This window comes from Alcanivorax hongdengensis A-11-3 (assembly GCF_000300995.1).
Lineage (GTDB): Bacteria > Pseudomonadota > Gammaproteobacteria > Pseudomonadales > Alcanivoracaceae > Alcanivorax > Alcanivorax hongdengensis.
Window position 1 is genome coordinate 1 of record NZ_AMRJ01000003.1, and the last position, 57,671, is coordinate 57,671.

The following is a 57,671-nucleotide window of genomic DNA, read 5'->3' on the forward strand; positions in this document are numbered from 1 at the left end:
CACGTTTGCTTGCCTGATTGTTAAAGAGCGTCTCGTCCGTGGCGCCGTGTTGCGTTGTTGCCCCGTCGAGGAGTGCGCATTCTAGGGATTTCCCCGTGGGTGTCAAACCCTTTTTCGCACTTTTTTTAAAAAACCGGCTGACCGCTCAAAATCTGCTCAAATCGGGCCCGCAAGGGCCTATTTGAGGGTAACCCGGGCGATCTTCTTCTTGCCGGCCTGGATCACATGGCTGTCACCACGGGCAAAAGCCCGCTCCTCGGTGAGCTGGGCGCCATCCAGGTAAACCGCGCCACGGCCGAAGACATCCTTGGCGGCCTTGCCGTTCTGGGCCAGCCCCGCCTCACGCAACAACGGCACGATGTGGATGCTGTCCTGGTCCCCCAGGTCCACCACCACCTCCGGCACATTGTCGGGGATGTCCCCCAGGGAGATCTGATTACCGGCGGAGCGGGGAGCCGCCTGGGCCGCTTCAGCGCCATGGAAGCGCTCCACCATCTCCAGGGCAAACGCCTTTTTGGCCTCCTGGGGGGAGCCGAGCCGCTCGGCCTCGGCCTTCAGCGCCTCGATACGCTCATTGGTACAGGCGCTGAGCAGTTCATAATAGCGCCAGGTCAGGCTGTCGGGAAGAGACAACAGCTTGCGATACATTTCCCCCGGCGCGTCGCTCACCCCCACATAGTTGCCCAGCGACTTGGACATCTTCTGCACCCCGTCCAGCCCCTCGAGGATGGGCATGGTCAGGCAGACCTGCGGAGCCTGGCCATGGGCCTTCTGCAGGGTGCGCCCCATCAATAGGTTGAACTTCTGGTCGGTACCGCCCAGCTCCACGTCCGCTTCCAGGGCCACCGAGTCATAGCCCTGGACCAGCGGGTAGAGGAACTCGTGGATGGCGATGGGCTGGTTGGCGCTGTAGCGCTTGTCGAAGTCATCCCGCTCCAGCATACGGGCCACGGTGTACTGCCCGGCCAGCTTGATCATGCCGGCGGCCCCCAGCTCGTTCATCCAGGAGGAATTGAACACCACCCGGGTTTTGGCCGGGTCGAGCATCTTGAAGACCTGCTCCTTGTAGGTCTCGGCATTGCGCATCACGTCATCGCGACTGAGTGGCGGGCGCGTGGCGCTCTTGCCGGTGGGGTCGCCGATCATGCCGGTGAAGTCGCCGATCAGGAAAATTACCTCGTGCCCCAGCTCCTGGAACTGGCGCATCTTGTTGATCAGCACGGTATGCCCCAGGTGCAGATCCGGCGCCGTGGGGTCGAAGCCCGCCTTGATACGCAACGGCCGGCCGCTGGCCAGCTTTTCGCGCAGTTCCTCTTGCAGGATGATCTCGTCCGCCCCGCGGGCGATCAGCGCCAGTTGTTCATCCACCGTGGCCATTGCTACCTCTGTCTGTCCGCACTGCCGTTCATGAAAGCGCGCCATTGTAGCACTTGAACGCGCTTGTAGAAGGCAGGTATCTTTGCTGACTACCTTTTAAACGCCCTGCCCTGTTCCGCGGGCCCACGTTCACTGACGCCACGACCGATTTCCTGATGAAAGAGCTTTTTTCCGCCGCAGCCAGGCTGGTGCGCCAGTTTCCCCGTACTCACCTGCTGATCAGCATGGTACTGCTGGGTGTGGTCATCCTGATTGCCATGCGCCCCTCGGGCAGCGAGCCCGAACAGACCATCAAATCCACCCCGCTGGCCGCGGCCCCCGCCAGGCCCGACAGCCAGACCGCCGCCAAGCCGGCCCCCAAACCCAAACCGCAGCCCCAGTGGCAGAGCCTGACCGTGGCCGCCGGTGACACCCTGTCATCCCTGCTGCAGCCGGAAGGGGTGGGTGCCGGGCAGGTCTATCGACTACTGGGCAGCGATGAGCGCCTGCAGGCACTGACCCGCATCCGCCCTGGGGAAACCATCGATGTGATCATTGATGATCAGGACACCCTGCAGGGAGTGCAGTACCACCCCTCCCGGCTGGAAACCCTGACCGCCCGACTGGACGGCGACAGCTGGCAGACCCGGGTCGCCAAGCGCGAATACCAGCACCAGACGCGCTATGCCGAAGCCGAGATTAGCGACTCCCTGTTTCTGGCCGCCGCCGCCTCCGGCATCAGCAACAACCTGACCATGAAGCTGGCCAACCTGTTTGCCTGGGATATCGACTTCGTGCTGGATATCCGCAAGGGCGACCATTTCCGCATCATCTATGACGAGCTTTATCTAGATGGCGAAAAGGTTGGCGATGGCGACATCCTGATGGCCGAGCTCTGGAATCGGGACCGCCACCTGGTGGCCTACCGCTACATCAACCGGGCCGGCGACGAGCAATATCTGGACCCGGATGGCAACTCCATGCGCAAGGCCTTCATCCGCACGCCAGTGGCCTTTACCCGCATCAGCAGCCGCTTCAGCACCGGCCGTTTACACCCGATTCTGGGCCGCACCCGCCCCCACGAAGGGGTTGATTACGCCGCGCCCACCGGCACCCCGATCAAGGCCGCCGGCGACGGCAAGATCATCTTTGCCGGCCGCAAGGGCGGCTACGGCAACTGCATCATCATCAAGCATGGCCGCGTCTACTCCACCCTCTACGGCCACATGCACGGCTTTGCCCGGGGCATGCGTGTGGGAAGCCGGGTCAAACAGGGACAGACCATCGGCTATGTGGGCATGAGCGGCCTGGCCACCGGCCCGCACCTGCATTACGAATTCCGCATTAACGGTGTGCACCACGATCCGCTCACCGTCAAATTGCCCAAGGCCCAGGGTATCGCCAAGGACGAACGCAGCGACTTCCTGGCCGACGCCGGTCGCCTCAAGGCACAGATGGCGCTGTTCGCGGAAGCCTCTACCCTGGCCAGCAGCGATCTGCTCCGCCATGACCAGTGACCGGCTTTTTGTCGGTCTGATGACCGGCACCAGCGTTGACGGCATCGATGCGGTACTGGCCCGCATTGGTGAGCACAGCTTTGAGCTGATCGACACCCTCAGCGCACCACTGACAGCCAGCCTGCGCGAGGCCGTGCTGGCCCTCTGCCAACCCGGTGACAACGAGATCGACCGGGCCGGCCCCCTGCACCGTGCGCTGGGCCGCGCCTACGCCGATGCCACAGAACAATTGCTGCGACACAGCGGCGTCGCCGCCGGGGACATTGCCGCCATCGGCTGCCATGGCCAGACGGTACGTCACCGCCCGGGGCACGACGGCTTCAGCCTGCAACTGGGCTGCCCGGACACCCTGGCCGCCCTGACCGGCATCGCCGTGGTACACAATTTCCGCAACAAGGACATGGTACTGGGCGGCCAGGGCGCCCCGCTGGTACCGCGCTTCCATGCCCGGTTGTTTGCCCGACCGGGACAGCGACTGGCGGTGGCCAATATCGGCGGCATGGCCAATGTCACCCTGCTGGATGATGGCCAGCTGCGCGGCGGCTTTGATACCGGCCCGGGCAATGTACTGATGGACCACTGGTGCCAGCAGCACCAGGGGCACGCCTTCGACCGGGACGGCGCCTGGGCAGCCAGTGCCGTACCTGACCCGGCCCTGCTTGCCACCCTGCTCAGTGATCCCTATTTCCGCCAGCCGCCCCCCAAGAGCACCGGCCGCGAACACTTCGATGCCCACTGGCTCCACCGGCAACTGCCCCCGGGTCTGCCGCCGGAACAGGTTCAGGCCACCCTGGCGGAATTGACCGCACGCAGCCTGGCCGAGGCGCTGTCCGACTTTGCTCCGCAACAACTGTGGGTATGCGGCGGTGGCGCCCATAATCGGCACCTGCTACAACGTCTGGCAGCACTGATGCATATTGATGTGGTGAGCACCGCCACACAGGGATTGGCGCCGGACTGGGTGGAAGCGGCTGCCTTTGCCTGGCTGGCCTGGGCACGACTGACGGGCACATGTGGCAACGCACCGGTGGTCACCGGCGCCTCAAGAGAGGCGATTCTGGGTCAGATCACCCTGCCCTGAGCGGGGTTTCGGACAGGAAGACTAGACAACCCACAGCGCCAGCATGGCGCAGCTGGTGCCGAGGGTGGCACCGGCGAGAATATCCGACGGGTAGTGCACGCCCAGCAGCACCCGTGACAGCCCGACCATCACGGCCAGCCCCAGAGCCAGGGCCGCCAGCGGCGGGAAGTAGATGCACAGCAGAGTGGCCATCACAAAGGCTGCGGCAGTGTGACCGGACGGGAAGCTGAAGCGATCCGCCGGCTGGATAAAGGCGGACAGGCTTTCCAGTGCATCCGCCGGCCGCGGGCGTTTGATCAGATGCTTGAGCCCCACGAACAGGGGCACTTCCAGGGCGTAGGCCGCCATGGCAGTCAGTGCAAACTCACTGCCACCGTCACGATCCATCCACCATATCAGCAACGTCAGCGCCACGTAGAAGGGGCCATCCCCGAGCCGGGACACCAGCCGGGCCATGCGCGCACGGCGGGCAGCCTGGGGCTGGCGAAGCAGCCAGCACATGGCCCGGGTGTCCGCGGCGGTCATTCGTTGAAAAGTCGGTTTTGTCGTCATCATGGGTTCAGTGTCCACCCGGAAAACGACGAAATGTTGATCGAACGATTAAGGTTTTGTGACAACAGGAGAGGCGGCACGCACCGAGCTACCTGCAACAGCCAGAAGTCCTGTGGGAGCGGTCGTTCGACCGCGAAAGAGGCTGGCAGGGTATGACACTCGGAAACGTGAGTATCGCGGTGGAACCACCGCTCCCACGGAGCGCCCGAATCAGACCGAGAAGGAAGAGCCGCAACCACAGGTGGTGGCCGCATTGGGGTTGCTGACCACGAATCGCGAGCCCATCAGCCCCTGCTCGTAATCCACCTGGGAGCCATCCAGATATTGAATGCTCATGGCGTCCACCAGCAGCGTGACACCATCCTTTTCGACAACGGTGTCATCGTCATTGACCGCCTCGTCGAAGGTAAACCCGTAGGAAAAACCCGCACAGCCACCACCGGTGATATACACCCGCAGCTTCAGGTTGGCGTTCCCTTCGTCGTCACGCAGCTCTTTGACTTTGGCTGCGGCGGCGTCGGTGAAAGAAATGGGGCCTTGCTCGGTCATACGCTCGCTACTGCTGTAAAACGGAAAAACCCGCACCATCCATTCACGGATGATGCGGGTTCAATATGTTCCAGTACCCGACTAAAACAGTCAAGAATTATCCGCAGCCGCCACTTTCTCTTCGTTGGCGGCGGCTTTTTTCTTGTCCGGGGCCGGCAGATTGCGGCGCTCGTCATCCAGACGCACCAGCTTGCCATTGACCCGGGCACCCATGACCATTTCGATCATCAGGTAGTAGACATTGCCCTCCACGGACGCCTTCTCGGCCAGCTCCAGGTTCTCTGTGGCGCGCACATCGCCTTCCACCCGGCCATTGACCACCACCTGGGGCACTTCGATCTGGCCTTTCACCACGCCGGTTTCACCGATAATCAGACGACCGCCTTCCTTGCCAACGCTGATGTTGCCTTCCACGGTGCCCTGCACATGCAGGCCACCGGTAAATTCGATGTCACCTTTTACCGTGGCACTGGGCGCAATCAGGGTATGGTTACGGTAATCCTGCTGCGGGGCGCTCCCGCCGGCTTTCTTGTCTCGGCCCAACACGTGACTCTCCTACTGCCATTTTAAGGTTTTTTCTGCCCGGGACCGTTGTCGTCCGGAGGTTTCAGCTTCCACATCTATCGCCTTCACCGCCACCCCTTCCGGCACCCGGAAGTGCCCACTCAGCTCCTGAAAGTAGCGAAACTGGAAGCGGGTCTCACTTTCGTCATCCAGCCACTGGCTGCCGGTGTAGCTTACCGGCTTGCCGTCCGCGGTGCTGCCGACCAGTCGTAACGTTACGTCACCGCTTAGATAACGCCGGTTACGGTTATCCCCGGCCTGCACCAGCACCAGCTTGTAGGTATAGCCGTCACCACTGCCATCCGGCTGCACATCCATCTTCTCGATGCGCAGGCCGGTCTCCTGATCGCCCGGGGCCATCACGTTCTTGTAGAAGGCCACCGCTTCTTCCAGCTCCGCCACCTGGTCACGCAGGGTCTTGAGCTGATCACGGACCTGCTCACCGGCCTGCTTGTTGACCTGGGCATCGGTGCGGTAGACCGCCAACTGGTTGCGCGCCTTGTCGAGCTCCTCCTGCAGCTCATGGACCTGGTTACGCAGGCGCTGGTTGTGCTCGGACGCATCCAGCGCCCCGCCGGCGCCCAGCCACAGGCCACCGGCAAACAGCAGTACCGCCAGCACCAGCAGGATGATGGCATTGCGAATACGCCGACGTTTCTGTTCGGACGGGCTGACCGGGACCAGGGTAACGTCGTCGATGCCGGTCCGGGATCGGGGTTTGGCCGCCATGATCAGGGCGCCAGCGGAACCACGGACAGGCCAGCGGCCTCATCCAGGCCGAACATGATATTCATGGCCTGCACCGCCTGGCCGGAAGCCCCCTTGACCAGATTGTCGATCACCGACAACACCACGATGACGTTCTCGCCACGGGGCTGGTGCAAGGCAATCCGGCACATGTTGCCGCCCCGCACGAAACGGGTTTCCGGGTGACTGCCCAGCGGCATCACGTCCACAAAGGGCTCATCCGCATAGCGGGCTTCATAGGCCTGCTGGATGGCTTCCAGGGAGGGCGCGCCGTCCAGCAACTGACCGTAGAGGGTGGCATGGATGCCACGGATCATGGGAATCAGGTGCGGGACGAAGGTCGCCTTGACCGGGCCGCCGGCAATATCCGCCAGCCCCTGCTCGATCTCCGGCAGATGCCGATGGCCGCTGGCGCCGTAGGCCTTGTAGCTCTCGCCCGCCTCGGCCAGCAGCATCGGCACCTTGGCGCCCTTGCCGCCGCCACTGGCCCCGCTGGCGGCGTTGGCAATCAGTTGGTCGGGCTGGATCCAGCCGTTCTCCAGCAGCGGCAGATAGCCGAGCTGAATGGAGGTAGGGTAGCAACCGGCACAGGCCACCAGCCGGGCCTCGCGGATGGCCTCCCGGTTTACTTCCGGCAGGCCGTAGACCGCTTCGCTCAACAGCTCCGGGCAGGCATGGGGTTCGCCATACCACTGGCTCCACAGTTCATGGTCACGCAACCGGAAGTCCGCGGACAGGTCCACCACCCGCACGCCGGCCGCCATCAGCTCCGGCATCATGCGCATGGCCACGTTGTGCGGCGTGGCAAAGAACACCACATCACAGGCGCTCAGCCGGGCCACATCCGGCTCGGAGAACACCAGATCGGTGCGCCCGCGCAGGGACGGGAACATGTCCGCCACGGCCAGACCGGCCTCTCCCCGGGAAGTAATCACGTCCAGGCGCACGTGGGGGTGGTTGACCAGCAGCCGCAACAGCTCCACGCCGGTATAGCCCGTGCCACCGACAATACCCACTTTCAACGGCGTTGCGCCGTCACCCGTCCGCGCCATGACTGACTCCTACTACGAAATAATGATCAGAGCACCGCATGATAGGGGGGCACCCCCACCGCGGCAACATCAACGGCTTTCCGTGGCCGGTTCGCCATCCTTGGGTTGAGGGGTTTCCAGGGCCATGCCCTGCCCATCGGAGAGCCGCTCGGCCAGCGAATCGTAAAGCGGGCGCGGCCACACCAGTTTGGCCACGGCAGCGGCCAGAAACGCCCCGGCCATCAGCGGCAGCACCACATCGTGGCGGTTGCCGGTGAGCTCCATGACGATCACGAAGGAGGTGATGGGGCGCTGAATCACCGCGGAAAGAAACGCGGCCATGGCCACCAGGGTAATCCCCACCAGCGAGGCGTTGGGGAAAAAGTGCCCGATCACATTGCCGACACCGGCGCCCGCTGCCAGACAGGGCGAGAACAGGCCACCGGGAATGCCGGTGAAATAGGACACCAGGGTGGCGGCCATCTTGGCCAGCGGGAACAGCCAGTCACCGGAATGCTTGCCACTGAGCAGATCACTGGCCTGCTCATAGCCACTGCCATAGGTGGCGCCGCCGGTGAGCAGCCCGAGGAACACCAGCACCAGCGCACACAGAAACACCACCCGGTAGGGGTTGGCTTTGGCATAGGGCGACAGGAAGCGACTGCCGACGATCAGCAAACGACTGAACAGCCCCCCCAGCAGGCCGCAGATCAGGCCGACAATGACAATGGCATACCACTGACTGGGAATATCCAGGCTACCTTCCGGGTGACCGAAAAAGCTGTAGTGCCCCATGATCATCAGCACCACCACCCCGGACAGGAAGATGGACAGGATCAGGGTCCCGCTGGTGCGCTGCTCGAAGGACCCGGCCAGCTCCTCGATGGCAAACATGATCCCCGCCAGGGGCGCGTTAAAGGCCGCCGACACGCCGGCGGCACCGCCGGCCACGATCAGGGCATTATCAATGTTCTTCTGGCGCAGGCGCGCCACCTGGCCCACCGAATACATCATCGCCGCCCCCATCTGCACACTGGGGCCCTCGCGGCCGATACTGGCCCCACAGAACAGCCCCACCACGGTCAGCAGAAACTTGGCGGCGATCACCCGCAGCGAAAGAAAGGCCGGGCGCAGCCAGTGATAACGTTGCTTGAGCACCAGCAACACCTGGGGGATACCACTGCCCTGGGATTCGGTACCGATACGCCGCATCACCCAGACGATGAAGAGCATGCCGGCGGGGGTCAGTACCAGGGGAATCAGGGGATTGCGCTGCTCCAGGCCCATGAAGGTCTGCGACGCCAGCTCCGCCACCCAGGCCAGCGCCACCACCAGCAGCCCCACCAGTACCGCGCCGACCCAGAACACCGCCCGCATCTTCCAGTCCTGCAGGGTGCCCAGCTGATGGCGGCTCAGACGGCGGGTGCGGAACAGGTAATACCGCAACAGTCGACGAAAGCGGGACCGTTTTTTCACAGCGCTCCTTACAAACCGGTGACGTGACGGGCCAGGGAACTCTGAACCCGTCCACTCAGCAGGACGATCAGGCCGGCAAATACTGCGGCTGCCGCCGGGGCGATCTGCGCCGGGCACACGGGCCCGGCCGGGAATTCATGTCGACTGCGAACCACGCTGTGCCCAAGCACGGCTGTCCATTGCGGGGGCAGCCAGAGCGTTCTCGCAGGAGTTGTTCAGAGGCTTCCTGGGAAGCTGTATAGTGTACGCCTTCAATGCCCCCAACTCCACTGACCGCCGTTCAGGAGTCGTGCCCATGCTGTGGCTCAAAGCCTTTCACATCATCGCAATGGTCTGCTGGTTTGCCGGCATCTTTTACCTGCCGCGTCTGTTCGTCTACCACGCCATGGCCGAGGACCAGGCCAGCCGCGAGCGTTTCAAGATCATGGAACGCAAGCTCTACCGCGGCATCATGAACCCGTCCATGATCGTCACCCTGGTACTGGGCATCTGGATGCTGGCGCTCAACTGGGACTACTACAAGACCCAGGGCTGGATGCATGCCAAGCTGGCGCTGGTGGTTCTGCTGATCGGTTACCACCACATGTGCCTGGCCTATCTGAAGAAATTTGCCGCCGATGCCAATACCAAGAGCGACCGCTTCTTCCGCATTTTCAATGAAGTGCCGGTTTTGTTGCTGGTGGCCATTGTGATACTGGTGGTGGTGAGACCTTTCTGAGTCGCACGTCCGGTGTCTGACGCCGGGCGCTCGCCCGTTGCAGGTGCGCAATTATGAAACCGAACATTCTGGTGATCGCCGGGCACGACCCGTCCGGTGGCGCCGGCATCCATGCCGACATCGAGACCATTCAGGCCCTGGGCGGCTTTGCCTCCACTCTGATCACCGGGCTGACCGTGCAGAACAGCCAGAACGTGCGCGGCTTCCAGCTCACCGACCCGGCCTTGCTGCAACAGCAGGCCGATGCCCTGCTGGATGATCTGGACTACCAGGCGGTGAAAATCGGCATGACCGGCTCGGTGGCCATCATCGACTTCATCGCCGACCTGCTGGCCCGCCTGCCCGGCGTCCCGGTGATCCTGGACCCGGTGCTGGCCGCCGAGGCCGGCGGCAGCCTGGCACAGGAGTCGCTGGCCGACGCCATGCTGGAGCGGCTTGCTCCGCACTGCGAATTACTCACTCCCAACCTGCCGGAAGCACGCTTGCTGAGCGGCGAGCAGGCCCTGCATGCGTGCGGCGACACCCTGCTTGCCCGGGGCCGGTGTGCGGCCCTGATTACCGGCACCCATGACGACACCGACCAGGTCAGCAACCATCTGTTCCAGCCCGGCCGCCACCGGCAATGGGACTGGCCGCGCCTGCCACACAGCTACCATGGCTCCGGTTGCACGCTGGCCTCTGCCATTGCCTGTCTGCGCGCCCACCAGCAGCCCCTGGAAGAGGCCGTGGCCAACGCACAGGCCCATGTCGACCGCTTCCTGCGCCAGGCCTTCCGCCCCGGCCGCGGCCAGCACGTCCCCAATCGTCAGCCATGATCCACGGTCTTTACGCCATCACCGACCCGCAGCTGACGCCGGATGAGCGGCTGCTGCCCGCCGCCCGCGCCGCCCTGCGCGGCGGGGCACGCCTGCTGCAGTACCGGGACAAGACCGCCACCCCCCGCCAGCGTGAAAACCGGGCGGCACAACTGCGCGACCTGTGCCATGAATTTGGCGCCCTGTTCATCGTCAATGACGACCCGGCCCTGGCCGCCCGCGTCCATGCCGACGGGGTTCACATTGGCCAGAGTGATGGCGGCCTGGCCGCCGCCCGCGACCGGCTCGGCGAGCAGCGCATCATTGGTGTAACCTGCCATGGCGATGCCCGGCTGGTGGTGCAAACCGAACAGGCCGGCGCCGATTACCTGGCCATGGGACGCTTCTTCCCGTCGCACACCAAACCCGGCGCCCCGGCGGCCCAGCTGGAGGCCCTGCGCCAGGCCTGCCGCCAGTGTCACCGCCCCGTGGTAGCCATCGGCGGGGTGAATCCGGATAATGCCCCCCAGCTGATCCAGGCCGGCGCCGCCAGCGTGGCAGTGATCCATGCTCTGTTCGGCCACCCCGACCCGGCCGACATCGAAGTCGCCGCCCGCCGTTTCAGCACCCTTTTCTGAACGCCTGTTAACACTACCGGGATCACACCAGTTGACCCCGGATCAAGGAGACCCCCATGCCCCGCAAGCATTCCGAGCAGCTTTTTCGCCAGGCCCAGACACACATCCCCGGCGGCGTTAATTCTCCGGTCCGGGCCTTCAAGAGCGTGGGCGGTTCGCCAGTGTTCTTCCATACCGCCAGGGGGGCCTACCTGCACGACGAGGACGGCAACCGCTACATTGATTACGTGGGTTCCTGGGGTCCCATGATCCTCGGCCACAACCATCCGCAGGTGATCGAGGCGGTGCAGGCCGCAGTCAACGAGGGCATGAGCTTCGGCGCCCCCACCGCCGTGGAAGTGGAGATGGCCGACAAGGTCTGCGAGCTGTTGCCCTCCATGGACATGGTACGCATGGTCAACTCCGGCACCGAAGCCACCATGAGCGCCATCCGTCTGGCCCGCGGCTATACCGGCCGCAACAAGATCATCAAGTTCGAGGGCTGTTATCACGGCCATGTGGACAGCCTGCTGGTGAAAGCCGGCTCCGGCGCCATGGGTATCCCCGGCTCTCCGGGCGTACCCGAAGCCGTCACCGCCGACACCCTGGTGCTGGACTACAACAATGCCGCCACGGTGGCCGAAGCGTTTGCACAGCATGGTCCGGAGATCGCCGCCGTGATCGTCGAGCCGGTGGCCGGCAACATGAACTGCGTGCCGCCCAACGCCTCCTTTCTGCAGGCCCTGCGCGAACTGTGTGACCAGCACGGTGCGGTGTTGATTTTTGACGAGGTCATGACCGGCTTTCGGGTGGCACTGGGCGGCGCCCAGGGGCTCTACGACATCACCCCGGACCTGACCACCCTGGGCAAGATCATCGGCGGCGGCATGCCGGTGGGCGCCTTTGGTGGCAAGAAAGCCATCATGGAACACCTGGCGCCACTGGGCCCGGTCTACCAGGCCGGCACCCTGTCCGGCAATCCAGTGGCCATGGCCGCCGGCCTGGCCACCCTGAACCTGATCAGCGAAGCAGGCTTCCATGAAGCGCTGACGGAAAAGACCACGCGGCTGCTGGACGGCCTCACCGAAGCCGCCCATGCCGAAGGCGTGGCCTTCACCACTGCACAGGCGGGCGGCATGTTCGGGCTGTTCTTCACCGACCAGAGCCGCGTAAGCCACTTTGCGGACGTGATGGCCTGCGACAGCGAACGCTTCAACCGCTTCTTCCACGCCATGCTGGACCAGGGCATCTACCTGGCCCCCAGCGCCTTTGAAGCGGGCTTTGTGTCCGCCGCTCACAGCGACGAGGACATCGATACCACCATTGCGGCGGCAAGAAAGGCGTTTGCGAAGGTGTAAAGACGCCGTCTAACAACCACCTGCAGGAGCTTGCTTGCAAGTGAATCCGGGCCTTGACGAGGAAAAAGCGGTGCGGTTTATTCGCGGCCTTTTCTAGAGAGACCTGTCGAGTTCGGAAATGCCTGATCGCCTTTCAGGCGATTTCCGCGCTGACGCGCGGTTCGCTTGCAGGCAAGCGCCTACAGTGGCTTCGTAGTGGTCAGTCGCGAACCAGCGCCACCCTTTTTCCACCCGTCAGGCGCAACAGGTCCGCCGGTGCCATTTCGATTTCCAGCCCGCGCCGCCCGGCGCTCATGTAGAGGGTCGGCCAGTCGGCGGCGCGTTCGTGGAGATAGAGAGGCAGGCGTTTCTTCTGTCCCAGCGGGCTGATACCGCCCAGCACATAACCGGTCAGGCGCTGGGCCTGGTCGCCCGGGCACATAGTCGCCTTTTTGCCGCCATGGGCCCGGGCCAGCAATTTCAGATCCAGCTGATGATCCACCGGCACCATGGCCACCACCGGAGAGCCATCCACCAGCGCCAGCAGTGTCTTGAACACCTGCGCCGGCGGCAGCCCCAGCAACTCGGCCGCTTCCAGCCCGTAGCTGGCCGCCGCCGGATCATGCACATAGCTGTGCAGCGTATGCTCTACCTTGCCGCGTTTGGCGGCCTCTACCGCAGGGGTCATGCACTGGCCGGCTGGCGCAGCCGATCAGCATTGTCGCGGGCGGCACGGGCGCCCTGCTCATCGCCCTGCCGGCTACGGGCGGTGGCCACCAGCTCCCAGAGGCCGGCCCGGTAGGCATCATTATCCGGTGCCAGGCGCAGGGCACGCAGGGCAAAACCCTCCGCGCCGCGCGCATCCCCCTCGCTCAGGTGCAGATCGGCCAGCTCCCGGTACAACCAGGAGGCATCCGGTGCCATGGTCAACGCCCGCTCCAGATAACGCTCGGCGGCGGAATTGTTACCCTGGCTGCGCGCCTGACGGGCATGCTCATACAGCGACAGCGCCGGCGAGCCCTGCAACTGCTGCTCCGCCGTCACCGGCGCCTGGGTTTCTTCCTGCACCGGCTGCATGGCACAGCCGGCCAGCAGCGCCGCCAGCAGGGTTAGTCGAACAAGCCCTTGAACCACTTCACTACTCCTTTACCGGTATCCTTGACCGTGCCACAGCCGTTGCTGTCTTGCGGAATCGACGCTTCCAGCATGGGGATGCGACGGGCGCCATGGCAACCTTCCGCGCTTTGCTGGCGGCCGTTTTCATCCATCCATACCCAGTCCACGCCCGCTGGCGGGGTCTGTGACAGGCTGCGCTGGGGCAGCTTGGCCATCAGTTCGGTCCATACCGGCAGGGCACCGGTGGCACCGGTGAGGCCGGTATTGTGGTTGTCGTCACGGCCCACCCAGACTACCGCCAGATGGTTGGCGGAGAAACCGGCAAACCAGGCATCGCGGAAATCATCACTGGTGCCGGTCTTGCCGGCGATCTTGAGCTCCTCCGGCAGTTGCTTGCGGGCCCCACGACCGGTGCCTTCCTCAATCACCTGCTGCATGGCCCACTGGGTCACGAAGGCCGGCCCGGCATCCACCGCTTCCTCGGTACTGACCGGGTAGCGGGCCAGCGGCTTGCCGCCCTTGTCGAGCACATCGGTAATGGAGCGCAGACGGGTGCTGAAGCCACCGGTGGCCAGCGGCTGATACATCATGGCCACCTCGAACGGCGTCAGCTCCAGGCTACCCAGCAGGATACTGGGGTAAAGCGGTATCTTGCGCTGCACCCCCAGGGTCTTCATGGTATCGGCCACCTTGTCCAGCCCCACATCCAGCCCCAGCCGGGCGGTGGCCTGGTTACGCGAATGGGCCAGCACATCAACAATGGGCATGGCGCCCAGCGACTGCTTGTCGTAGTTACCCGGCGCCCACAGGCTGCCGTTGGGCATCTTCACTTCCACCGGGCCGTCTTCCACATTGGTGGCCAGGCTGTATTTTTTCGGCTCTTCCATGGCCGCCAGCACCACCGCCGGCTTGGCCAGCGAACCGATCGGCCGCAGCGCATCCAGCGCCCGGTTAAAGCCGGATTCCCGGGAATGGCGATTGCTGACCAACGCCAGCACGTCACCCTCGGTGGGCGAGACCACCACCACGGCGCCATTGAGATGCTTGTTTTCCTTCGGGTCGATATGTTGCAGGCGATCATGCAGCGCCCGCTCGGAGGCCAACTGGGCCAGCACATCCAGGGTGGAATGAATATGCAGCCCCTCGCGGCTGAGCACCTCCGGCGGGTAATCCCGTGCCAGCTGGCGGCGCACCAGATCGATAAAGGCCGGGAACGCATACAGGGCAGAGGCACCGCGCGGCACCACTTCCAGCGGTCGGGCGCTGTACTTGCGGTAATCCTGCTCGGACAGCGCGCCCTCCTTGACCGCCACCTTCAATACCGTATTGCGACGCTCCATGGCCCGCTTGGGATGACGGCGCGGGTCATACCAGCTGGGCCCCTTGAGCAGGGCTACCAGGGTGGCCAGCTGATGGGGCTCCAGCTCATCCAGCGGCCGGCCGAAGAAAAACTGCGCGCCCAGCCCCATGCCATGAATGGCGCGATTGCCGTCCTGCCCCAGATAGACCTCGTTGAGGTAGGCCTCGAGGATCTGCTGCTTGCTGTAATGCAGCTCCAGCAACAGGGCCATGGGCATTTCCATCAGCTTGCGCGACAGGGTGCGCTCGGAGGTCAGCCAGAAATTCTTCACCAGCTGCTGGGTCAGGGTACTGCCGCCCTGTACCAGGCCACCGGCCTTGATGTTGGCCAGCATGGCCCGGCTCAGTCCGCGCAGGGAAATACCATGATGCTCGTAGAAGCTGCGATCTTCCGTGGCCACCAGCATGTCCACCAGTAACGGTGGCACCTGGTCGAGCCTGACCAGCACCCGGTCCTCCTGGTGCTGGGGATGAATACTGCCGATTTGCAGCGGCTCCAGCCGCGCCAGGTTGCCGGTCTGGCTGGCCTTGATGGACTGGATATGGCCAGCCGACAGGGTCAGTCGAATCCGCTGGGACGGCTCGCCGCCATCACTGTCCTTGAAGCCACGGGTATCCAGTACCAGGGTATTGCCGTTGCGGGCATAACTGCCCGGCGTGGAGGCACTGCTGGTATGGCGGTAGCGCATCAGATCCAGCAGCTTGAGCATATCCTCGCGGGACAGTACCCGCCCGGCATACAGCTCCACCGGCCGCGCATAGACCCGGGCCGGCAGTTGCCAGACATGGGAGTCGAAGCGTTCGCGTACCAGCGCATCCAGGTAGGCCATGCCGGCGGCCACCACCACCAGCATGACCAGGGAAAGTTTGCCCACCAGCCGCCAGCTGAACCAGCGCCGTGGAGCGGATTTCTTGCTCGATGATTGCCGCCGCCCTTTGGCGGGGGACTTCTTTGCTTTTTTCGCCATGCTCGCGAGTATAGTGAAAACTGAAGACATTAAGAGTGTCTGTGGCGCCCGGTGTTCCCGCGGACCGCATTATCCCTTCCGGTTACGCCATTAATTAACACCGATTTTGCAACCGCCCCGCCCCCCTCCATAATAGGCGCCCTGATTGGAACCGGCACTGGAGCCTGCATGGAAAAGAAATACGACGTTTATGCCCTCGGCAATGCCCTGGTGGATACGGAAATCGAGGTCAGCGACGCCTTTCTGCAACGCATGGAGGTGGGCAAGGGGCTGATGACCCTGGTGGATGAAGCCCGCCAGGCCGAACTGATCGCCGCCCTGGCCGACGAGGCCGAGCCGCACAAGCAGACCAGCGGCGGCTCCGCCTGCAATACCGTGGTCGCAACCCGCTACTTCGGCGGTAACAGCTACTACGCCTGCAAGGTAGCCGATGACGACACCGGCAACATCTTCGTCAACGACCTGACCGCCGCCGGCGTCGACACCAACATGAACGGCCAGCGCGACCCCGGCATTTCCGGCAAGTGCCTGGTAATGCTGACCCCGGATGCCGAGCGCACCATGAATACCTTCCTGGGTATTTCCAGCCAGGTGTCCGAGGCGGAACTGGACGAAGCGGCCATCGCCGCCAGCCACTATGTCTATCTGGAAGGCTACCTGGTCAGCGGTGACAGCTCCCGCGCGGCGGCCATCCAGCTGCGCAAGCTGGCCGAAAAGCACGGCGTGAAAACCTCGCTGACCTTTTCCGACCCGGCCATGGTGCAGTTCTTCCGCGACGGCCTGGCCGAAATGCTCGGCGACGGCGTGGACCTGTTGTTCTGCAATGAAGCCGAAGCCACCAGCTACACCGACACCGACTCGGTGGAAGCGGCGCTGGAACAGCTCAAGGGCCTGTGCCGATCTGCGGTGATCACCCTGGGTGCCAAAGGGGCCCTGATCTGGGATGGCGCGCAGAGCCACCGCATCGACCCGGTGCCGGTGAAAGCCATCGACAGCAACGGTGCCGGTGACATGTTTGCCGGGGCCTTCCTGTATGCCATTACCCACGGCCACGATTTTGCCAGCGCCGGCAAACTGGCCGCCGCCGCCGCCGCGCGCCTGGTGACCGAATTCGGCCCGCGCCTGAGCGCCGACACCCACCAGCAACTGCGCAAGGATATTCTCGGTGACTGAGACCATGGAACACATCTGTAACGTCAACGACATCGAGCATGAAAGCGCCCGGGAGTTCCAGAAGGACGGCCAGAGCATCGTGGTGGCCAAATTCGATGGGCAGATGCATGCCTACATCAACTGGTGCCCGCACCTGGGCATCGAGCTGAACTTCATGCCCGACCAGTTCATGGATGGCGACGGCCAGTTCATCATGTGCGCCAACCACGGCGCCCTGTTCGAAGTGGAAACCGGTAACTGCCTGTCCGGCCCCTGCAGCGGCGACAAACTGATTGCGGTACCGCTGGAAGTCCGCGGCGAGGAAGTCTGGCTGGGCGAGGTACCGCAACCGGCATGAGCCATCCCTTCGACGATCTCACCCCGGATTTCATGCTCGACGCGGTGGATGCCGCCGGCTTTCTCAGCGACGGCCGACTGTTACAACTCAACAGCTTTGAAAACCGGGTTTACCAGGTGGGCCAGGAAGAGGGGCCGCCGGTGATCGTCAAGTTCTACCGCCCGGGCCGCTGGAGCGATGCCCAGATCCTGGAAGAGCATGCCTTCAGCCTGTTTCTGGTAGAACGGGATCTGCCGGTGATTGCACCGCAAGTTCGCGGTGACACCAGCCTGTTTCACTGCGACGGATTTTCCTTCGCGGTCTTCCGGCGAGCCGGCGGCCATGCGCCGGAACTGGCCAATGACAGTCACCTGGAACAGCTGGGCCGCACCCTGGCCCGTTGGCACGCCTGCGGCAGTGACCGCCCCTACCAGCAGCGCCCGACACTGGATGTGGTGCAGGATATCCGTGCCGCCAGTGAGTATTTGATCCATGACGTGGTCGATCTCAATTACCGCGGCCAGTACCGGGACCTGACCGGCCAACTGCTCGACAGCATCGAGCAACGCCTGCAGGGTCTTCAGGTGCCGCTGCTCAATGTGCACGGCGACTGCCACACCGGCAACATCCTGTGGCGCGATGACAGCCCGCACTTTGTGGACCTGGATGACAGCCTGCGCGCCCCCGCCATGCAGGACCTGTGGATGCTGCTATCCGGCGAGGACGATGAGCAGCAACACCAGCTGACCGTGCTGGCCCGGGGTTATGACACCTTCCTGCCGTTCCCCTGGGAGCAGCAGCTGCTGATTGATCCCCTGCGCATCCGCCGCATGGTCTGCTACGACGCCTGGCTGGCCAAACGCTGGGACGACCCGGCCTTCCCGCCAGCCTTCCCCTGGTTCGAGTCCATGAACTACTGGGGCAACCAGGTCACCCTGCTGCAACAACAGCTGCAAAGCCTGCAGCAATCGTAGCGCTCCAGCAGTGCGACTACAGCAACACCGGTAACGGCTTGTGCAGACAAAACTGCCGGGCTGACAGCGCCGCCTGCCAGGCCAGCACCTCCACCCCGCTGGCCACCGCTTCACGCAGCAATTCACCGTAACGGGCATCCACTTCGTCTGCGGGTCGGGCCGCCAGCGCGCCACTGTGCTGCACGCAGAAGAACAGCACCGCCCGCTTGCCCGACGCCACCACCGCCATCAGAGTCTGCAGATGTTTCTGGCCCCGCTCGGTCACCGAGTCCGGGAAGGCAATAATACCGTCATCGGCATCGTCCGGCCCCGGCCCCAGGGTCACGTTCTTAACCTCGATAAAGGTATGCGGGTCGGCACGCTCGCCCAGCGCCAGGTCAAAACGGCTGTCAGCGTATTTCACCTCACGCTCCACGCCACTGGCCGGGTCCAGGGAAGGCACCCGCGCCGCCCTGACGGCCTCTTCCACCAGCGCATTGGGGCGGCCAGTGTTGACGCCGGCCCAGTGGCCATGGGCCACCTGCACGGCTTCCAGAGTATGCCGGTACTTGCGTTTCGGATTGCCGCTATCGGAAATCAGCGCCGCCTGGGGCTGACCCGGCAGCACACAATTCTTCATGGAGCCGGTATTGGGGCAATGCACGGTAATCTCACTACCATCGGCACGAATCACATCCGCCATGAACCGTTTGTAGCGACGTACCAGCGTCACCGCCTCCAGGGCAGGCTCAAATTTCACAGGCTCTCCAGATACTGTTTGAGCCGGCCCAGGGCCTGCTCCAGTCGTTGTTCGTCACAGGTATAGGCCAGGCGGATGTAACGCTGTGGCTGGTGGCCTTCGCCAAAGTCCAGCCCCGGCGTCACCGCCAGCTTGGCCTTTTCCAGCAGGTCGGCACAGAAGGCGAAGCTGTCATCGGTCCAGGCGCTGACATCCACATACAGGTAAAAGGCACCCTCGGCCCGGGACACCACCGGCAGGCCCAGCCGCGCCAACCCGTTGAGCAAACAATGGCGGCGGGCGGCCAGCAGCTGATGGCGCTGCTCAAGAACCAGCAGGGTTTCTTCCTCCAGGGCCGCCAGCGCCCCGTACTGAGCCGGCGTAGAGGGGGCCAGAAACAGGTTCTGGGCAATGCGCTCCAGGGCCGGCACCAGTGACGGCGGCGCCACCAGCCAGCCCAGCCGCCAGCCGGTCATGCAGAAATACTTGCTGAAGCTGTTGATCACCAGCACCTCATCGGTATGGGCCAGCACCGAACCCGCCGGGCGTTCATAACAAAGCCCCTGATAAATTTCGTCCACCAGCAGCATGCCATCACGGGCCCTCACCGCCCGGGCCATATCGGCCAGCCTCTCGGGGGCCAGCATGTTGCCGGTGGGGTTATCGGGGCTGGCAACCATGGCCAGGCGGGTATCGGGCTGCCAGGCGTCCAGCAGCTGTTGCTGATCGAGCACGAAATGCTGCTCGGCGCGCAGCACCACGGACTGGGGCTTGCCACCCACCAGCTTGACGAACTGCCGATTGCAGGGGTAACCCGGGTCGCACAACAGCACACCATCACCGGGATTGATCAGGGCCGCCAGCGCCAGCTGCAGGGCCCCGGAGGCACCGGGGGTCACCACCACCCGGGCCGGGTCCACCTCGGCATCAAAGCGCCGGCGGTAATCATCGGCAATGGCCTGTCGCAACGCGGGCAAGCCTCCGGCCGGGGTGTAACCGGTGCGGCCATGGCTGACCGCCTCGTCCACCGCCTTGAGCACCGCCGGCGGCGTGGCGAAATCCGGCTCGCCCACTTCCAGATGAATGACATCATGGCCCTGCTCCGCCAGCTGCTGGGCACGGGCCAGCAATGCCATGACATGGAAGGGCGGGATTTGTTGCGCATATTGAGACAGAGTGATCACAAGTTTCCTCTTTTCTAACGCGGGCACACGGCTATAATCGGCCAGTTTTTCGCCATCCTGCCACCGCCTGACCGGAAGGTGACAAGCCTAACGGTTAGGGAGTAAGGTCGGGGTTTACATTATGCCAATGTCCGCAAGCCTCCGGGAAAGGCTTGAGTGACGCAACCGGTGACCGTGGGTCGCGGCGCAGGAAAGCCGCTTCATCGTGGTCAGCATCACACACGCGTTACCCCCGTGACAGGCGCCCAGGGAATACGGGTGAACCGATTTAGAGAGTCGAGAAGATGCTAAGGGAGTTGATCAAGATGGCCACCGGCAAAAAGAAAGCGCCCAAGAAGGCGGCTAAAAAACAATCGAGCGGGACCTCTGCAGCCAGCAAGAAAACCACCAAGGCAGCATCTTCTTCCACGAAGAAAGCCACTCCGGCCAAAGCTCCCGCCAAAAAAGCGGTAGCCAAAAAGGCCACAGCGAAAAAAGCCGTCGCCAAGAAAGCACCGGCAAAAAAGGCAGCCGCCAAACCCGCAGCCAAGAAAGCAGCAGTGAAGAAACCGGCGGCAAAAAAGGCCGCGGTGAAAAAAGCGCCCGCCAAGAAAGCCGCTGCCAAGGCACCCGCCAAGAAAGCGGTGGCGAAGAAAGCCGTCGCCAACAAGGCAGCGGTAAAAAAAGCCCCCGCCAAGGCCGCCAGCAAAAAGGCCGCCCCGGCACGCAAGGCGGCGGTGAAGAAACCGGCCGCCAAGCCGGCAGCGAAAAAAGCCGCCCCGGCCAAGGTCGCCGCCAGCAAACCCGCGACTACCAAGAAGCCGGCCGCCAAAGCGACCCGCAAGGCCACGCCATCCAAGTCGGCTGCTCCCAAGGCAACCGTCAAAAAACCCGCCACCAAGGCTGCCAGCCACAAGGCGCCGGCGGTGAAACGCAAATTGCCTGTGTCTGGCAAGGCCAGTGCCGCCGCCAACACAGCCGCAAGAACTCAAGCCACTTCGGGCCCAGCCAGGAAGGCAAGCTCCGGCAGGGATACCACGCCGGCCCGTTCCGCCTCTTCTGCTCAGGTGAAATCAAAGGTGAAAAAACAGACTTCCTCATCCGCGTCCCAGGCTCAGATTCATGGTTTCGCGCCTTACCATCCGGCTAAGGACGAGGAATACATGAACGAACCTCAACGTGCCCATTTCCGTCAAATCCTCCTGGCCTGGCGCCAGGAACTGATGGAAGAAGCCGACCGTACCATGCACCACCTGCAGGACGAGCAGGCCAACCTGCCCGATCCGGCAGACCGCGCCACCCAGGAAGAAGAATTCGCCCTGGAACTGCGCACCCGCGACCGCGAGCGCAAGCTGCTCAAGAAGATCGAAAAGGCCCTGGACCAGGTCGACAAGGATGACTACGGCTTCTGCACCGCCTGCGGCGTGGAAATCGGCATCCGCCGCCTGGAAGCCCGCCCCACCGCCGAACTGTGCATCGACTGCAAGGAACTGGCGGAGATCAAGGAGAAGCAGCTGGCCGGGTAAACCTAATGGACAATTGATAATGGGTAATTGATAACGTAAAACCCGCTCCATCATTGCCGGCAGCGACTTCCGGTTTTCGTTATCAATTATCAATTGTCCATTCTCAACTGATTTTCATGTCTTATCGCGGACGTTTCGCCCCCACCCCCTCCGGTCCCCTGCATTTCGGTTCCCTGGTGGCCGCGCTGGCCAGCTGGCTGGAAGCGCGCAGCCGGCAGGGGCAGTGGTTTGTCCGTATCGATGATCTGGACCCGCCCCGTGAAGTGCCCGGCGCCGCCGATACCATTCTTGCCCAGCTTGATACCTTCCAGCTGCACTGGGATGGCCCGGTGCGTTATCAGAGTCAGCGTGGTGATGCCTACCAGGATGCCGTGGAGACGCTGCTGACCAGTGGCCATGCCTTCTACTGTGCCATGACCCGCCAGCAGCTGGCGGCGCTGGATCATCAGCATCCCGGTGCGGCGGTGGCGGTACCGGCGGCAGCGGGCACTGCGGTGCGGGTGACCGTACCGGATCAGCAGCTGTGCTTTGACGACGGGATTCAGGGACGCACCTGCGCCAACCTGCAACGCGAAGGCGGGGCCTTTGTCATTCGTCGCCGTGACGGCCTGTTCGGCTACCAGCTGGCCTGCGCGCTGGATGACGCGGATGACGGCATTACCGATGTGCTGCGCGGCGCCGACCTGCTCGACTCCACCCTGCGCCAGCGCTGGCTGCTGGCGTGCCTGCAACGTCCGGCTCCCCGCTACGCCCATTTGCCGGTGGTCACCGACGGGCGCGCCCTGAAACTGTCCAAGTCCCGCGGCAGCGACAGTGTCAGTGAACGCCCGCCCGGCCAGCTGATGCAGGCCGCCCTGCAATGCATGGGGCTGACCGTGAGCGACGAACTTCACGGCGCGCCGCCGGCCCGGCTGCTGCAATGGGCGCTGGAACACTACCCGCAGCACCGCTGGCCGACCGGTACCGAACAACCCCTGCCTGCGCTTTTACAATCTTGATGGGGCTGGCGTATGCTCTGCGGGCCGTTTCTTTTCATTGGTCGTGCCCCTCTGGGACCGGCCCGGAGATCCGATGTACACCGACCGCCTGCTGATCATTTTCATTATTGGCGCCTACTTGCTGTCACCGGCCATCATCGACTGGTGGAGCGAAGGCGGGCGGGCCTGGTATCGCCCCTACCTGATCTGGCTGGGCCTGATCGCCCTGAGCTACTGGGTCGCACGGAGCCGGGATACCGATGACCTATAGTGTTGGCGAACTGATCCTGATTGCCTGCAGCTACCTGCTGTTTCTGTTTCTGGTGGCCTGGATCACCGAACGCGGCTGGCTGCCGGCACGGCTGGTGCGCCATCCCATGGTCTATGTGTTTTCCCTGGGAGTGTATGCCAGCGCCTGGGCCATTTATGGCACCGTGGGCTACGCCTATCAGTACGGCTACAACTTCCTGTCCTTTTTCCTGGGCATTTCCGGGGTGTTTCTGCTGGCCCCCATTCTGCTGGCGCCGATACTGCGGCTGACCACCACCTATCAGCTCAGCTCACTGGCGGACCTGTTTGCCTTCCGCTATCGCAGCCGGTTGGCCGGCATGCTCACCACCCTGATGATGCTGGCCGGCATGTTGCCGCTACTGGCCCTGCAACTGAAGGCCGTGGCGGAATCCATCCAGGTACTGTCCGGGGCGGAGAATGCCCGCACTCTGGCCTTCTGGTTCTGCCTGCTGATGGTGTTGTTTGCCATTCTGTTCGGCGCCCGCCATACCACCGCCCGAGAGAAACACGAGGGTCTGGTGATCGCCATTGCCACCGAATCGCTGATCAAGCTGCTGGCCTTCGTGGGTGTGGCCCTGTTCGGCCTCTACGGGGTATTCGACGGTCCCGGCAGCATGGGCAACTGGCTGGAGGACCACCCGGAAATGCTGTCGCGGCTTTATTACCCGCTGCAGGACGGCAGCTGGCATTCCATGATCATGGCCTTCTTTGTCTCCGCCGTGGTCATGCCGCACATGTTCTACATGGCCTTTACCGAGAATCTCAATCCGCGCGCGCTGATTACCGCCAGCTGGGCCCTGCCGCTCATGTTTCTGGTCATGGCCCTGTGCATCCCGGTGATTCTTTGGAGCGCCGCCGCCAGCAATGCGCCAACCCCGCCGGACTACTACTCACTGGGCATTGGCATGGTGACCGGCGGCGGTGGCGCCCTGCTCGGCTACCTGGCCGGCCTGGCCGGTGCCAGTGGCATGCTGATCGTGGCCACCCTGGCCCTGTCCGGCATGTGCCTGAACCATCTGGTGCTGCCCGCCAGCCCGTTGCATCAGGGCACCAACCTCTATCGCAACCTGCTGTGGACCCGCCGGGTGCTGATCGCCGCCATCCTGGCGCTGGCCTATCTCTTCTACCGCATGATCGGCACCGAACACTCGCTGGTGGAGCTGGGTGTGCTGTCCTTTGTTGCCACCCTGCAATTCGTGCCGGGGCTGATCGGCGCCCTGTTCTGGCCGTCCGGCAATCGCAACGGCCTGTTCGCCGGCATGCTGGTAGGCTTTGTGCTCTGGCTACTGGCACTGATGATTCCCATCACCTGGCCGCAGTGGCGCTTCCTGCCACTGATGGATCTGATCGGCATCCGTTTCCAGACCGGCGCCAGCCAGTGGCAACACGTGGCCATCGTATCGGTGACCGTCAATGCGCTGGTCTACGCCATTGTCTCCATTGTCACGCCCATGAGCCGCTCTGAACGCAATGCCGCCGAAGCCTGCGCGGTGGACAGCCTGCGCCGCCCCTACCGCTGGAGCCTGCAGGCCCAGAGCGTGGAAGACTTCATCAATGCCCTGGCGCAACCGCTGGGCCCGGTCACCGCTCGCCGTGAGGTGGACATGGCGCTGCGCGATCTGCGCCTGGACCATCGCGAAACCCGCCCCTATGCCCTGCGCCGCCTGCGCGACCAGCTGGAAACCAACCTGTCCGGTCTGCTGGGGCCGTCCGTGGCCCATCAGCTGGTGGACGACCATCTGCCCTACCGGCCGGAAGAGGAACAGCAGTCCAGCGAAGACATCCGCTTTATCGAATCACGGCTGGAACAGTACCGTGACCGTCTCTCGGGGCTGGCGGCGGAGCTGGACAGCCTGCGGCGTTTCCACCGTCAGACCCTGCTCGAGCTGCCCATGGGGGTGATTTCCCTGGGCGCGGATAATGAGGTGATTGGCTGGAACCTGGCCATCGAAGCGCTCACCGGCATCAGCGCCGAAGACACCATCGGCTCGCGACTGGACACGCTGCCTTCGCCCTGGGGGGAACTGTTCAGCCGCTTCAGCCAGCAGGATGATGCCCACCTGCCGCAGCACAGTGTGGAAGTGGACGGCCAGAGCCGCTGGCTAAGCCTGCACAAATCGGAAATTGCCGCCAGCACCGGCGAGCAGGCCGGCGGCCAGGTACTGGTGATCGAGGATGTCACCGAACTGCGCCACATGGAGGCGCATCTGGCCCACAACGAACGGCTCGCTTCCATTGGCCGACTGGCCGCCGGCGTGGCCCACGAAATCGGCAACCCGGTCACCGCCATCGCCTGCCTGACCCAGAATCTGGATGGCGAACAGGACGAGCAGGAGCTGCAAACCGCCTCCCGGCAAATCATGGAGCAGACCCGGCGCATTACCCGCATCGTGGAATCGTTGGTGACCTTCAGCCATTCCGGCGGGCTCAGCCAGGCCCTGCACTCGCCAGTGAACGTGCGCGACACCGTGGCCGAAGCCATTTCCCTGCTGCAACTGGACCCGGATCACCGCCAGCAACCCTTCGACAATGACTGCCTGGCGGAGCACTGGGTGCAGGGCGATGCCCAGCGGCTGCTGCAGGTATTCATCAACCTGCTGGGCAATGCCGCCGATGCCAGCGAGCAACAACAGCCGGTGCGCATCAGCAGCGACCGCCATGAGCGCGGCATCGATATTCGTGTGGAGGATCAGGGCCACGGCATCCCCGAGGAACTGCGCGACGCCCTGTTTGAACCCTTTGTCACCAGCAAGGCCCCCGGCCGTGGCACCGGCCTTGGCCTGGCGCTGGTTTACAGTATCATCGAAGACCACCGAGGCAGCATCCTGGTGGAAAGCCCGATCCACGACAACCACGGCACCCGTTTCGTGATCACGCTGCCCATCGCCGATGTCCATACCCCGGCCCAGGAAATAACACCATGAGTCATATTCTGATCGTTGAGGACGAACCGGTTATCCGCGGCGCCCTGCGCAAACTGCTTGAGCGCAACGACCACTCGGTGATGGAAGCCGGTTCCGTGGAACAGGCCCGCGAACAAGGCCTTAACCAGTTTGACCTGATCATCAGTGACCTGCGTCTGCCCGGCGAGCCCGGCACTACCCTGATCGACAGCGCCGGCGCCACCCCGGTATTGATCATGACCAGCTACGCCAGTCTGCGCTCCGCCGTGGATGCCATGCGCCAGGGCGCAGTGGACTATATCCCCAAACCCTTTGATCACGACGAAATGCTGCTGGCCGTGGAACGGGTGCTCAAGGAAGGCCGCCTCAATCGTGGCAACCGCGCCCTGCGTCGTGACATCGAACGCACCTACCCGGTCCACAACATGGTCGGCGACAGCCAGGTCATGGAGGACATTCGCCACCGCATTCGTCGGGTGGGGCCCACCCACACCCCGGTACTGATCATGGGCGAAGCCGGCACCGGCAAGGAGCTCACAGCCCGTGCCCTGCATGAACACAGCGACCGGGCCAGCGGCCCCCTGGTCACCGTACATTGCGCGGCCCTGCCCAAGGCCCTGCAGATATCCGAACTGTTCGGCGATGGCGACGAGCCCGGGCGCATCGAGGAAGCGGACGGCGGCACCCTGTTCCTGGACGAAGTGGGCGAACTGGACGGGGACACCCAGGGGCGCCTGCTGACCCTGCTGACCAGCCACGAGATTCACCGCCAGGGCTCCCTGACGCCGCGCCGGGTGGATGTGCGGCTGATTGCCAGCAGCCAGCTGGACCTGCCCAGCCGCGTCAGCCAGGGCTATTTCCGCGACGACCTCTATTACCGGCTGAACGTGATGGAATTGCAGCTGCCGGCCCTGCGCCAGCGCCAGGATGACCTGGAGCCATTGGCCAATGCGCTGCTCAGCCGCTGCAGCGAGAAGCTGCAACGCCAGGACCTGTACTTTACCGACGCGGCCCTGCAGGCCATGCATGACTACAGCTGGCCCGGCAATGTGCGCGAACTGGAGAACGTCATCGAGCGGGCGGTGATTCTCACCGAGGAAGACGGCATCGGCCCGGCCCAGCTGGGCCTCAACGCCAACCGCACCCCGCAGCGGGTCAGCCGTGCCAGCCTGGACCCCAGCGAAGACCTGTCCCTGGAGGACTATTTCACCCGCTTCGTGATGGAAAACCAGGACAGCATGACCGAGACCGAGTTGGCCCAGAAACTGGGTATCAGCCGCAAGAGTCTGTGGGAACGTCGCCAGCGCCTGGGCATCCCGCGCAAGAAAAGCAGCGGGCGGCGAAACTGAGTGGTGAAAAAAACGGCAATAGTCTATTGCCTGATAAAAGGCCTGAATGTGATCCAGGCCAAAGTGTTACCACTCTACACAGCCAGGTAACACTCGCGTTACACAACCGTTCAGCCTGTTTACTTTATTTCTAGAAAAATAATGCAACCTACTGTTTTTAAAGAACAAAACACTTTGTTGCAAAGCCCGGGGCATACGGGCACTATGAATTCCACGCCAGATAACGAAAACAACAGCGGCGTAACGGCTCAAAAATAAGAACAAGAAAGAAGAACAATAATTTCACGAGCCAATGCAGTGCTGCTGCAACTGATGATTGCAGCGACAAGGCAGAAAACAACACAAACAATAATAACAACAGAATCAGCGCAAAATGTGGGGGCCACAACCAAGGTTGTGGCCCCTTTTTACTTTTCAAGCCACAATCTTCGAGTATAACCCCAAAAGCGTCTCAACTGGCTATAAAAAGTGCTACCATCGCCAGCTTGTAGCCTTTTACCCGGACCCAAACCGACACATGCTATCCAAGCTTTTTCAATATCTGGCGCAGTTGATCCGCACTATTGTGACAAGGCTGCCCTGGCCAGGTTCCTCCGGTGATGCGAAAAACATGACATTCGAACCCCGGATCATTCCCCGCGATCAGCACAGCATCTCGCGCAAGCAGTTTTCCCGTGCCGCGCTGGACGTCCTTTACGGTCTGCACAAGGCCGGTTTTCAGGCCTACCTGGTCGGTGGCTGCCTGCGCGACATTCTCAGCGGCCGCGACCCCAAGGACTTTGACGTGGCCACCGACGCCACCCCGGAACAGGTCAACCGCATCTTCAAGCGCAGCCGCATCATTGGCCGCCGCTTTCAGATCGTGCATGTGCGCTTCGGCCGGGAAGTGATCGAGGTCTCCACCTTCCGGGCCATGAACACCGACGACAACCCGGACAAGCAGCAACATCACGCCCATGAAGAAACCGGCCTGGTGCTGCGCGACAACACCTGGGGCAGCATCGAGGAAGACGCCCTGCGCCGGGACTTCACCATCAATGCGCTGTACTACAACATTGCCGACTTCACCCTGCATGACTTCGTCGGCAGCGTGGATGACATCGATGACCGCATCATCCATCTGATCGGTGACCCGCAACAACGCTACCGGGAAGACCCGGTGCGCATGCTGCGCGCCGCCCGCTTTGCCGCCAAGCTGGACTTCGACATCGCCGCCGATACCGCGGACCCGATTCCCGACATGGCCGAACTGTTACTGCAGGTTCCCCCGGCGCGACTGTTTGACGAAGTGCTCAAGCTGTTCCTCAGCGGCCATGCCCGCCAGTCCTATGAACAGCTGCAGCAACTTGGTCTGTTTGCCTTCCTGTTCCCGGAAACCCAGCGCGCCCTGCAGGGCGAGCAAGGAGCCATCTGGGAAAGCATGTTGCTGGCCGCCATGGACAACACCGATGCCCGACTGGCCCGTAACAAGCCGGTGACCCCGGCCTTCATCTATGCGGTGCTACTGTGGCCGGTGATCCAGAGCCGCCTGCCGCGCTACCTGTCCAGCGGCCTGCCGCCGGCCCAGGCCCTGCACAAGGCGGCCACCCAGGCCCTCAACCAACAGGTCAAGCACACCGCCATCCCGCGCCGCTTCTCCACGGTGATGCGGGAAATGTGGGAGCTGCAACTGCGCCTGGACAAGCGGGCCGGCAAACGCGCCGACGCCCTGATGGAACACCCGCGTTTCCGCGCCGCCTACGACTTCCTGCTGCTGCGCGAACAGGCCGGCGAGATTGACCCGGGGCTGGGCGACTGGTGGACCCGCTATCAGGAACAGGACGAGCCGGGTCGTCGTGACATGATTGGCCAGCTGGGCAACCAGGGCGGCGGCGGCAAAAACGGCAATCGCCGCCGGCGCCGTCGTCGCCCACGCCGCCAACCCGATCAATGAAAGCCTGGATCGGCCTGGGCAGCAATCTGGACCAGCCCGCCGAGCGGCTGATTCAGGCCCTGCATGCCTTCCAGCGCCTGCCGGGCGTCACCCTGACCGGTCACTCCCGCCTTTATGCCAGTGCTCCGGTGGGGCCCCGGGACCAGCCGGACTTCGTGAATGCGGCGGCCTCGCTGGATACCCATCTGTCGCCGCTGGCATTGCTGCACAGCCTGCAGGCCCTGGAACTGGCCGCCGGTCGAGTGCGCCGGCGCCACTGGGGCGAACGCACCCTGGATCTGGACATCCTGCTGATCGACAACCGCACCCTTTCACTGCCCAGCCTGCAGGTCCCGCACCCGCACCTCACCGAGCGGGCCTTCGTGCTGATACCGCTGCGGGAGATTGCCCCCGGCATCTGCCTGCCGGACGGCACGCCTCTGGACAGTTTCCTGCCCGCGGTACAGGATCAGGCTATCCACCCGCTGGCAGAGCTGAACGCCCATGACCTTGTCGAAAACCCTCAGCGAACGGATTGAACAACGGCGCCAGGCTGGCAGCCTGCCACGCTTTATCGCCGTGGAAGGCCCGATCGGCGTGGGCAAGACCAGCCTGGCAAAACGTCTGGCCATGACCTTTGGCTACGACCTGCTGCTGGAGCAGGCCGAGGACAACCCGTTTCTCAGCCGCTTCTACCGGGACCCGAGCCACTATGCCCTGCAAACGGAACTGTTCTTCCTGTTCCAGCGCGCCGACCAGCTGCGCCAGTTGCAACAGCAGGACCTGTTCGCCGGCTCGCGGATTGCCGATTTCCTGATCGACAAGAACCGCCTGTTCGCCCAGGTCACCCTGGACGAGGAGGAATTCGCCCTCTACTGCAACGTGGACGCCCACCTGACCCTGGATGCGCCGCGACCGGACCTGGTGATCTATCTGCAGGCGCCGGCCCGTACCCTGCGCCAGCGCATCGTGCGGCGCGGCCAGGAGGACGAACTGCAGATCAGCAGCGATTATCTGGAGCGTCTCAGCGGCGCCTACACGGAATTCTTCCATTTCTATGACCGCTCCCCGCTACTGATCGTCAATGCTGCGGATATCGATCTGGTCAACAACGACCAGGACTACCAGCAACTGATCGGCGAGCTGCTGGACATCCGCTCGGGGCGCCACTATTTTAACCCCCGTCCGCTGGTCTAGCGGATCGCTGGAGGCAACGGCGCCACCGGCTCGAATTCAAAGGCCCCGCCGCGCTGACGGGGCTCCGTTTCCGGGGAGAACTCCCATGGCAGTAACCATTCGCACCCTTCTCAAACGCAAACAGGACGGCGGCAAGTTCTCGGTACTGACCGCCTACGACGCCTGCTTCTCGCGCCTGATTTCCGAGGCCGGCGTGGAAGCCATGCTGGTGGGCGATTCGCTGGGCAATGTCATGCAGGGCCAGACCAGCACCGTACCGGTGACCCTGGAACAGATGGTCTATCACACCGAATGCGTGGCCCGCGGCAACCAGGGCAGCCTGGTGATTGCCGACGTGCCCTTCATGGGCGCCGCCACCCTGGAGCGTACCCTGGAAGCGGCCACCGCCCTGATGCAGGCCGGCGCCAATGTGATCAAGGTGGAAGGCAGCGACTGGCTGGCGGAGACCGTGGAAGTGCTGACTCGCAACGGCATTCCGGTGTGTGCCCACCTGGGCCTGACGCCCCAGGCGGTCAACGCCATGGGCGGCTACCGGGTACAGGGCAAGGACGACGACGGCGCCGCCGCCCTGCTGAACGCCGCCAAAACCCTGGACGCCGCCGGCACCGCCCTGTTCGTGCTGGAGTGCGTGCCCCGCGAACTGAGCGCCCGCATCACCGCCGAGGTCAAGGCGCCGGTGATCGGCATTGGCGCCGCTCCGGAGTGCGACGGGCAGGTGCTGGTGATGCACGACATGCTTGGCATCAGTCCCGGCAAACCGGCCCGTTTCGTGAAGGATTTCATGGCCGACACCGGTGATATTCGCGCCGCTTTCCAGGCCTACGACCGGGCCGTCAAGGACGGCCGCTTTCCCGCCGACGAACACTGTTTCTGATTCCGGACGCCATCCATGCAAACCGTTCATTCCGTTTCCCAGGTGCGCGAGCATGTGCGCAGCTGGCGCAGCAAGGGCCTGAGCGTGGGCTTCGTGCCCACCATGGGCAACCTGCACCCGGGCCACATCAGCCTGGTCAACGAAGCCCGCCGTCGCTGCGACGTGGTAGTGGTGTCGATTTTCGTCAACCCTACCCAGTTCGGCCCCAACGAGGACTTTGACAACTACCCTCGCACCCTGGACGCGGACGCCGCCGCCCTGGTGGATGCCGAAGCCGACCTGCTGTTTGCCCCGGCCGTGGACGAAATGTACCCGCTGGGCAGCAACCAGACCTGGGTGGACGTGGACCGGCTCGGCGACACCCTGTGCGGCGCCAGCCGCGAAGGGCACTTCCGGGGCGTCACCACGGTGGTCTCCAAGCTGTTCAATATTGTCCAGCCGGACGTGGCGGTGTTCGGGGAGAAGGATTTTCAGCAGCTCGCCATTCTGCGCCGCATGACCGAGGAACTGCTGTTCCCGATCAAGATCGTCGGCGCCCCGACCCTGCGCGAGGACGACGGCCTGGCCCTGAGTTCACGCAACGGTTACCTGAGCGACAGCGAGCGCGCCCAGGCGCCGCAGCTGCAGCAGACCCTGCAGGCCATCGGTCAGGCCCTGCAAGCCGGCGAGCGGGATTTTCGGGCCCTGGAACAGCGCCACACCGACAGCCTCAACCAGCAGGGTTTCCAGGTGGATTACCTGACCATTGCCAATGCCCGCAGCCTGGCACTGGCCGCCCCCGGAGACACCGATCTGGTGGTCGCCGTGGCCGCCAAACTGGGCCGTACACGATTGATTGACAATATCTCGGTATCCATTGTGCGTGACCAGTGATTCATGCATACTTCGGGCCCCTTGAAGCGCCTGCTAGCCGGAAACACGGCGTATAGCAGGTTTCAGGCCGCTTGTAGAGGTAACCAACATGCAGTGCACCATGCTGAAAGCCAAACTTCATCAGGCCCGTGTGACCCACGCGGAGCTCGAATATGAAGGCTCCTGCGCCATTGATGGCGATCTGATGGACATGGCAGGTATCCTGGAGTACGAGCAGATCCAGATCTACAACGTGGACAACGGTGAGCGTTTTGAAACCTATGCCATCCGTGGCGAAGCCGGTTCCAAGATCATCTCCGTGAACGGCGCTGCCGCCCACAAGGCCCAGCCCGGCGACCGCGTCATCATCTGCGCCTACGCCAACTACTCCAGCTCCGAGCTGATCAACTTCAAGCCTCGCCTGATCTACATGGCCGAAGGCAACGAAGTCAAAGGCTCCAGCAATGCCATCCCGGTCCAGGTGGCCTGATCCTCCTGACCTGACGATTTATTGAAACGCCGGCACACACGCCGGCGTTTTTTTATGCCCCGCACTCACGCAAATCGCTTGCAGCCCACCCCCACAGAATCGCTCTGTCCCTCTGCGCGCCATGACCCGCCAACGTTCATTATTAACGATGAATTCATGCCACTGTCGTTGGCCAGCACTCAACGCTTTGTTTACTCTAGGGACTCTCCCGTAAAACCCCATTAGACCATGGTGGAATGTCAGGGAACTGACAGCACGGGCAATAATGATGAGAAAACGGCAGGCAGTATCCCAAGGAGGCCCAATGTCCAACCCCCATGTTTACCCCGTTCCCGCCGACTTCAAGCAACAGGCCCTGATGGACCGCGACACCTACGAGCGCTGGTACCAGCAATCGATCAGCGATCCCGACAGTTTCTGGGCCGCACGGGCAGAGGAACTGCTCGACTGGAAACAACCCTGGAACACGGTCAGCGACTGGGATTTTGTGGAAGGCCGTGCGGCCTGGTTCCAGGGCGGCGTGCTCAACGCCTGCTACAACTGCGTGGACCGCCACCTGCCGGAACGCGCCAGCCAGACCGCCATCATCTGGGAAGGTGACGAACCGGACCAGGACAAGCACATCAGCTACCAGGAACTGTTCGAGCAGGTCAGCCGCTTCGGCAATGTGCTGCGCGAGCGCGGCGTCAAGAAAGGCGACCGGGTGGTGATCTACATGCCGATGATCCCGGAAGCAGCCTACGCCATGCTGGCCTGCGCCCGCATCGGCGCCATTCATTCGGTGGTGTTCGGCGGCTTCTCGCCGGAAGCCCTCAAGGACCGCATTCTGGACGCCGGCGCCTGCGCCGTGATTACGGCCGATGAAGGCGTGCGCGGCGGCAAGACCATCCCGCTGAAAGTGAATACCGACAAGGCCATGGCCGGCATCGACGCGGTGCATACCTGCCTGGTAGTGCAGCGCACCGGCGGCCAGGTGGACTGGCAGGACGGTCGCGATGTCTGGTACCACGAGGCCATTGCCGCGGTCAGCGCCGACTGCGAACCGGAATGGGTGGACTCGGAAGACCCGCTCTTTACGCTTTACACTTCCGGCTCCACCGGCAAGCCCAAGGGCGTGCTGCATACCACCGCCGGCTACCTGCTCAATGCCGCCCTCACCCACAAGTACGTGTTCGACTATCACGAGGGCGATATCTACTGGTGTACCGCCGATGTGGGCTGGATCACCGGCCACAGCTATATCGTCTACGGGCCGCTGGCCAATGGCGCCACCACGGTCATGTTCGAGGGCGTACCCACCTACCCGGATGCCTCGCGCTGCTGGCAGGTAGTCGACAAGCACAACATCAACATCTTCTATACCGCACCCACCGCCATCCGTGCCCTCATGGGGCTGGGCGACGAGCCGGTGACGAAAACCTCCCGGGCCAGCCTGAAACTGCTGGGCACGGTGGGCGAACCGATCAACCCGGAAGCCTGGGAATGGTATCACCGGGTGGTGGGCGACCATCGCTGCCCGATCGTTGATACCTGGTGGCAGACCGAAACCGGCGGCATCATGATTGCGCCCCTGCCCGGCGCCGTGGACCTGAAACCCGGCTCCGCCACCCTGCCCATGTTCGGCGTGCAGCCGGCACTGATGGACCCGGACGGTAATGAACTGGAAGGCGCCGCCTCCGGCAACCTGGTGATCAAGGCCAGCTGGCCGAGCCAGATCCGCACCGTCTACGGCGATCACCAGCGCATGCTGGATACCTATTTCAGTGCCTACAAGGGCTACTACTTCACCGGCGACGGCGCCCGCCGCGATGAAGACGGCTACTACTGGATCACCGGCCGCGTGGACGACGTGCTCAATGTCTCCGGTCACCGCCTGGGTACCGCCGAAATCGAATCCGCCCTGGTCTTGCACGAGAGCATTTCCGAGGCGGCGGTGGTCGGCTACCAGCACGACGTGAAGGGCCAGGGCATTTACGCCTATGTGTCCCTGATGGCCGGCAAGGAAGGCAGCGACGCCCTGATCCAGGAACTGCGTGAGCTGGTCACCCAGGAGATCGGCCCGATCGCCAAACCGGACCTGATCCACTTTGCACCGGGCCTGCCCAAGACCCGTTCGGGCAAGATCATGCGCCGCATTCTGCGCAAGATTGCCGCCAACGAACTGGACAGCCTGGGCGACACCTCAACCCTGGCGGACCCGGCAGTGGTTGATCAGTTGATCGACAGCCGTCACAACCGCTAACCACCCGCGACCACGAAAAAGGGCAGCCATGGCTGCCCTTTTTTGTTGCTTCGACGTCGGCCTAGCGGCCCGGGGCGGCCGGTTCCGCCGGCGCCCGGTCAGCCACGGTCTCTTCACTTTCCGCCCGGGCCTTGTTGGTGTTCTTGAGCAGGAACACCAACGGAATGGCCAGCAGGTTGATCCACATCAGCAGCCGGAAATCGTTCACGTAGCTGATCTCCGCGGCCTGGGCCGCCACCGTGTGATAGACCGTAGCCGGCAGACCGCCCAGCTCCGAGGCACCGGGCAGATGCTGGCTGGCCAGCGCACCCAGGTTGAGGCGCTCGCCAAGCTGTTGCTGGTTGATCCACAGGTTGCGGGTCAGCATGGCGGTCATGATGGAAATGCCCACACTGGAGCCCAGATTCCGTGACAGGGAAAACAGCGCTGTGCCATCGGTACGCAGGCGCGGCGCCAGGGTCGCGTAGGTCAGCGCACTGGCCGGCACGAACACCAGGCCCAACCCCAGCCCCTGCAGAATCCCGGTCCACACCAGTTCCGCCTGGGTCACCTCCAGCGTGAACCCGGTCATCAGGTACAGCGAGGCCGTCACAAAGCCAAGGCCAGCCACCACCGGCAGACGTGGGTCCAGCCGGGTGCGCATCAGCCGCCCCACCAGCATCATGGAAAACAGCGAGCCAAAACCCCGCGGCGCCAGTACCAGCCCGGTGGTTACCGCCGGATAATCCTTCCACTGCTGCAAGAACGGCGGCAACAGGGCCATGGTGGCCAGCAGGATGATGCCCACCACAAAGATGAAAACCAGCCCGGTAACAAAGTTGCGGTCGCGGAACAGCTCCAGATCCACGAACGGGTCCTTGCGGGTCAACGAGTGCACCACGAAAAGGTAGAAGCAGAGCATCGCGACCAGGGCCTCCAGCTGGATCTCGATACTGTCGAACCACTTGGCCTGCTCACCGCGATCCAGCATCAGTTGCAGCGCCCCGATGGCCAGGCCCAGCAGGGCAAAGCCGAGTACGTCAAAACGCACCTTGCGGGTCTCGGTCTCCTTGACGCTCAGCCAGATACCGGCGAAGGCCAGCAGCCCGAACGGCAGATTGATGTAGAACACCCAGCGCCAGCTGTACCACTCGGTGAGCCAGCCGCCCAGGGTCGGGCCCAGGATCGGACCGACCATCACGCCCATGCCCCAGATGGCCATGGCCTGGCCGTGCTTGTGAACCGGGTAGCCGTCCAGCAGCACCGCCTGGGACAGCGGCACCAGCGAGGCACCAAACACGCCCTGCAGAATCCGGAACAACACCATTTCATCCAGCGACTGGGACAGGCCACACAGGCCGGAGGCCACGGTAAAGCCGGCCACCGAAAACAGAAACAGCTGGCGGCGACCAATACGCCCGGCCACAAAACCCACCGCCGGGGTCATGATGGCGGCGGACACAATGTAGGAAGTCAGCACCCAGGTAATCTGGTCGCTGCTGGCCGACAGGCTGCCCTGCATGTGCGGCAGCGCCACATTGGCAATGGTGGTATCAATCGCCTGCATGATGGTTGCCAGCATGGTGCTGACAATCACCAGGCGCTGATCATTAATGCGAGGCATCGGCGGTCCGCGGTGCCTGGCTACCGGAGTCGGTATCAATGCTGATTTCGGCGCTCATGCCGGCCCGCAGCGGCGGCTTGCCATCGGCATCCAGCAGCGTCAGTTTGACCGGGATACGCTGCACCACTTTCACCCAGTTGCCGCTGGCATTCTGCGGCGGGATCAGGGCGTATTCGGCGCCGGTAGCCGGGCTGACGCTCTGTACCGTGGCCTTCCAGGTCACGCCCGGGTAGGTATCCACTTCCACCTCGGCCTGCTGGCCCTCGCGCACGCGGGTCAGCTGGGTTTCCTTGAGATTGGCTTCCACCCAGACCGCATGGTTCTTGGCCAGGGTAAAGGCAGGCACACCGGCTTCCACACGCTCACCCACCATGGGGGTGGAGCCACCGATGATGCCATCCGTCGGCGCCACGATACGGGTATGGGCCAAGTTGTACTGGGCTTTTTCCAGTTTTGCCTCGGCGGCCTGGTAGTCCGGGTGCTCGGTAACCGGCACATCCGGACCTCCCGCCAGCTTGGCCTTGAGGCTGGCCAGCTGCTGGTCCAGTACCTGGCGGCTGGAGCGGGCCTGGTCCAGTTTCTGCTGGGCATCATCCAGCTGCGAGCGGGATACCGAATCCCGACGCAGACCCTTCAGACGGGTCAGTTCACGCTGGTAATAGGCCACATCCCGTTGCGCCTGGCTTTTTTGTGCCTGCAACCGGGCGTAGTCGGCCCGGTCGGAAAGGATCTGGTTCTTTTCCGCCTCCAGGTCCGCCCGGGCCTCGGCCAGGGCGATACGAAACGGCTGCGGATCGATCTCTGCCAGCAGCTGCCCCTGGCTCACCGGCTGGTTGCGCTCCACGTTGACGGCCACCAGCGGCCCGCTCACATCGGCGGTGAGCGAGACCATGTCGATCTTCACATAGGCATTCTCGGTGCTGATATAACGCTGACCGCCAAACAGCATCCACAACACGGCAGCCAGCGCCACAATCAGGCCCAGCCCCATACCAAGACGACGGTTTCGTTGGGTAGTGGTCACTCAGGGTTCCTCGCTGTTTCGATCACACAGATTGCTGCGCATGGTGTCGAGAATCCGTTTCAGCGCATCAATATCGTCTTTGGCGAGCCCTTCCAGGGCGCGCTTGCGCGTATGCGCCGCCTGGGCCCGCAGCTGATCCAGGGCGGGCTGGGCGGCTTCGGTCAAATACAGACAGAAGCGGCGGCGATCATTGGGGTCCGGCCGGCGCTCCACCAGCCCCTCCTGCTCCAGGTTATCCACCTGGCGGGTCAGGGAGATGGGCGCCACATCCAGCAGTTCCGCCAGCGCCGCCTGGTGAATGCCCTCATGCTTGGCCAGATGCCAGAGCACCTGCCAGCGGGCCCGCGACAGCCCACCGGAGCGGGCACGCCGATCAAAGTCCCGGCGCATCATTCGGGCCACATCGTGCAAGGCAAAGCCGACGGTGGTTTCACTGGACATGACGGATTCTTCCATAAATTAGTCTGTTTATTATAAGCATCCTTACGATAATGTCCAGAGGGGGGCTTCCCTGCCATGGGGCGCTCGCTGTAGCGACGTTTCTCAAGGCATAAAAAAAGCCGGCTTGCGCCGGCTTTTTTCAGCAGGACAGAGAACCGGATCAGTCCTCTTTCGCTTCCTTCATGGACAGCTTGATACGGCCACGCTGGTCCACATCCAGGACTTTCACCTTGATGATGTCGCCTTCGTTGACGTAGTCGGACACCTTCTCCACACGCTCTTCAGCGATCTGGGAGATGTGCAGCAGGCCCTCCGTGCCCGGCAGAATGGCAACAAAGGCGCCGAAGTCCACCACCCGGGTGACCTTGCCTTCGTAGATGGTGCCCACTTCCGCCTCGGCGGTGATCTCTTCCACGCGACGCACGGCGTCCATGGCTTTCTCACGGGTTTCACCGTAGATCTTCACGCTGCCATCGTCTTCGATGTCGATGGTGCAGCCAGTCTCTTCGGTGAGCGCACGGATGGTGGCACCGCCCTTGCCGATCACGTCGCGGATCTTGTCCGGGTTGATCTTCAGGGTCATCAGGGTCGGGGCGTTGTCGGATACCTGGCTGCGGGATTCAGTGATCGCCTTGGCCATTTCTCCGAGGATATGGATACGGCCGGCATTGGCCTGATCCAGCGCCTTCTCCATGATCTCTTCGGTGATACCTTCGATCTTGATGTCCATCTGCAGCGCCGTTACGCCACGGGCGGTACCGGCCACCTTGAAGTCCATGTCGCCCAGGTGATCCTCATCGCCGAGGATGTCGGACAGTACCGCGAAGCGACCGTCTTCTTCCTTCACCAGGCCCATGGCGATACCGGCCACCGGCGCGGTCAGCGGTACACCCGCGTCCATCAGCGCCATGGAGGTGCCACATACGGACGCCATGGAGGACGAACCGTTGGACTCGGTGATTTCGGAGACCACACGGATGGTGTAGGGGAAATCTTTCTCGTTGGGTACCACCGCTTCCACACCACGGCGAGCAAGACGGCCGTGGCCGATCTCGCGGCGCTTGGGCGAGCCGATCATGCCGGTTTCACCGACACAGTAGGGGGGGAAGTTGTACTGCAGCATGAAATGGTCCTGACGGGAGCCTTCCAGCGCGTCAATGAACTGGCCGTCACGCATGCCGCCCAGGGTGGCGGTCACGATGGCCTGGGTCTCACCGCGGGTGAACAAGGCACTACCGTGGGTCTTGGCCAGTACGCCAACCTGAGCTTCGATGGGACGCACGGCGTCCAGCGCACGGCCGTCGATACGCGGCTTGCCGGATACCACGGCCTCACGGACCACGGCTTTTTCGATCTTGCCGAACAGCTCTTTCACTTCGCCGGCTTCCGGCGCGCCTTCTTCGCCGGTGGCGAAGGCTTCCACGCAGGCATCACGCAGCTCGCCAACCTTGGCATAACGGGCCATCTTCTCGGTGATGGTGTAGGCCTCGGCCAGTGCGCCTTCGAATTTTTCCTTGATGGCGGCTTTCAGGGTTTCGTTCTGGGCGGCGGGCTGCCAGTCCCAGGTTTCGGTGCCCACTTCGACGGCGAATTCCTTGATGCCCTGGATCAGCGGCTGCATTTCCTGGTGACCGAACAGTACGGCACCCAGCATCTGGTCTTCGGACAGCTCCTTGGCTTCGGATTCCACCATCAGCACGGCGGGCTCGGTACCGGCTACCACCAGATCCAGCGCGGATTCGGCCAGCTCGGTGTAGCTCGGGTTAAGGATGTACATGCCATCCTTGAAGCCGACGCGGGCAGCGCCAATCGGGCCATTGAAGGGGATGCCGGAAATCGCCAGAGCGGCGGAGGTGCCGATCATGGCAGCAATATCCGGGTCACGGTTCTTGTCGGTGGACATGACCGTGGCCACGACCTGCACTTCATTCATGAAGCCGTTGGGGAACAGCGGACGAATGGGGCGATCAATCAGGCGGCAGGTGAGAGTCTCTTTCTCGCTGGGACGGCCTTCGCGCTTGAGAAACCCCCCCGGGATGCGGCCGGCGGCGTAGGTCTTTTCCTGATAGTTAACGGTCAGGGGGAAAAAGTTCTTGCTCGGATCCGCTTCTTTCTTGCCGACCACGGTCACCAGCACTTCGGTGTCGCCGATGCGAACCATGACAGCGGCGGTCGCCTGGCGGGCGATCTGCCCGGTTTCCAGGGTGACCGTGTCACGGCCGTACTGAATCTGTTTGGTAATTTTATTGAACATATCTCGTCTCTTCTCTCTTCACGACAATCTTCGAGGCCCGTGCCTCTGACAACATCTTCTCTTTGCCCGGGCATCATAGCCCGGCAGGCGTATCAGCCCAACCGGTAATTGGGTGATAACCCTGTGGGAGCCAGCCTGCTGGCGGTTTTCCTATTCAGAGCACAACCGTTTGCAGCCCCACGACAGCCAAAATTTCCGGCCGCCAGAAACAACAAAAGCCCGGCACAGCCGAGCTTCTGTTGCGGTTACCCGATCTGCGCTCGCTTAGCGACGCAGACCCAGCTTTTCGATCAGCTGCAGGTAACGGGTACGGTCTTTCTTGGCCAGGTAGTCCAGCAGCTTGCGGCGCTGGTTTACCATGCGGATCAGGCCACGACGGCTGTGGTGATCCTTCTTGTGGCCCTTGAAGTGGTCCTGCAGGCCGTTGATGTTGGCGCTCAGCAGGGCAATTTGCACTTCCGGGGAGCCGGTATCGCCTTCTTTGCGACCATGCTCTTTCAGGATCTCGGCTTTCTGTTCGACGGTTAACGCCATGGTATTTCTCCAATATGCACAATAAAAGGTCACGGTCAGCCACGCATATTTATAGCTGCCGTCATCGCTAATGGCTTGAAACGGTTAAGGTTTCTCGCCGGTCACCAGTCGACGCGGCGCAATACGCCCGTCTTCCAGCACTTCACCGACACCCAGAAAATCTCCACTGGATGCCTGGTAAATACTGACCCAGCCGTCCGCCGGACGGTCTGACGTCATCACCGCCTGCCCCTGCATCAGGTAGTAGGCAGCGTTATCACCCAATTCAACGCGCGGCCAGTCTGCCACGCTGGTGGATAAAGGCAAGAGCAGTTCGTCGATTGCCTCGAAACCACCGTTGGCCTTGATCTCGCCAAGCTGCTCCAGCGTCAGCATGCGCTCGGCCGGGTAAGGCCCCGCCGACAGGCGGCGCAGGGCGGTGACATGACCGCCACAGCCCAGTTTTTCGCCGGTGTCTTCCACCAGCGAGCGCACATAGGTGCCCTTGGAGCAATCCACCTCGAATTCCAGCTCGTCACCTTCGATACGCAAAACACGGATATCGTAAATGGTGACCGGCCGTGGTTTGCGCTCCACGGTCTTGCCTTCCCGGGCCAGTTTGTAGAGCGGCACGCCTTCGTGCTTGATCGCCGAGTACATGCTCGGGATCTGTTCGATATCGCCCATGAACGACATCAGGGCCTCTTCGACCTGGGCCGCTGTCGCCGTTACCTCGGTGGTCTTGACCACGTCGCCATCCGCGTCGCCGGTCTCGGTGATGACACCGAGCCTGGCGGTCACCCGGTAGCTCTTGTCGGATTCCAGCAGGAACTGGGAAAACTTGGTGGCCTCGCCAAAGCAGATCGGCAACATACCGGTGGCCAGCGGGTCCAGGCTACCGGTGTGGCCAGCCTTGGCGGCGGCAAACATTTTCTTGGCCATCTGCAGGGCACCGTTACTGCTTACGCCGGTACCCTTGTCCAGCAACAGGATGCCGCTGACATCACGGCCTCTGCGGCGACGTTTTGCCACGTGAGACTCTCCGCGTTACTCGTTGGTGGAATCGTCGCTGTCCGGGCGCAGTTCTTTATCTTCCGCCCGGGCGTCGTCAATCAGCCGGGAAATCTGCGCGGCCCGCTCGGGGGTTTCATCGTAATGAAAGCGCAGTTTCGGCGTGGTTCGGGTATTGAGGGTCTGGGCCAGGGCGCTGCGCAGAAAGCCGGCAGCGCCAGTCAGAACCTCTTCCGCCTGGGCGCCCTCTTCCGCCCCCTGTCCCAGCAGGGTGAAGTAGACATCGGCGAAGGACAGGTCACGGGAGACCTTCACGTCCTGCACGTTGGCCATGTTCACGCGCGGATCCTTGAGCTCGAACTGCAACAGCCGCGACAGCTCACGCTGAATCTGGTCAGCAATGCGGTCGGTGCGGTTGAAGCCCTGTGGGCGGCGATGACGACTCATGACAGGTCCGTTGGCGGGCGCCCCTTACAGGGAGCGCGCCACCTCTTTGACTTCGAAGACTTCGATCTTGTCGCCTTCCTTCACGTCGTTGTAGCTCTTCACGGCGATACCACACTCCATGCCGTTACGCACTTCCTGGACATCGTCCTTGAAGCGGCGCAGGGACTCGAGCTCGCCTTCGAAGACCACCACATCGTCGCGCAGAACGCGGATCGGGCGATTGCGGTAGAGGGTCCCCTCGATGACCATACAGCCGGCCACGGCACCGAACTTGGAAGAACGGAACACGTCACGCACCTCGGCAGTACCCAGGATCTCTTCGCGTTTCTCCGGTGCCAGCAGACCGCTCATGGCCTGTTTCACATCGTCGATCAACTCGTAGATCACGCTGTAGTAGCGCAGATCAATGCCTTCCTGCTCGCACAGTTTCTTGGCCTTGGAGTCGGCACGGACGTTGAAGCCCAGCAGCACGCCTTCACTGGTCATGGCCAGGTTGACGTCGGACTCGTTGATTGCACCGACGCCGGCGGAGACCAGGTTTACCTTCACTTCGTCAGTGCCCAGATCATTGAGGGCACCGGTGAGCGCTTCCAGGGAACCACGCACGTCGGTTTTCAGCACGATATTGACGGTGCTGGCCTCGGCGCTGCCCATGTTGGCAAACAGGTTTTCCAGCTTGGAGGCCTGCTGACGCTTGAGCTTGAGGTCACGGTCACGCTCCTGACGGAATTCGGCCACTTCGCGGGCTTTCTTCTCGTCGGGCACCACCTGTACCTGCTCACCGGCTTCCGGTGCGCCATCCAGGCCCAGCACTTCCACCGGAATGGACGGGCCGGCTTTCTTAATCGGCTGGCCGTTTTCATCCACCATGGCACGCACGCGACCGAAGTGGGCACCGGCCAGCAGCATGTCGCCGATATTCAGCTCACCACCCTGGATCAGGATGGACGCCACGGTACCGCGGCCTTTTTCGATACGGGATTCGATCACCACACCGGTGGCCGGGCCCGTAGCCGGAGCCTTCAGTTCCAGCAGTTCAGACTGCAACAGGATGGAGTCCAGCAGGTCGTCAACGCCCTGGCCGCTGTGGGCAGAGACATTGATGAACTGGTACTCGCCACCCCATTCTTCCGGGATCACGTCCTTGGCGGCCAGCTCGTTACGCACCCGATCCGGGTCGGCCTGCTCCTTGTCGATCTTGTTCACGGCGATGATGATCGGCGCACCGGAGGCCTTGGCGTGGTTGATCGCCTCTTCGGTCTGCGGCATGACGCCATCATCGGCGGCCACCACGATCACCACGATGTCGGTGGCCTTGGCACCACGGGCACGCATGGCGGTAAAGGCGGCGTGCCCCGGGGTATCCAGGAAGGTGATCATGCCCTTCTCGTGCTCAACGTGATAAGCACCGATATGCTGGGTAATGCCACCGGCCTCGCCGGCGGCGACCTTGGCCTTGCGGATGTAATCCAGCAGGGAGGTCTTGCCGTGGTCAACGTGGCCCATGATGGTCACCACCGGCGCCCGGTTTTCCTGGTCGGCGTTTTCACGGCTGACCATGTCTGCCAGGTTGTCTTCCAGGGCTTCTTCCTGCCCCTTGACCAGCTTGGCCTTGTGACCCAGCTCCTCAACCAGCAGAACCGCGGTTTCCTGGTCAACGGGCTGATTCACCGTGGCCATTTCACCCATCTTCATCATGGCCTTGATCAGTTCCTTGGCCTTGATGTTCATACGCTGGGCCAGATCACCAACCGTGATGGTTTCCGGCACTTCCACTTCGTAAACCATTTTCTCCGTGGGGCTCTTGAAGCCGTGCTGCTTGTTCATGGAGCTCTTCATCTGACCGTGGGCCACGCCGGAAGCCTTGGGCTTGCGACGACGGCGACGGGACTGGCGCTCTTCACGCTGGTAGCTGGCTTCCTGGGCGGCGGCAACGATAGAGGAGCCTTTCTCTTCTTCCTCGTCGGACTTCTTCTCGTCCTGGTCGCCACGCTGCTCCAGTTCCGCCGCAATGCGGGCGGCTTCTTCCGCCGTACGACGGGCCGCTTCCTCTTCGGCTTTCTGGCGAGCCTCGGCTTCCTGCTTGCGCTTGGCGTCTTCCGCTTCACGCTGCTTGCGTTCGGCTTCTTCGCGCTTGGCCTTCTCTTCCGGCGTTTCTTCCTTGGCAGGCTTCTTGGCGGCCGCGGTCTTGGGCACGGACACGCGCTTGGATTTCTCTTCCGCGGCCTTCTCGTCGGCAACCTTGCGCTCCGCCTCGGCCTTGGCCTTGGCCTGCTCTTCCTTCTGGCGAGCAGCCTCTTCCTCGGCCTGACGCCTGGCGTCTTCCTCGGCCTGGCGCTTGGCTTCCTCTTCCAGACGGGCAGCCTCTTCGGCGGCCTTGCGTTCGGCCTCTTCGCGCTCCTCGGCTTCCAGCACTTCACGCTTCACGTAGGTGCGTTTCTTGCGCACTTCCACGTTCACGGTCTTGGATTTGCCTGCCGCACCCGTGGTCTTGATGGTGCTGGTGGATTTGCGCTTGAGCGTGATCTTCTTGGACTCCGTGTCCTGGGCACCATGAGACTTGCGCAGATGCGCCAGCAGCTGCTGCTTCTGTTCGTCGGAGACCACTTCACCGGCATCACCGTGAGGCAAACCCGCATCCTTCATCTGCAACAGCAGCTTATCGACGGGGGTACCCACAATGTCGGCCAGTTTCTTTACGGTCGTTTCTGCCATGTCAGCAACACTCTCCTGTCCGCGTCTCTGATGGTGCCTGCTTAAATCAGCCCGGTCGGACTGTTATTCCCCGGCTTCGTCTTCGTTCTCGAACCAGGGGGCCCGCGCGGTCATGATCAGTTGCGCCGCACGCTCTTCATCCAGGCCTTCAATCTCTAGCAGGTCATCCACCGCCTGTTCGGCGAGGTCTTCCATGGTGGCAATGCCACGGGAAGCCAGTTCCACAGCCAAGTCGCGGTCCATGCCTTCCATGTTGAGAAGGTCTTCCGCAGGCTCGGACTGTTCGAATCGTTCTTCGGATACCAGTGCCTTGGTCAGCAGGGCATCCTTGGCGCGCTGGCGCAGGGCTTCAACGATCTCTTCGTCGAAACCTTCGATGGCAAGCATCTCTTCCTCGGGCACGTAGGCCACTTCTTCCAGGGTCGAGAAACCTTCCTCTACCAGTACACCGGCCACATCCTCGTCCACGTCCAGCTCGTTCATGAACGTCTGCAGGGCCTGTTCCGCCTCTTCCTGCTGTTTGTTCTCCGCGTCATCGATGGTCATGACGTTGAGTTCCCAGCCGGTCAGCTCGGAGGCCAGACGGATGTTCTGACCACTGCGGCCAATGGCCTGGGCCAGGGCGGATTCATCTTCCACCGCGATATCCATGGCATGGCTTTCCTCGTCCATGACGATGGAAGCCACTTCCGCCGGCTGCATGGCGTTGATCACCAGCTGGGCCGGGTTATCGTCCCACAGCACGATGTCGATGCGCTCGCCGGCCAGCTCATTGGAGACGGCCTGCACGCGAGCACCGCGCATGCCCACGCAGGCACCCACCGGGTCGATACGCTGATCGTTGGTCTTCACTGCGATCTTGGCGCGTGAGCCCGGATCGCGGGCCGCGCCCTTGATCTCGATCAGTTCTTCACCGATCTCCGGCACTTCAATCTTGAACAGCTCGATCAGCATTTCCGGGCAGGCACGGCTGGCAAACAGCTGCGGACCCCGGTTTTCCTCGTTCACACCCAACAAATAGGCGCGGATACGATCGTTCTGGCGCACCGATTCACGGGGAATCATGTGCTCGCGGGTAATCAGCGCTTCCGCGTTGCCGCCCAGGTCCAGCACGATGGAATCCCGGTTGGCCTTCTTGACGGTGCCGCTCACCAGATCACCAATGCGATCACGGTATTCTTCAATAATCTGACGGCGCTCGGCCTCGCGCACCTTCTGCACGATCACCTGCTTGGCGGTTTGCGCAGCAATACGACCGAAGGATTCGGATTCGATCTCTTCTTCCCAGACGTCACCGATCTGCAGGGAGGTATCCTGCTCGTGGGCTTCGTCCAGCGTCAGCTGCTTGCCGAATTCATACAGTTCTTCATCGGGCACCACGTGCCAGACGCGGAAGGTGCGCGAATCGCCGGACACCCGGTCGATGGACACGCGGATTTCCACGTCTTCTTCCTTGAAGCGTTTCTTGGTGGCCGCCGCGAGTGCCAGTTCAATGGCCTCGAAAATAACGTCTCGGCTTACACCTTTCTCGTTTGATACGGTTTCCGCTACCAGCAGGATCTCTTTGTTCATGGCCAGGCCTTTACAAAGACAAGGTTCTCAGGGCGTGCTCAGTCGAAGCGGGGCTGCAACCGGGCACGGTCTACCTGACTGTAAGGAACACGCAGGGTTTCGCCATCAAGCGTCACCACCAGCGTATCGCCATCCACGGCCACAATGGCCGCCGTCATTTTACGCTTGCCCGCCACCGGCGCCAGCAGCTTGAGCTGGACATCTTCGCCGATATAACGGGCAAATTGCGCAAGGTGAAACAGGGGACGGTCCATCCCCGGGGAAGACACTTCCAGGTTGTACTCACCGGGAATCGGGTCTTCCACATCCAGTACGCCGCTCACCTCATGGCTGACCGCCGCACAGTTATCCACGGTTATGCCGTCGTCATGGTCGATAAACAAACGCAAAACGGCCCCGCGCCCCTGAAGGTATTCCAACCCCCAGAGCTCGAAGCCCAGATCTTCAACCACGGGAGCCAGTAGCTCCGTTAACTGTTCAGTGCGTTTCGACATCTCTTTTCCGATGGCACAAACAAAAAATGGGCCCGAGGAGTCCGCAGCGGTCGTTGACAAACGGACAACCAGCCACGAATCCACCGCCCATTCCCACTAACCGGAGGTCGGTGCAGATAACAAAAAGCCCCTGCTTGAGGGGCTTTTTGTTATCCGCTTCGAACCAGACCTGTGCCGGTTCTTCTAAGTGGTAGCGGGGGCAGGATTTGAACCTACGACCTTCGGGTTATGAGCCCGACGAGCTACCAGACTGCTCCACCCCGCATCAAAATCGAGCGCAAATACTAGTTATTTACGCTGTTGCTGTCAAGCAGGCTTCGGAAAAATATTTTATTTTTCGAAGCCTTAGCGTTGGGAAAAGCCACTTAACCCAACACCCCAGCCCTGACAAGCTGGCGGCACTTTAACACACCCAAGGCCGTTAATGTGCCCCGACATGAAAACAAATACATTGCGTTGTCATGTCGTCCCTGATTGGTGCCGAAGGCTGGGCGAAAAATACACTTTTTCGCGCCATGGCAGCGGCGGGATACCGCCCGCCGCAACTCGGCGATGGCCGGAAGTCCGGCCGACTTGCTGTGAACTCCGCCCCGCGGAGTTCTAACCTAATTGGTGCCGAAGGCCGGACTTGAACCGGCACGAGCGAAGCTCACTACCCCCTCAAGATAGCGTGTCTACCAATTCCACCACTTCGGCAAAGAACGCTTTACTGCTTCCCTGACTGAGGCTGCTCAGCCGGGGCCGGGGATTCTACATCAGCTGCGGGCACATCTGAAACCTCTTTTTGCGCTTCATTGCTACCCGGTACGGCCGGCACGTCTGCACCATCATCGACGGACGCCGGTACCGCACTGCCTTCGTCATCGCCAGCGGGCGCCTGAGACGGGTCCACGGTTTCCATGGCCGGCAGCAGAACACCGTTATTCTGGGCTTCCTGACGGGCCATCCAGGCCAGCCCCAGGCTGGTGATGAAGAACACCGCCGCCAGAATGGCCGTGGCACGGGTCAGAAAATTGGCCGACCCGGCACTACCGAAAACGGTCTGCGAGGAACCGCCACCGAAAGAGGCACCGGCATCGGCCCCCTTACCATGCTGAATCAGGACCAGACCAATCAGGCCCAGGGCCGCCAGTACATGCACAACGTGAACAACAATATCCATAACGACTCTGACTTAACCGTGTATTGAAAGCCGAAGGCAGCCACCGGCAAACGGGCCACCTCTGGGTGCGCCGACTCTCTGGCCGCTCGCACAGGCAAAAGTCGGGGTTAACCAGCCGCCCGACAAATGGCCATGAAACTGTCCGCAGTGAGCGCCGCCCCGCCGATCAGACCACCGTCGATATCCGGCTGGGCAAACAGAAGGGCGGCATTATCCGCCTTTACACTGCCGCCGTAAAGCAACCGTGTCGCGGCGGCCACGTTCGGGCTGCCATCGGCCAGCGCCTGACGCAGGCAGGCATGCACCGCCTGGGCCTGTTCCGGCGAGGCGGTATGCCCGGTACCAATGGCCCAGACCGGCTCGTAGGCCACCACCGCATCACCGAAGGCATCAATGCCGACCTGCTCGATCACCGCCTGCAACTGGCTGCACACCACCTGCTCGGTCTGCTCGGCCTGGCGCTCTTCCAGGGTTTCACCGACACACAGGATGGGCGTCAGACCGGCCGCCTGAGCCGCCGCGAACTTGGCCGCTACCTGCGCATCCGTCTCGCCAAACATGGCACGTCGCTCGGAGTGGCCAATGATCACATACTCACACCCCAGCTCCGCCAGCATGGGGCCGGACACCTCACCGGTGAAAGCACCATCGGCCTGCTCGCTCAGGGTCTGCGCCCCCACTGACACCGGCATGACCGAGCGGGCCGCCGCCAGGTAGGGGAACGGCGGGCACACCACCACCTGCGCCTCACCCTGATAATCCCCCAGGGCCGAGGCCAGTTCGTCCACCAGCGCCAGACGGCCGTTCATCTTCCAGTTGCCGGCAACCAGAGGTGTTCTTGTCATGTTTGTTTCCTTCGTGTTTCGTTAAGCGATGGCGGCTTCCACCACCTCGGCAAGCTGCTTGCAAAGACGGGCCACCAGGTCCGCATCGCGACCTTCTACCATCACCCGCACCAGCGGCTCGGTACCGGAGGGGCGCAGCAGGATACGGCCATTGCCGGCCAGTTCCTGTTCAACCCGGGCCATGGCATCCTTGACCTGCTCAGCCTCGGCAAAGGCATCCCGGTTGGCGCCCCGCACATTGATCATGGTCTGGGGCAGTTTTTCCATGCCGGCCACGGCGTCGGCCAGACTTTCATTGCGACGGAACAGCGCCGCCAGCACTTGCAGGGCGGCAACCGTGCCGTCCCCGGTAGAGGTGGCATCCAGACAAACCAGATGCCCGGATGACTCCCCACCCAGGGCCCAGCCACGCTGGTCCAGCTGCTCCATCACATAGCGATCGCCGACCTTGGCGCGGACAAATTGCACATCCAGGTCCTGCAGGGCCAGCTCCAGGCCGAAGTTGGACATCAGGGTGCCCACCACCCCGCCCTGCAACAATCCGCGTTCGAGCCGATCACGGGCAATCACGAACAGCAACTGATCGCCATCCACTTCCCGACCGTTTTCATCGACCATCATCAGACGGTCCGCATCACCATCCAGCGCAATGCCCAGATCCGCCTTTTCGGCGACCACGGCCTGCTGCAACTGAGCCAGGTGGGTGGAACCACAATCACGGTTAATGTTGAAACCGTCCGGCGTATTGGCCAGCGCCACCACATCGGCCCCCAACTCGGAAAACACATCCGGGGCAATGTGATAGGCGGCACCATTGGCGGTATCTACCACTATCTTCATGCCTTTCAGATCGAGCCCCGGGGCGGTGCTTTTGCAGAACTCGATGTAACGCCCACGGGCGTCTTCAATGCGTCGCACCTTGCCGATGCGATCCGGGCTCACCACCGACAGCTCCTGATCCAGCATGGCTTCGATTTCCAGCTCGATGCTATCGCTCAACTTGCGCCCGTCCGGCCCGAAAAACTTGATGCCGTTATCCATATAGGGATTGTGGGACGCGGAGATGACGATGCCGGCCTGGGCCGACAAGGTGCGGGTCAGGTAGGCAATGGCCGGGGTCGGCAAAGGCCCCACCAGGCGCACATCGACACCGGCGGCGGAAATGCCGGCCTCCAGTGCGGATTCGAACATGTAGCCGGAAATCCGGGTGTCCTTGCCGATCAGAATCTTGCTGCCGCCATGGGCCGCCAGCACCTTGCCTGCCGCCCAGCCCAGCTTGAGCACGAAATCCGGGGTAATGGGAAACTGGCCAACCGTGCCACGCACGCCATCCGTACCGAAATACTTACGCCCCATGATTCTCTCCTTTCGCATTGCGCACCGCCCAGGCGAAGCGCAGGACATCCACTGTTGCCTGCACATCATGAGCACGAACAATCCGTGCGCCCCGCTCGATGCACATTACTGCGGCCGCCAGACTGGCCGGCAGCCGCTCCTCAACAGGCCTGCCCAGCACCTTGCCGAACAGGGACTTGCGCGATACGCCGATCAGAATCGGCAACGCCAGCGCTTGTAGCGCGGCCATTTCATTCATCAATGTCAGATTGTGCGCCACGGTCTTGGCAAAGCCAAAACCCGGATCCACCAGCAGCCGATCCCGGCCAATGCCGGCCTCTTCACAGGCGGCCACCCGGCCACGCAAAAACGCCACCACCTCGGCAGTGACGTCATCATAATGGGGATCATTCTGCATGGTGCCCGGCTCGCCGAGCATATGCATCAGGCAGGCAGGCAGGCCGCTGTCCGCCACCGCCGCCAGGGCGCCGGGGCGACGCAGAGCCCGTACATCATTGATCATGCCGGCACCGGCGGCGGCGCTTTCACGGATCACCGCAGCAGTGCTGGTATCCACGGACACCAGCGCATCCAGGCGACTGGAGAGGGCCTCGACAATGGGCACCACCCGGTCCAGCTCCTGCTGCTCACTGACCGGTGCCGCACCGGGGCGGGTGGACTCGCCCCCCACGTCGATGATGGCTGCGCCTTCGGCCAGCATGCGCTCGGCGTGCCGCAGGGCCGCGTCCCGCTCGTTGAAGCGGCCGCCATCGGAAAAGGAGTCGGGGGTCACATTCAGGATCCCCATAACGACAGGCGCGGACAGGTCCAGTGTCCGCGCCCCACAGGCAAGTTGTTCAATCATGGATCAATGGGTATTGGCCGGCCCACCGATGGCATCATCGCCCGGTTTCTTGTCACCGCTGGCGGCGGCGGCACCATTGCCCGGCCCCTGATCACGCCAGTCCTTGGGCGGGCGAGGCTTGTGGCCTGCCATGATGTCGTCGATCTGGTCCGCGTCGATGGTTTCGTACTGCATCAGCGCATCCGCCATCAGGTCCAGCTTGTCGCGGTTGTCCTCGAGAATCTGTTTGGCACGACCGTAGCAGCTGTCGATGATGGCCCGCACTTCACGGTCGATCTCTTCGGCGGTCTGCTCGGACATGGCCTTGCGCTGGGACATCTGTTTGCCCAGGAAGACCTCGCCTTCTTCTTCCTCGTAGGCCAGCGGCCCCATCTTCTCGCTCAGACCCCACTTGGTGACCATGGCCCGGGCCAGCTTGGTGGCGCGCTCGATGTCATTGGAAGCACCGGTGGTGACCCCGTCAAAACCCAGGGTCATTTCCTCGGCCAGGCGCCCGCCGTACAGGGAGCAGATGGAAGACTCCAGCGCCCGCTTGGACTGGGAGTACTTGTCCTCTTCCGGCAGGTACATGGTCACACCCAGGGCACGACCGCGGGGAATGATGCTGACCTTGTAGACCGGGTCATGCTCGGGCACCAGACGGCCGACAATGGCGTGGCCGGCCTCGTGATAGGCGGTGTTCAACTTCTCTTTCTCGTTCATCACCATGGAGCGGCGTTCGGCGCCCATCAGGATCTTGTCCTTGGCTTTCTCGAACTCCTCCATGGACACCATGCGCTTGTTGGCACGGGCGGCGAACAGGGCGGCCTCGTTGACCAGATTGGCCAGGTCGGCGCCGGAGAAGCCCGGTGTGCCGCGGGCAATCACGCTGGGATCCACATCTTCGGCCACCGGCACCTGACGCATGTGCACCTTGAGCACATGCTCGCGGCCACGGATATCCGGCAGCGGCACCGTTACCTGACGATCAAAACGGCCGGGACGCAGCAGCGCCGGGTCGAGAACGTCGGGGCGGTTGGTGGCGGCGATAACGATAATGCCTTCGTTGCCGTCAAAGCCGTCCATTTCCACCAGCAGCTGGTTGAGGGTCTGCTCACGCTCGTCATGGCCGCCACCCAGGCCGGCGCCACGGGAGCGACCCACCGCATCGATCTCGTCGATAAAGATGATGCAGGGAGAATGCTTCTTGGCCTGGTCGAACATGTCACGCACCCGGGAGGCGCCGACACCGACGAACATTTCCACGAAATCGGAACCGGAGATGCTGAAGAACGGCACCTTGGCCTCGCCGGCAATGGCCTTGGCCAGCAGGGTCTTACCGGTACCCGGTGAGCCGACCATCAGCACACCGCGGGGAATCTTGCCGCCCAGGCGCTGGAATTTGGCCGGATCACGCAGAAACTCCACCAGCTCCTGCACTTCTTCCTTGGCCTCTTCCACCCCGGCCACATCGGCAAAGGTGGTCTTGATCTGGTCTTCGCCAAGCAGCTTGGCCTTGGATTTACCAAAGGTCATGGGGCCACTGCCACCGCGACCTCCGCCCTGCATCTGGCGCATGAAGAAAATGAAGATGCCCAGAATCAGCAGAATCGGCAGCACTGACAGGAACAGCTGGGTGAGGAAGCTCTGACGCTCCGGCTCCTTGCCGTTCACCTGCACCTTGTTCTGGATCAGGGTCGGCATCAGGTCCATGTCCAGCACCGGCGGCTTGATGGTCTCGAAGTTACCGCCTTCCTTGAACTTGCCGGAAATGCGGTCTTCACCGATCTTCACCTCTTCCACCTTGCCGCTCTCCACCTGGTGGATGAAGGAAGAGTAGCTCAGCGGTTGCTGGGACGGCTGGGTGTTGATGCTGGATGCCACCACGTAGAGAACGCCGGCAATTACCAGCCACAGCACGATATTCTTGGTCATGTCGTTCAAGGGAGACCTCGATCCATTCCTGGCGCTAGCACGCGCACTTGCGAACTTACACCTTACACCATTTGACAGGGCCGGGATAATGCCAGATCGGACACGAAACCGCCCATTTTACGGCTTTTCACCCTACTTCAGGCCAGTCGCCAACTGATAAACCTCCGTGGATCGCGCCCGGCTTGCCGCCGGCTTGCGGCTGACAACCCGCCTGAAACGATCCTGCAGGGTCTTGCGATAGGCATCGAAGCCTTCGCCCTGAAACACCTTGACCAGAAAGTGGCCATCCGGTTCCAGTACCCGCTCAGCCATATCCAGCGCCAGTTCCGCCAGGTACATGGCCCGCGGCAGATCCACGGCATTATTACCACTCATATTGGGGGCCATGTCCGACATTACAAGGTCCACCCTGCGATCGCCCAGGGCCGCCAGTATCTGCTCGTAAACCGCGTCTTCCCGGAAATCGCCCAGGATGAAGGTCACATCGGGCAGCGCGTCCATGGCCAGAATATCGCTGGCCACGACAGTGCCCCGTGAACCCACCAGCTGGCCGGCCACCTGGGACCAGCCCCCGGGGGCCGCGCCCAGGTCCAGCACCGACATGCCCGGGCGCAACAGCTTGTCCTTCTCGTGCATCTCCAGCAGCTTGTAGCTGGCCCGCGAGCGGTACCCCTCGGCCTGGGCCTTCGCCACCCATGGGTCATTGAAATGCTCCTTGAGCCAGGCCTTGCTGCTCTTGGAACGGCTGGATTTGGCCATAAAACGAATCTCCTGCCTTTCGTGGGGCGGAAATCGGCAAATGCCGATCTGCGCCAATCCTGTCTGCGCAAACACCGTGGCGGAGATGGGCTGGCGCCCATTTCCGCCCAACGGGAACACACAGTGAAGCGGTGCGCGTTTCCCGACCGGCACCGCCTCTACACGCTCAGTGTTGTTACTGTAGAATAGCGCCCAAATCACATCCGGAGCTTAACCCCGTGCCGTTATCCAACCAGGACATCAAACGCCTGCGCCGCATTGGCCATCACCTCAAAGCCATCCTGATTTTCGGCGACAAGGGTCTCACCGACAATTTTGTCGAGGAGCTGAACCTGCGCCTGGAGGATCACGAGCTGATCAAGGTGAAGGTCAACGCGGAAACCCGTGACGACCGGGCCGACATTGTCACCGCCCTGTGCCAGAAGAGTGGCGCCGAGCTGATACAGCGTATCGGCAATATCGCCCTGCTCTACCGGGCCGCGCAGAAACCCAACCCGAAACTGTCCAATATCCTGCGTTACCAGGACGCCTGAGCGCCACCGGCCAGCCCATAAAAAAGGCGACGGTTAACGTCGCCTTTTTTGTCTCAAGCACGGCGCACCGACGCCGGTCAGATGTGCTCGACCTTGTCGACCTCGTACTCGCGGGTACCGCCGGGGGTGTCGATCTGCACCACATCCCCTTCTTCACGGCCGATCAGGCCACGGGCAATGGGTGAGTTGACGCTCAGCTTGCCCTGCTTGATGTTGGCCTCGTCGTCGCCGACGATCTGGTAGACCTTCTCTTCGTCGGTATCCACATCAATGATGGTCACGGTGGTGCCGAAGATCACCTTGCCGGTGTTCTCGATCTGAGTGATATCAATGATCTGGGCGGCGCCCAGCTTGGCCTCGATTTCGTTGATGCGGCCTTCGCAGAAGCCCTGCTGCTCACGGGCGGCGTGGTACTCGGCGTTCTCTTTGAGGTCGCCGTGCTCACGGGCGTCGGCAATGGCTGCGGAGATACGCGGACGGTCTTCCCGTTTGAGCTTGTCCAGCTCCTCGCGCAGGGCCTGGGCACCAGCGGCGGTCATGGGTACACGTTGCATAGTGTTTTAACCTCGTAGCAAAAGGAAATCGCCCGGAGCACCCGGCTCCGGGCACTCCGCGACGTGTGTTATTGCATTTCGGCGTGCAGGTCCTGCAGGCGACGCACCACCGGCTCACCACTGATACCCAGCGCCTGGCAGACGGCATGGGCGGCGGTAATGGTGGTGGTGTAGAACACCTTGTGCTGCAGGGCCGAGCGGCGAATGGTGAAAGAATCACGGATCGCCTGTTTGCCTTCGGTGGTGTTCACGATCAGGGCCACCTCGTCGTTCTTGATCATATCGACGATATGCGGGCGCCCTTCCAGTACCTTGTTCACCACTTTCACATCCAGACCGGCGGCAGCGATCACTTTCGCGGTACCCTGGGTGGCCACCAGATTGAAGCCACGCTCGATCAGCATGCGCGCCACATCCACGGCGGCCGGCTTGTCCACCTCACGCACGGAGATAAAGGCGGTACCCTTGGCCGGCAGTTTCTCGCCGGCGCCCAGCGACGCCTTGCCGAAGGCTTCGGCGAAGGTGGCACCTACGCCCATCACCTCACCGGTGGACTTCATTTCCGGGCCCAGGATGGGGTCCACTTTCGGGAACTTGGCGAACGGGAACACCGCTTCCTTGACGAAATAGTGCTGCGGCTTGATCTCCTGGGTAAAGCCCTGCTCCTTGAGGCTGGTGCCGGCCATGCAGCGGGCCGCCACCTTCGCCAGGGAGGTGCCGATGCACTTGGACACATAGGGCACGGTCCGCGAGGCACGGGGGTTCACTTCCAGCACGTACACCTCGCCGCTCTTGACCGCGAACTGCACATTCATCAGCCCCACCACGCCCAGCTCCAGGGCCATGTCGGCGGCCTGCTGGCGCATCACGTCCTGCACCTCTTCGCTGAGCGAGTACGGCGGCAGGGAGCAGGCGGAGTCACCGGAGTGCACGCCGGCCTGTTCGATGTGCTGCATGATGCCGCCGATCACCACGTCGGTGCCATCACAGACGGCATCCACGTCCACCTCGATGGCGTCATCCAGGAAGCGGTCCAGCAGCACCGGAGAATCGTTGGACACGGACACCGCGTTGTTCATGTAGTTACGCAGTTCCGCCTCGTTGTAGACGATCTCCATGGCACGGCCACCCAACACGTAGGAGGGGCGTACCACCAGCGGGTAACCGATCTCTTCCGCCAGGCGCACACCGTCTTCCAGGGAGCGGGCGGTGCGGTTGGGCGGCTGCTTGAGGCCGAGCTTGTTGACCATCTGCTGGAAGCGCTCACGGTCTTCCGCCTCGTCGATGGCATCCGGGCTGGTGCCGATAATCGGCACGCCGGCGGCCTGCAGGGCACGGGCCAGTTTCAGCGGCGTCTGCCCACCGTACTGGACAATCACGCCCTTGGGTTTTTCCTTGGCGACGATGGACAGCACGTCTTCCAGGGTTACCGGCTCGAAGAACAGTCGGTCGGAGGTGTCGTAATCGGTGGATACGGTCTCCGGGTTACAGTTGACCATGATGGTCTCGTAACCGTCTTCCTTCATGGCGAAGGCGGCGTGCACACAGCAGTAATCGAACTCGATGCCCTGACCAATGCGGTTGGGGCCACCGCCGATCACCATGATCTTGTCACGGTCGGACGGGTTGGCCTCGCACTCCTCATCATAGCTGGAGTACATGTAGGCGGTATCGGTGGCGAATTCCGCGGCACAGGTATCCACGCGCTTGTAGATGGGCATCACGCCCAGCTCTTCGCGCTTGCCACGCACATCGGATTCCTTGACGCCCAGCAACAGGGCCAGGCGCGCATCGGAGAAGCCCTTGCGCTTGAGCGCATAGAGGCTGTCGCGGGTCAGGTCACTGAAGGTGCTCTCCGCCACTTGCTGCTCGGTGCGAATCAGGTCCTCGATCTGCACCAGGAACCAGTGGTCGATCTTGGTGATGTTGAACACCTCGTCCACGGTCATGCCGACGCGGAAGGCATCGCCAACCACCCAGATACGCTCGGGGCCCGGCGTGGCCAGCATCTGGGCCACCTGCTCGCGGGCATCCGGGGCGCTCGGGTCGACCTTGGGATCGAAACCGATGGACTCGGTCTCCAGGCCGCGCAGGGCTTTCTGCATGGATTCCTGGAAGTTGCGGCCAATGGCCATCACCTCGCCCACGGACTTCATCTGGGTAGTCAGTACCGGGTCCGCCTCAACGAATTTCTCGAAGTTGAAGCGCGGAATCTTGGTGACCACGTAATCGATGGACGGCTCGAAGGAGGCCGGGGTCTTGCCGCCGGTGATCTCGTTCTGCAGTTCATCCAGGGTATAGCCCACCGCCAGCTTGGCAGCCACCTTGGCAATCGGGAAGCCGGTGGCCTTGGAGGCCAGCGCCGAGGAACGGCTCACCCGCGGGTTCATCTCGATCACCACCATGCGGCCGTTGTCCGGGTTGAGACCGAACTGCACATTGGAACCGCCGGTTTCCACACCGATCTCGCGCAATACCGCCAGGGAGGCGTCGCGCATGATCTGGAATTCCTTGTCGGTGAGCGTCTGGGCCGGCGCCACGGTGATGGAGTCACCGGTGTGCACCCCCATGGGATCGAAGTTCTCGATGGAACAGACGATGATGCAGTTGTCCTTTTTGTCGCGGACCACTTCCATCTCGTACTCTTTCCAGCCCAGCAGGGACTCGTCGATCAACAGCTCGTTGGTGGGCGACAGGTCCAGACCGCGCTGGCAGATTTCCTCGAACTCTTCACGGTTGTACGCCACCCCGCCGCCGGAGCCGCCCATGGTGAAGCTGGGGCGGATGATGCAGGGAAAGCCCAGCTCTTCCAGCGCCGCATTGGCCTCTTCCATGTTGTGGGCAATGGCCGAACGCGGGCACTCCAGACCGATGGCCTTCATCGCCTGGTC

General features: G+C 62.6%; 52 protein-coding genes and 2 tRNA genes (1 of these 54 running past the window's edge). 22 read left to right on the top strand and 32 right to left on the bottom strand.

All coding sequences use genetic code 11. From position 1 onward, the window contains the following. Nucleotides 1-177: 177 nt before the first annotated feature. Nucleotides 178-1,377: a tyrosine--tRNA ligase gene (tyrS, locus tag A11A3_RS03135; RefSeq protein WP_008927813.1), complete on the bottom strand. Its 1,200-nt coding sequence runs from the start codon at nt 1,375-1,377 to the stop codon at nt 178-180. Nucleotides 1,378-1,532: 155 nt separating this feature from the next. Here tyrS and A11A3_RS03140 point away from each other — a divergent pair, with 155 nt between their 5' ends. Both A11A3_RS03140 and A11A3_RS03145 read left to right on the top strand, forming a co-directional pair. Then, a complete protein-coding gene (locus tag A11A3_RS03140) occupies nt 1,533-2,873 on the top strand; it encodes a peptidoglycan DD-metalloendopeptidase family protein (RefSeq protein ID WP_008927814.1) in 1,341 nt (446 codons plus the stop codon). Continuing rightward, entirely contained in the window at nt 2,863-3,954 is a 1,092-nt protein-coding gene (locus A11A3_RS03145; RefSeq protein ID WP_008927815.1) for an anhydro-N-acetylmuramic acid kinase, read from the top strand. The genes A11A3_RS03140 and A11A3_RS03145 overlap by 11 nt, the downstream gene beginning before the upstream one ends. 21 nt (nt 3,955-3,975) lie before the next feature. On the opposite strand, the gene A11A3_RS03150 is transcribed toward A11A3_RS03145, so the two are convergent. The 6 genes from A11A3_RS03150 to A11A3_RS03175 form a co-directional block, all read right to left on the bottom strand. Further along, nucleotides 3,976-4,509, bottom strand: coding sequence for a phosphatase PAP2 family protein (locus A11A3_RS03150; RefSeq protein ID WP_193353566.1), 534 nt, complete (start codon nt 4,507-4,509; stop codon nt 3,976-3,978). A 207-nt stretch (nt 4,510-4,716) separates the two neighbouring features. Then, complete coding sequence (gene erpA, locus A11A3_RS03155; RefSeq protein WP_008927817.1) at nt 4,717-5,055, bottom strand: iron-sulfur cluster insertion protein ErpA; 339 nt, start codon at nt 5,053-5,055, stop codon at nt 4,717-4,719. 90 nt (nt 5,056-5,145) lie between these two features. Continuing rightward, nucleotides 5,146-5,601, bottom strand: coding sequence for a bactofilin family protein (locus A11A3_RS03160; protein ID WP_051011740.1), 456 nt, complete (start codon nt 5,599-5,601; stop codon nt 5,146-5,148). Nucleotides 5,602-5,610: 9 nt separating this feature from the next. Continuing rightward, the gene (locus tag A11A3_RS03165) at nt 5,611-6,348 is read right to left on the bottom strand and encodes a DUF6776 family protein (protein WP_008927819.1); all 738 of its coding nucleotides are present in this window, start codon (nt 6,346-6,348) and stop codon (nt 5,611-5,613) included. A 2-nt stretch (nt 6,349-6,350) separates the two neighbouring features. Further along, the gene (gene argC, locus A11A3_RS03170) at nt 6,351-7,418 is read right to left on the bottom strand and encodes an N-acetyl-gamma-glutamyl-phosphate reductase (protein ID WP_040296666.1); all 1,068 of its coding nucleotides are present in this window, start codon (nt 7,416-7,418) and stop codon (nt 6,351-6,353) included. A 69-nt stretch (nt 7,419-7,487) separates the two neighbouring features. After that, nucleotides 7,488-8,873 carry a chloride channel protein gene (locus A11A3_RS03175; protein ID WP_008927821.1) on the bottom strand — a complete coding sequence of 462 codons (1,386 nt, stop codon included), beginning with the start codon at nt 8,871-8,873 and terminating at the stop codon, nt 7,488-7,490. Between the two features lie 295 nt (nt 8,874-9,168). On the opposite strand from A11A3_RS03175, the gene hemJ reads away from it, so the two are divergent. From hemJ to hemL, 4 genes are read left to right on the top strand one after another with little or no spacing between them, the layout of a single operon-like run. Next, nucleotides 9,169-9,591 (top strand): protoporphyrinogen oxidase HemJ, encoded by a 423-nt coding sequence (hemJ, locus tag A11A3_RS03180; RefSeq protein ID WP_008927822.1) that lies wholly within the window; start codon nt 9,169-9,171, stop codon nt 9,589-9,591. A gap of 53 nt (nt 9,592-9,644) precedes the next feature. Continuing rightward, on the top strand, nt 9,645-10,406 hold the full coding sequence (thiD, locus tag A11A3_RS03185; RefSeq protein ID WP_008927823.1) for a bifunctional hydroxymethylpyrimidine kinase/phosphomethylpyrimidine kinase: 762 nt from the start codon (nt 9,645-9,647) through the stop codon (nt 10,404-10,406). After that, the gene (gene thiE / locus A11A3_RS03190; protein WP_008927824.1) at nt 10,403-11,023 is read left to right on the top strand and encodes a thiamine phosphate synthase; all 621 of its coding nucleotides are present in this window, start codon (nt 10,403-10,405) and stop codon (nt 11,021-11,023) included. The genes thiD and thiE overlap by 4 nt, the downstream gene beginning before the upstream one ends. A gap of 56 nt (nt 11,024-11,079) precedes the next feature. Then, nucleotides 11,080-12,360 (top strand): glutamate-1-semialdehyde 2,1-aminomutase, encoded by a 1,281-nt coding sequence (hemL, locus tag A11A3_RS03195; protein WP_008927825.1) that lies wholly within the window; start codon nt 11,080-11,082, stop codon nt 12,358-12,360. 199 nt (nt 12,361-12,559) lie between these two features. Here the strand turns inward: hemL and ybaK are convergent, their stop codons facing one another. Genes ybaK through mrcB form a run of 3 tightly spaced genes read right to left on the bottom strand, consistent with a single transcriptional unit; the run spans nt 12,560 to nt 15,782 of the window. Further along, nucleotides 12,560-13,027, bottom strand: a complete 468-nt coding sequence (gene ybaK / locus A11A3_RS03200; RefSeq protein ID WP_008927826.1) for a Cys-tRNA(Pro) deacylase — start codon at nt 13,025-13,027, stop codon at nt 12,560-12,562. Continuing rightward, entirely contained in the window at nt 13,024-13,473 is a 450-nt protein-coding gene (locus tag A11A3_RS03205) for a tetratricopeptide repeat protein (protein ID WP_008927827.1), read from the bottom strand. The genes ybaK and A11A3_RS03205 overlap by 4 nt, the downstream gene beginning before the upstream one ends. Next, the gene (gene mrcB, locus A11A3_RS03210; RefSeq protein ID WP_040296669.1) at nt 13,449-15,782 is read right to left on the bottom strand and encodes a penicillin-binding protein 1B; all 2,334 of its coding nucleotides are present in this window, start codon (nt 15,780-15,782) and stop codon (nt 13,449-13,451) included. Before mrcB ends, A11A3_RS03205 begins: the two co-directional genes overlap by 25 nt. Before the next feature lie 168 nt (nt 15,783-15,950). Between mrcB and A11A3_RS03215 the strand changes: the two genes are divergently transcribed. From A11A3_RS03215 to A11A3_RS03225, 3 genes are read left to right on the top strand one after another with little or no spacing between them, the layout of a single operon-like run. Next, nucleotides 15,951-16,955, top strand: coding sequence for an adenosine kinase (locus tag A11A3_RS03215; RefSeq protein ID WP_008927829.1), 1,005 nt, complete (start codon nt 15,951-15,953; stop codon nt 16,953-16,955). After that, nucleotides 16,948-17,292: a Rieske (2Fe-2S) protein gene (locus tag A11A3_RS03220; protein WP_008927830.1), complete on the top strand. Its 345-nt coding sequence runs from the start codon at nt 16,948-16,950 to the stop codon at nt 17,290-17,292. The genes A11A3_RS03215 and A11A3_RS03220 overlap by 8 nt, the downstream gene beginning before the upstream one ends. After that, nucleotides 17,289-18,245: a serine/threonine protein kinase gene (locus A11A3_RS03225; protein WP_008927831.1), complete on the top strand. Its 957-nt coding sequence runs from the start codon at nt 17,289-17,291 to the stop codon at nt 18,243-18,245. Before A11A3_RS03220 ends, A11A3_RS03225 begins: the two co-directional genes overlap by 4 nt. A gap of 16 nt (nt 18,246-18,261) precedes the next feature. On the opposite strand, the gene sfsA is transcribed toward A11A3_RS03225, so the two are convergent. Together sfsA and A11A3_RS03235 are read right to left on the bottom strand one after the other, a co-directional pair. Further along, a complete protein-coding gene (sfsA, locus tag A11A3_RS03230; protein ID WP_008927832.1) occupies nt 18,262-18,984 on the bottom strand; it encodes a DNA/RNA nuclease SfsA in 723 nt (240 codons plus the stop codon). Beyond that, nucleotides 18,981-20,147, bottom strand: a complete 1,167-nt coding sequence (locus A11A3_RS03235; RefSeq protein ID WP_008927833.1) for an aminotransferase class I/II-fold pyridoxal phosphate-dependent enzyme — start codon at nt 20,145-20,147, stop codon at nt 18,981-18,983. Before A11A3_RS03235 ends, sfsA begins: the two co-directional genes overlap by 4 nt. Nucleotides 20,148-21,289: 1,142 nt before the next feature. On the opposite strand from A11A3_RS03235, the gene dksA reads away from it, so the two are divergent. The 12 genes from dksA to acs all read left to right on the top strand — a co-directional run bounded on the left by dksA (nt 21,290) and on the right by acs (nt 34,739). Next, nucleotides 21,290-21,652 carry an RNA polymerase-binding protein DksA gene (dksA, locus tag A11A3_RS18195; protein WP_202802663.1) on the top strand — a complete coding sequence of 121 codons (363 nt, stop codon included), beginning with the start codon at nt 21,290-21,292 and terminating at the stop codon, nt 21,650-21,652. A 116-nt stretch (nt 21,653-21,768) separates the two neighbouring features. Continuing rightward, on the top strand, nt 21,769-22,650 hold the full coding sequence (gene gluQRS / locus A11A3_RS03250) for a tRNA glutamyl-Q(34) synthetase GluQRS (RefSeq protein ID WP_008927836.1): 882 nt from the start codon (nt 21,769-21,771) through the stop codon (nt 22,648-22,650). 73 nt (nt 22,651-22,723) lie between these two features. Further along, complete coding sequence (locus tag A11A3_RS17910; protein ID WP_008927837.1) at nt 22,724-22,900, top strand: hypothetical protein; 177 nt, start codon at nt 22,724-22,726, stop codon at nt 22,898-22,900. Next, nucleotides 22,890-25,844 carry a sensor histidine kinase gene (locus A11A3_RS03260; protein ID WP_008927838.1) on the top strand — a complete coding sequence of 985 codons (2,955 nt, stop codon included), beginning with the start codon at nt 22,890-22,892 and terminating at the stop codon, nt 25,842-25,844. The genes A11A3_RS17910 and A11A3_RS03260 overlap by 11 nt, the downstream gene beginning before the upstream one ends. Next, entirely contained in the window at nt 25,841-27,172 is a 1,332-nt protein-coding gene (locus A11A3_RS03265) for a sigma-54-dependent transcriptional regulator (RefSeq protein ID WP_008927839.1), read from the top strand. Before A11A3_RS03260 ends, A11A3_RS03265 begins: the two co-directional genes overlap by 4 nt. A gap of 610 nt (nt 27,173-27,782) precedes the next feature. Further along, nucleotides 27,783-29,105, top strand: a complete 1,323-nt coding sequence (pcnB, locus tag A11A3_RS03270; protein WP_008927840.1) for a polynucleotide adenylyltransferase PcnB — start codon at nt 27,783-27,785, stop codon at nt 29,103-29,105. After that, nucleotides 29,102-29,623 (top strand): 2-amino-4-hydroxy-6-hydroxymethyldihydropteridine diphosphokinase, encoded by a 522-nt coding sequence (gene folK, locus A11A3_RS03275; RefSeq protein WP_008927841.1) that lies wholly within the window; start codon nt 29,102-29,104, stop codon nt 29,621-29,623. The genes pcnB and folK overlap by 4 nt, the downstream gene beginning before the upstream one ends. Next, the gene (locus A11A3_RS03280; RefSeq protein WP_008927842.1) at nt 29,589-30,281 is read left to right on the top strand and encodes a deoxynucleoside kinase; all 693 of its coding nucleotides are present in this window, start codon (nt 29,589-29,591) and stop codon (nt 30,279-30,281) included. Before folK ends, A11A3_RS03280 begins: the two co-directional genes overlap by 35 nt. Before the next feature lie 85 nt (nt 30,282-30,366). Next, on the top strand, nt 30,367-31,155 hold the full coding sequence (panB, locus tag A11A3_RS03285; RefSeq protein ID WP_008927843.1) for a 3-methyl-2-oxobutanoate hydroxymethyltransferase: 789 nt from the start codon (nt 30,367-30,369) through the stop codon (nt 31,153-31,155). A 15-nt stretch (nt 31,156-31,170) separates the two neighbouring features. After that, nucleotides 31,171-32,028 carry a pantoate--beta-alanine ligase gene (panC, locus tag A11A3_RS03290; RefSeq protein WP_008927844.1) on the top strand — a complete coding sequence of 286 codons (858 nt, stop codon included), beginning with the start codon at nt 31,171-31,173 and terminating at the stop codon, nt 32,026-32,028. Nucleotides 32,029-32,116: 88 nt separating this feature from the next. Beyond that, nucleotides 32,117-32,497: an aspartate 1-decarboxylase gene (gene panD / locus A11A3_RS03295; protein ID WP_008927845.1), complete on the top strand. Its 381-nt coding sequence runs from the start codon at nt 32,117-32,119 to the stop codon at nt 32,495-32,497. Between the two features lie 304 nt (nt 32,498-32,801). Then, complete coding sequence (gene acs / locus A11A3_RS03300) at nt 32,802-34,739, top strand: acetate--CoA ligase (protein WP_008927846.1); 1,938 nt, start codon at nt 32,802-32,804, stop codon at nt 34,737-34,739. A gap of 61 nt (nt 34,740-34,800) precedes the next feature. Here acs and A11A3_RS03305 read toward each other — a convergent pair whose 3' ends face one another. The 18 genes from A11A3_RS03305 to rlmE form a co-directional block, all read right to left on the bottom strand. Beyond that, a complete protein-coding gene (locus A11A3_RS03305) occupies nt 34,801-36,342 on the bottom strand; it encodes a DHA2 family efflux MFS transporter permease subunit (protein ID WP_008927847.1) in 1,542 nt (513 codons plus the stop codon). Next, nucleotides 36,329-37,366, bottom strand: a complete 1,038-nt coding sequence (locus A11A3_RS03310; RefSeq protein WP_157375289.1) for an HlyD family secretion protein — start codon at nt 37,364-37,366, stop codon at nt 36,329-36,331. Before A11A3_RS03310 ends, A11A3_RS03305 begins: the two co-directional genes overlap by 14 nt. After that, nucleotides 37,367-37,807 (bottom strand): MarR family winged helix-turn-helix transcriptional regulator, encoded by a 441-nt coding sequence (locus A11A3_RS03315; protein WP_008927849.1) that lies wholly within the window; start codon nt 37,805-37,807, stop codon nt 37,367-37,369. 160 nt (nt 37,808-37,967) lie between these two features. Beyond that, nucleotides 37,968-40,061, bottom strand: coding sequence for a polyribonucleotide nucleotidyltransferase (pnp, locus tag A11A3_RS03320; RefSeq protein WP_008927850.1), 2,094 nt, complete (start codon nt 40,059-40,061; stop codon nt 37,968-37,970). Nucleotides 40,062-40,325: 264 nt separating this feature from the next. Beyond that, entirely contained in the window at nt 40,326-40,595 is a 270-nt protein-coding gene (gene rpsO, locus A11A3_RS03325; RefSeq protein ID WP_008927851.1) for a 30S ribosomal protein S15, read from the bottom strand. An 84-nt stretch (nt 40,596-40,679) separates the two neighbouring features. Further along, on the bottom strand, nt 40,680-41,606 hold the full coding sequence (gene truB, locus A11A3_RS03330) for a tRNA pseudouridine(55) synthase TruB (RefSeq protein ID WP_008927852.1): 927 nt from the start codon (nt 41,604-41,606) through the stop codon (nt 40,680-40,682). 15 nt (nt 41,607-41,621) lie between these two features. After that, on the bottom strand, nt 41,622-42,032 hold the full coding sequence (gene rbfA / locus A11A3_RS03335) for a 30S ribosome-binding factor RbfA (RefSeq protein ID WP_008927853.1): 411 nt from the start codon (nt 42,030-42,032) through the stop codon (nt 41,622-41,624). Nucleotides 42,033-42,056: 24 nt separating this feature from the next. Beyond that, on the bottom strand, nt 42,057-44,747 hold the full coding sequence (gene infB, locus A11A3_RS03340; RefSeq protein WP_008927854.1) for a translation initiation factor IF-2: 2,691 nt from the start codon (nt 44,745-44,747) through the stop codon (nt 42,057-42,059). A gap of 63 nt (nt 44,748-44,810) precedes the next feature. Beyond that, nucleotides 44,811-46,319 carry a transcription termination factor NusA gene (gene nusA / locus A11A3_RS03345; protein WP_008927855.1) on the bottom strand — a complete coding sequence of 503 codons (1,509 nt, stop codon included), beginning with the start codon at nt 46,317-46,319 and terminating at the stop codon, nt 44,811-44,813. A 38-nt stretch (nt 46,320-46,357) separates the two neighbouring features. Next, nucleotides 46,358-46,813: a ribosome maturation factor RimP gene (gene rimP, locus A11A3_RS03350; RefSeq protein ID WP_040296673.1), complete on the bottom strand. Its 456-nt coding sequence runs from the start codon at nt 46,811-46,813 to the stop codon at nt 46,358-46,360. Between the two features lie 188 nt (nt 46,814-47,001). Continuing rightward, nucleotides 47,002-47,078 (bottom strand) — tRNA-Met (locus tag A11A3_RS03355). A 345-nt stretch (nt 47,079-47,423) separates the two neighbouring features. Next, a tRNA-Leu gene (locus A11A3_RS03360) sits at nt 47,424-47,509 on the bottom strand. Between the two features lie 10 nt (nt 47,510-47,519). Then, nucleotides 47,520-47,975: a preprotein translocase subunit SecG gene (gene secG / locus A11A3_RS03365; RefSeq protein ID WP_008927857.1), complete on the bottom strand. Its 456-nt coding sequence runs from the start codon at nt 47,973-47,975 to the stop codon at nt 47,520-47,522. A gap of 107 nt (nt 47,976-48,082) precedes the next feature. After that, nucleotides 48,083-48,820 carry a triose-phosphate isomerase gene (gene tpiA, locus A11A3_RS03370; RefSeq protein WP_040296674.1) on the bottom strand — a complete coding sequence of 246 codons (738 nt, stop codon included), beginning with the start codon at nt 48,818-48,820 and terminating at the stop codon, nt 48,083-48,085. A gap of 21 nt (nt 48,821-48,841) precedes the next feature. Beyond that, nucleotides 48,842-50,176: a phosphoglucosamine mutase gene (glmM, locus tag A11A3_RS03375; RefSeq protein ID WP_008927859.1), complete on the bottom strand. Its 1,335-nt coding sequence runs from the start codon at nt 50,174-50,176 to the stop codon at nt 48,842-48,844. Then, nucleotides 50,166-51,020, bottom strand: coding sequence for a dihydropteroate synthase (gene folP / locus A11A3_RS03380; protein WP_040296675.1), 855 nt, complete (start codon nt 51,018-51,020; stop codon nt 50,166-50,168). The genes glmM and folP overlap by 11 nt, the downstream gene beginning before the upstream one ends. Before the next feature lie 3 nt (nt 51,021-51,023). Then, nucleotides 51,024-52,934, bottom strand: coding sequence for an ATP-dependent zinc metalloprotease FtsH (gene ftsH / locus A11A3_RS03385; RefSeq protein WP_008927861.1), 1,911 nt, complete (start codon nt 52,932-52,934; stop codon nt 51,024-51,026). Nucleotides 52,935-53,066: 132 nt separating this feature from the next. Then, complete coding sequence (rlmE, locus tag A11A3_RS03390) at nt 53,067-53,693, bottom strand: 23S rRNA (uridine(2552)-2'-O)-methyltransferase RlmE (RefSeq protein WP_008927862.1); 627 nt, start codon at nt 53,691-53,693, stop codon at nt 53,067-53,069. A gap of 218 nt (nt 53,694-53,911) precedes the next feature. Between rlmE and A11A3_RS03395 the strand changes: the two genes are divergently transcribed. After that, the gene (locus A11A3_RS03395) at nt 53,912-54,226 is read left to right on the top strand and encodes a YhbY family RNA-binding protein (RefSeq protein ID WP_008927863.1); all 315 of its coding nucleotides are present in this window, start codon (nt 53,912-53,914) and stop codon (nt 54,224-54,226) included. 77 nt (nt 54,227-54,303) lie between these two features. Here the strand turns inward: A11A3_RS03395 and greA are convergent, their stop codons facing one another. After that, on the bottom strand, nt 54,304-54,780 hold the full coding sequence (greA, locus tag A11A3_RS03400; RefSeq protein ID WP_008927864.1) for a transcription elongation factor GreA: 477 nt from the start codon (nt 54,778-54,780) through the stop codon (nt 54,304-54,306). Nucleotides 54,781-54,848: 68 nt separating this feature from the next. Beyond that, on the bottom strand, nt 54,849-57,671 hold the 3' portion of the coding sequence (gene carB / locus A11A3_RS03405; protein WP_008927865.1) for a carbamoyl-phosphate synthase large subunit. It continues 396 nt past the right edge of the window; 2,823 of the gene's 3,219 nt are visible here — the last part of the coding sequence; the start codon falls outside the window, past its right edge; the stop codon is at nt 54,849-54,851.

What these genes read in the sequence shown, in the direction of transcription:
- A11A3_RS03150 (WP_193353566.1), bottom strand. Translation starts at nt 4,509, where the DNA reads ATGATGACGACAAAACCGACTTTTCAACGAATGACCGCCGCGGACACC.
- rpsO (WP_008927851.1), bottom strand. Translation starts at nt 40,595, where the DNA reads ATGGCGTTAACCGTCGAACAGAAAGCCGAGATCCTGAAAGAGCATGGT.
- rbfA (WP_008927853.1), bottom strand. Translation starts at nt 42,032, where the DNA reads ATGAGTCGTCATCGCCGCCCACAGGGCTTCAACCGCACCGACCGCATT.
- A11A3_RS03265 (WP_008927839.1), top strand. Translation starts at nt 25,841, where the DNA reads ATGAGTCATATTCTGATCGTTGAGGACGAACCGGTTATCCGCGGCGCC.
- A11A3_RS03305 (WP_008927847.1), bottom strand. Translation starts at nt 36,342, where the DNA reads ATGCCTCGCATTAATGATCAGCGCCTGGTGATTGTCAGCACCATGCTG.
- hemL (WP_008927825.1), top strand. Translation starts at nt 11,080, where the DNA reads ATGCCCCGCAAGCATTCCGAGCAGCTTTTTCGCCAGGCCCAGACACAC.
- dksA (WP_202802663.1), top strand. Translation starts at nt 21,290, where the DNA reads ATGAACGAACCTCAACGTGCCCATTTCCGTCAAATCCTCCTGGCCTGG.
- folP (WP_040296675.1), bottom strand. Translation starts at nt 51,020, where the DNA reads ATGATTGAACAACTTGCCTGTGGGGCGCGGACACTGGACCTGTCCGCG.
- A11A3_RS03140 (WP_008927814.1), top strand. Translation starts at nt 1,533, where the DNA reads ATGAAAGAGCTTTTTTCCGCCGCAGCCAGGCTGGTGCGCCAGTTTCCC.
- A11A3_RS03315 (WP_008927849.1), bottom strand. Translation starts at nt 37,807, where the DNA reads ATGTCCAGTGAAACCACCGTCGGCTTTGCCTTGCACGATGTGGCCCGA.
- panD (WP_008927845.1), top strand. Translation starts at nt 32,117, where the DNA reads ATGCAGTGCACCATGCTGAAAGCCAAACTTCATCAGGCCCGTGTGACC.
- gluQRS (WP_008927836.1), top strand. Translation starts at nt 21,769, where the DNA reads ATGTCTTATCGCGGACGTTTCGCCCCCACCCCCTCCGGTCCCCTGCAT.
- tpiA (WP_040296674.1), bottom strand. Translation starts at nt 48,820, where the DNA reads ATGACAAGAACACCTCTGGTTGCCGGCAACTGGAAGATGAACGGCCGT.
- argC (WP_040296666.1), bottom strand. Translation starts at nt 7,418, where the DNA reads ATGGCGCGGACGGGTGACGGCGCAACGCCGTTGAAAGTGGGTATTGTC.
- acs (WP_008927846.1), top strand. Translation starts at nt 32,802, where the DNA reads ATGTCCAACCCCCATGTTTACCCCGTTCCCGCCGACTTCAAGCAACAG.
- glmM (WP_008927859.1), bottom strand. Translation starts at nt 50,176, where the DNA reads ATGGGGCGTAAGTATTTCGGTACGGATGGCGTGCGTGGCACGGTTGGC.
- tyrS (WP_008927813.1), bottom strand. Translation starts at nt 1,377, where the DNA reads ATGGCCACGGTGGATGAACAACTGGCGCTGATCGCCCGCGGGGCGGAC.
- ftsH (WP_008927861.1), bottom strand. Translation starts at nt 52,934, where the DNA reads ATGACCAAGAATATCGTGCTGTGGCTGGTAATTGCCGGCGTTCTCTAC.
- rimP (WP_040296673.1), bottom strand. Translation starts at nt 46,813, where the DNA reads ATGTCGAAACGCACTGAACAGTTAACGGAGCTACTGGCTCCCGTGGTT.
- A11A3_RS03260 (WP_008927838.1), top strand. Translation starts at nt 22,890, where the DNA reads ATGACCTATAGTGTTGGCGAACTGATCCTGATTGCCTGCAGCTACCTG.
- thiE (WP_008927824.1), top strand. Translation starts at nt 10,403, where the DNA reads ATGATCCACGGTCTTTACGCCATCACCGACCCGCAGCTGACGCCGGAT.
- pnp (WP_008927850.1), bottom strand. Translation starts at nt 40,061, where the DNA reads ATGTTCAATAAAATTACCAAACAGATTCAGTACGGCCGTGACACGGTC.
- greA (WP_008927864.1), bottom strand. Translation starts at nt 54,780, where the DNA reads ATGCAACGTGTACCCATGACCGCCGCTGGTGCCCAGGCCCTGCGCGAG.
- panC (WP_008927844.1), top strand. Translation starts at nt 31,171, where the DNA reads ATGCAAACCGTTCATTCCGTTTCCCAGGTGCGCGAGCATGTGCGCAGC.
- thiD (WP_008927823.1), top strand. Translation starts at nt 9,645, where the DNA reads ATGAAACCGAACATTCTGGTGATCGCCGGGCACGACCCGTCCGGTGGC.
- ybaK (WP_008927826.1), bottom strand. Translation starts at nt 13,027, where the DNA reads ATGACCCCTGCGGTAGAGGCCGCCAAACGCGGCAAGGTAGAGCATACG.
- folK (WP_008927841.1), top strand. Translation starts at nt 29,102, where the DNA reads ATGAAAGCCTGGATCGGCCTGGGCAGCAATCTGGACCAGCCCGCCGAG.
- A11A3_RS17910 (WP_008927837.1), top strand. Translation starts at nt 22,724, where the DNA reads ATGTACACCGACCGCCTGCTGATCATTTTCATTATTGGCGCCTACTTG.
- pcnB (WP_008927840.1), top strand. Translation starts at nt 27,783, where the DNA reads ATGACATTCGAACCCCGGATCATTCCCCGCGATCAGCACAGCATCTCG.
- A11A3_RS03145 (WP_008927815.1), top strand. Translation starts at nt 2,863, where the DNA reads ATGACCAGTGACCGGCTTTTTGTCGGTCTGATGACCGGCACCAGCGTT.
- A11A3_RS03165 (WP_008927819.1), bottom strand. Translation starts at nt 6,348, where the DNA reads ATGGCGGCCAAACCCCGATCCCGGACCGGCATCGACGACGTTACCCTG.
- infB (WP_008927854.1), bottom strand. Translation starts at nt 44,747, where the DNA reads ATGGCAGAAACGACCGTAAAGAAACTGGCCGACATTGTGGGTACCCCC.
- rlmE (WP_008927862.1), bottom strand. Translation starts at nt 53,693, where the DNA reads ATGGCCAAATCCAGCCGTTCCAAGAGCAGCAAGGCCTGGCTCAAGGAG.
- panB (WP_008927843.1), top strand. Translation starts at nt 30,367, where the DNA reads ATGGCAGTAACCATTCGCACCCTTCTCAAACGCAAACAGGACGGCGGC.
- A11A3_RS03215 (WP_008927829.1), top strand. Translation starts at nt 15,951, where the DNA reads ATGGAAAAGAAATACGACGTTTATGCCCTCGGCAATGCCCTGGTGGAT.
- A11A3_RS03225 (WP_008927831.1), top strand. Translation starts at nt 17,289, where the DNA reads ATGAGCCATCCCTTCGACGATCTCACCCCGGATTTCATGCTCGACGCG.
- secG (WP_008927857.1), bottom strand. Translation starts at nt 47,975, where the DNA reads ATGGATATTGTTGTTCACGTTGTGCATGTACTGGCGGCCCTGGGCCTG.
- A11A3_RS03280 (WP_008927842.1), top strand. Translation starts at nt 29,589, where the DNA reads ATGACCTTGTCGAAAACCCTCAGCGAACGGATTGAACAACGGCGCCAG.
- erpA (WP_008927817.1), bottom strand. Translation starts at nt 5,055, where the DNA reads ATGACCGAGCAAGGCCCCATTTCTTTCACCGACGCCGCCGCAGCCAAA.
- nusA (WP_008927855.1), bottom strand. Translation starts at nt 46,319, where the DNA reads ATGAACAAAGAGATCCTGCTGGTAGCGGAAACCGTATCAAACGAGAAA.
- mrcB (WP_040296669.1), bottom strand. Translation starts at nt 15,782, where the DNA reads ATGGCGAAAAAAGCAAAGAAGTCCCCCGCCAAAGGGCGGCGGCAATCA.
- hemJ (WP_008927822.1), top strand. Translation starts at nt 9,169, where the DNA reads ATGCTGTGGCTCAAAGCCTTTCACATCATCGCAATGGTCTGCTGGTTT.